The sequence below is a fragment of the Longispora sp. NPDC051575 genome (genome assembly GCF_040681875.1).
In the GTDB taxonomy this organism is placed as follows: Bacteria; Actinomycetota; Actinomycetes; order Mycobacteriales; family Micromonosporaceae; genus Longispora.
This window is the reverse complement of record NZ_JBFAZP010000005.1, coordinates 507537-563519: the sequence shown is the minus strand read 5'-3', so window position 1 is coordinate 563519 and position 55983 is coordinate 507537. Positions and strand designations below refer to the sequence as shown.

General features: G+C 72.1%; 55 protein-coding genes and 1 riboswitch (2 of these 56 running past the window's edge). Of the genes, 29 read left to right on the top strand and 26 right to left on the bottom strand.

Annotated elements, in window-relative coordinates; genetic code table 11:
- From AB0M43_RS17000 to AB0M43_RS16985, 4 genes are all read right to left on the bottom strand, one after another.
- Window positions 1-43, bottom strand: partial view of a carboxymuconolactone decarboxylase family protein gene (locus AB0M43_RS17000; RefSeq protein WP_363725532.1) — the start only. It extends 404 nt beyond the left edge of the window; the window shows 43 of its 447 coding nt (coding positions 1-43); it begins with the start codon at window positions 41-43; its stop codon lies off the left edge, out of view.
- A 61-nt stretch (window positions 44-104) separates the two neighbouring features.
- Complete coding sequence (gene sigJ / locus AB0M43_RS16995; protein WP_363725530.1) at window positions 105-920, bottom strand: RNA polymerase sigma factor SigJ; 816 nt, start codon at window positions 918-920, stop codon at window positions 105-107.
- A 20-nt stretch (window positions 921-940) separates the two neighbouring features.
- The gene (locus AB0M43_RS16990) at window positions 941-3460 is read right to left on the bottom strand and encodes an Hsp70 family protein (protein ID WP_363725528.1); all 2520 of its coding nucleotides are present in this window, start codon (window positions 3458-3460) and stop codon (window positions 941-943) included.
- Window positions 3435-4406 carry a hypothetical protein gene (locus tag AB0M43_RS16985; RefSeq protein ID WP_363725526.1) on the bottom strand — a complete coding sequence of 324 codons (972 nt, stop codon included), beginning with the start codon at window positions 4404-4406 and terminating at the stop codon, window positions 3435-3437. Before AB0M43_RS16985 ends, AB0M43_RS16990 begins: the two co-directional genes overlap by 26 nt.
- Before the next feature lie 175 nt (window positions 4407-4581).
- On the opposite strand from AB0M43_RS16985, the gene AB0M43_RS16980 reads away from it, so the two are divergent.
- Together AB0M43_RS16980 and AB0M43_RS16975 are read left to right on the top strand one after the other, a co-directional pair.
- The gene (locus tag AB0M43_RS16980) at window positions 4582-6684 is read left to right on the top strand and encodes a PhoX family phosphatase (RefSeq protein ID WP_363725524.1); all 2103 of its coding nucleotides are present in this window, start codon (window positions 4582-4584) and stop codon (window positions 6682-6684) included.
- A 110-nt stretch (window positions 6685-6794) separates the two neighbouring features.
- Window positions 6795-7277, top strand: coding sequence for a protein phosphatase (locus AB0M43_RS16975; protein ID WP_363725522.1), 483 nt, complete (start codon window positions 6795-6797; stop codon window positions 7275-7277).
- Window positions 7278-7392: 115 nt separating this feature from the next.
- On the opposite strand, the gene AB0M43_RS16970 is transcribed toward AB0M43_RS16975, so the two are convergent.
- The 3 genes from AB0M43_RS16970 to AB0M43_RS16960 all read right to left on the bottom strand — a co-directional run bounded on the left by AB0M43_RS16970 (window position 7393) and on the right by AB0M43_RS16960 (window position 10378).
- On the bottom strand, window positions 7393-8925 hold the full coding sequence (locus AB0M43_RS16970; RefSeq protein ID WP_363725520.1) for a multicopper oxidase domain-containing protein: 1533 nt from the start codon (window positions 8923-8925) through the stop codon (window positions 7393-7395).
- Complete coding sequence (locus AB0M43_RS16965) at window positions 8910-9308, bottom strand: hypothetical protein (RefSeq protein WP_363725518.1); 399 nt, start codon at window positions 9306-9308, stop codon at window positions 8910-8912. Before AB0M43_RS16965 ends, AB0M43_RS16970 begins: the two co-directional genes overlap by 16 nt.
- A gap of 92 nt (window positions 9309-9400) precedes the next feature.
- Window positions 9401-10378 carry a transcriptional regulator TrmB gene (locus AB0M43_RS16960; protein ID WP_363725516.1) on the bottom strand — a complete coding sequence of 326 codons (978 nt, stop codon included), beginning with the start codon at window positions 10376-10378 and terminating at the stop codon, window positions 9401-9403.
- A gap of 154 nt (window positions 10379-10532) precedes the next feature.
- Between AB0M43_RS16960 and AB0M43_RS16955 the strand changes: the two genes are divergently transcribed.
- Window positions 10533-10823 carry a metal-sensitive transcriptional regulator gene (locus AB0M43_RS16955; protein WP_363725514.1) on the top strand — a complete coding sequence of 97 codons (291 nt, stop codon included), beginning with the start codon at window positions 10533-10535 and terminating at the stop codon, window positions 10821-10823.
- 219 nt (window positions 10824-11042) lie between these two features.
- Here the strand turns inward: AB0M43_RS16955 and AB0M43_RS16950 are convergent, their stop codons facing one another.
- Together AB0M43_RS16950 and AB0M43_RS16945 are read right to left on the bottom strand one after the other, a co-directional pair.
- Entirely contained in the window at window positions 11043-13109 is a 2067-nt protein-coding gene (locus AB0M43_RS16950) for a choice-of-anchor D domain-containing protein (RefSeq protein ID WP_363725512.1), read from the bottom strand.
- A gap of 79 nt (window positions 13110-13188) precedes the next feature.
- The gene (locus AB0M43_RS16945) at window positions 13189-13620 is read right to left on the bottom strand and encodes a DUF3995 domain-containing protein (RefSeq protein ID WP_363725510.1); all 432 of its coding nucleotides are present in this window, start codon (window positions 13618-13620) and stop codon (window positions 13189-13191) included.
- 57 nt (window positions 13621-13677) lie between these two features.
- Between AB0M43_RS16945 and AB0M43_RS16940 the strand changes: the two genes are divergently transcribed.
- The 9 genes from AB0M43_RS16940 to AB0M43_RS16900 all read left to right on the top strand — a co-directional run bounded on the left by AB0M43_RS16940 (window position 13678) and on the right by AB0M43_RS16900 (window position 23836).
- On the top strand, window positions 13678-14265 hold the full coding sequence (locus tag AB0M43_RS16940) for a TetR/AcrR family transcriptional regulator (protein WP_363725508.1): 588 nt from the start codon (window positions 13678-13680) through the stop codon (window positions 14263-14265).
- Between the two features lie 4 nt (window positions 14266-14269).
- The gene (locus AB0M43_RS16935) at window positions 14270-14590 is read left to right on the top strand and encodes a hypothetical protein (protein ID WP_363725506.1); all 321 of its coding nucleotides are present in this window, start codon (window positions 14270-14272) and stop codon (window positions 14588-14590) included.
- Window positions 14591-14744: 154 nt separating this feature from the next.
- Complete coding sequence (locus AB0M43_RS16930; protein WP_363725504.1) at window positions 14745-15860, top strand: low temperature requirement protein A; 1116 nt, start codon at window positions 14745-14747, stop codon at window positions 15858-15860.
- Window positions 15861-15868: 8 nt separating this feature from the next.
- Window positions 15869-18055 (top strand): S8 family serine peptidase, encoded by a 2187-nt coding sequence (locus tag AB0M43_RS16925; RefSeq protein WP_363725502.1) that lies wholly within the window; start codon window positions 15869-15871, stop codon window positions 18053-18055.
- Window positions 18056-18093: 38 nt separating this feature from the next.
- Window positions 18094-18206, top strand: a riboswitch (cobalamin riboswitch).
- A 70-nt stretch (window positions 18207-18276) separates the two neighbouring features.
- Complete coding sequence (locus AB0M43_RS16920) at window positions 18277-19449, top strand: prenyltransferase/squalene oxidase repeat-containing protein (RefSeq protein WP_363725500.1); 1173 nt, start codon at window positions 18277-18279, stop codon at window positions 19447-19449.
- Window positions 19446-20183, top strand: coding sequence for a hypothetical protein (locus tag AB0M43_RS16915; RefSeq protein ID WP_363725498.1), 738 nt, complete (start codon window positions 19446-19448; stop codon window positions 20181-20183). The genes AB0M43_RS16920 and AB0M43_RS16915 overlap by 4 nt, the downstream gene beginning before the upstream one ends.
- Entirely contained in the window at window positions 20173-21201 is a 1029-nt protein-coding gene (locus tag AB0M43_RS16910) for an energy-coupling factor transporter transmembrane protein EcfT (protein ID WP_363725496.1), read from the top strand. The genes AB0M43_RS16915 and AB0M43_RS16910 overlap by 11 nt, the downstream gene beginning before the upstream one ends.
- Window positions 21198-22901, top strand: a complete 1704-nt coding sequence (locus tag AB0M43_RS16905) for an ATP-binding cassette domain-containing protein (RefSeq protein ID WP_363725494.1) — start codon at window positions 21198-21200, stop codon at window positions 22899-22901. The genes AB0M43_RS16910 and AB0M43_RS16905 overlap by 4 nt, the downstream gene beginning before the upstream one ends.
- The gene (locus tag AB0M43_RS16900; RefSeq protein ID WP_363725492.1) at window positions 22898-23836 is read left to right on the top strand and encodes an ECF transporter S component; all 939 of its coding nucleotides are present in this window, start codon (window positions 22898-22900) and stop codon (window positions 23834-23836) included. Before AB0M43_RS16905 ends, AB0M43_RS16900 begins: the two co-directional genes overlap by 4 nt.
- An 83-nt stretch (window positions 23837-23919) precedes the next feature.
- On the opposite strand, the gene AB0M43_RS16895 is transcribed toward AB0M43_RS16900, so the two are convergent.
- From AB0M43_RS16895 to AB0M43_RS16875, 5 genes are all read right to left on the bottom strand, one after another.
- A complete protein-coding gene (locus AB0M43_RS16895) occupies window positions 23920-24183 on the bottom strand; it encodes a MoaD/ThiS family protein (RefSeq protein ID WP_363725490.1) in 264 nt (87 codons plus the stop codon).
- On the bottom strand, window positions 24174-25253 hold the full coding sequence (locus AB0M43_RS16890; RefSeq protein ID WP_363725488.1) for an exo-alpha-sialidase: 1080 nt from the start codon (window positions 25251-25253) through the stop codon (window positions 24174-24176). The genes AB0M43_RS16895 and AB0M43_RS16890 overlap by 10 nt, the downstream gene beginning before the upstream one ends.
- A gap of 114 nt (window positions 25254-25367) precedes the next feature.
- Window positions 25368-26258, bottom strand: a complete 891-nt coding sequence (locus AB0M43_RS16885; protein WP_363725486.1) for a cation diffusion facilitator family transporter — start codon at window positions 26256-26258, stop codon at window positions 25368-25370.
- A gap of 155 nt (window positions 26259-26413) precedes the next feature.
- Complete coding sequence (locus tag AB0M43_RS16880) at window positions 26414-28456, bottom strand: cytochrome c oxidase assembly protein (RefSeq protein WP_363725484.1); 2043 nt, start codon at window positions 28454-28456, stop codon at window positions 26414-26416.
- A complete protein-coding gene (locus AB0M43_RS16875) occupies window positions 28453-28980 on the bottom strand; it encodes a copper resistance CopC family protein (protein WP_363725483.1) in 528 nt (175 codons plus the stop codon). Before AB0M43_RS16875 ends, AB0M43_RS16880 begins: the two co-directional genes overlap by 4 nt.
- A gap of 155 nt (window positions 28981-29135) precedes the next feature.
- Here AB0M43_RS16875 and AB0M43_RS16870 point away from each other — a divergent pair, with 155 nt between their 5' ends.
- The 4 genes from AB0M43_RS16870 to AB0M43_RS16855 all read left to right on the top strand — a co-directional run bounded on the left by AB0M43_RS16870 (window position 29136) and on the right by AB0M43_RS16855 (window position 31459).
- Window positions 29136-29828 (top strand): DUF4097 family beta strand repeat-containing protein, encoded by a 693-nt coding sequence (locus tag AB0M43_RS16870; RefSeq protein WP_363725481.1) that lies wholly within the window; start codon window positions 29136-29138, stop codon window positions 29826-29828.
- A gap of 92 nt (window positions 29829-29920) precedes the next feature.
- Window positions 29921-30370, top strand: a complete 450-nt coding sequence (locus tag AB0M43_RS16865) for a hypothetical protein (RefSeq protein WP_363725479.1) — start codon at window positions 29921-29923, stop codon at window positions 30368-30370.
- Complete coding sequence (locus tag AB0M43_RS16860) at window positions 30370-30762, top strand: DCC1-like thiol-disulfide oxidoreductase family protein (protein WP_363725477.1); 393 nt, start codon at window positions 30370-30372, stop codon at window positions 30760-30762. Before AB0M43_RS16865 ends, AB0M43_RS16860 begins: the two co-directional genes overlap by 1 nt.
- Complete coding sequence (locus AB0M43_RS16855; protein ID WP_363725476.1) at window positions 30740-31459, top strand: TetR family transcriptional regulator; 720 nt, start codon at window positions 30740-30742, stop codon at window positions 31457-31459. The genes AB0M43_RS16860 and AB0M43_RS16855 overlap by 23 nt, the downstream gene beginning before the upstream one ends.
- Before the next feature lie 123 nt (window positions 31460-31582).
- On the opposite strand, the gene AB0M43_RS16850 is transcribed toward AB0M43_RS16855, so the two are convergent.
- The 3 genes from AB0M43_RS16850 to AB0M43_RS16840 form a co-directional block, all read right to left on the bottom strand.
- Window positions 31583-32818: an ABC transporter ATP-binding protein gene (locus AB0M43_RS16850; RefSeq protein WP_363725474.1), complete on the bottom strand. Its 1236-nt coding sequence runs from the start codon at window positions 32816-32818 to the stop codon at window positions 31583-31585.
- Between the two features lie 49 nt (window positions 32819-32867).
- Window positions 32868-34217, bottom strand: coding sequence for an L-serine ammonia-lyase (locus AB0M43_RS16845; RefSeq protein ID WP_363725473.1), 1350 nt, complete (start codon window positions 34215-34217; stop codon window positions 32868-32870).
- 89 nt (window positions 34218-34306) lie between these two features.
- Window positions 34307-35203 (bottom strand): 2-hydroxyacid dehydrogenase, encoded by an 897-nt coding sequence (locus AB0M43_RS16840; protein WP_363725471.1) that lies wholly within the window; start codon window positions 35201-35203, stop codon window positions 34307-34309.
- Window positions 35204-35218: 15 nt separating this feature from the next.
- On the opposite strand from AB0M43_RS16840, the gene AB0M43_RS16835 reads away from it, so the two are divergent.
- Together AB0M43_RS16835 and AB0M43_RS16830 are read left to right on the top strand one after the other, a co-directional pair.
- Complete coding sequence (locus AB0M43_RS16835) at window positions 35219-35608, top strand: DUF202 domain-containing protein (RefSeq protein WP_363725469.1); 390 nt, start codon at window positions 35219-35221, stop codon at window positions 35606-35608.
- 94 nt (window positions 35609-35702) lie between these two features.
- Window positions 35703-36014 carry a DUF202 domain-containing protein gene (locus AB0M43_RS16830; RefSeq protein ID WP_363725467.1) on the top strand — a complete coding sequence of 104 codons (312 nt, stop codon included), beginning with the start codon at window positions 35703-35705 and terminating at the stop codon, window positions 36012-36014.
- Here the strand turns inward: AB0M43_RS16830 and AB0M43_RS16825 are convergent.
- From AB0M43_RS16825 to AB0M43_RS16815, 3 genes are all read right to left on the bottom strand, one after another.
- The gene (locus tag AB0M43_RS16825; RefSeq protein WP_363725465.1) at window positions 35919-38093 is read right to left on the bottom strand and encodes a hypothetical protein; all 2175 of its coding nucleotides are present in this window, start codon (window positions 38091-38093) and stop codon (window positions 35919-35921) included. The genes AB0M43_RS16830 and AB0M43_RS16825 overlap by 96 nt on opposite strands.
- Window positions 38090-38524 carry a hypothetical protein gene (locus AB0M43_RS16820; protein WP_363725463.1) on the bottom strand — a complete coding sequence of 145 codons (435 nt, stop codon included), beginning with the start codon at window positions 38522-38524 and terminating at the stop codon, window positions 38090-38092. The genes AB0M43_RS16825 and AB0M43_RS16820 overlap by 4 nt, the downstream gene beginning before the upstream one ends.
- A gap of 140 nt (window positions 38525-38664) precedes the next feature.
- Window positions 38665-39828, bottom strand: coding sequence for an acyl-CoA dehydrogenase family protein (locus AB0M43_RS16815; RefSeq protein ID WP_363725461.1), 1164 nt, complete (start codon window positions 39826-39828; stop codon window positions 38665-38667).
- Between the two features lie 42 nt (window positions 39829-39870).
- Between AB0M43_RS16815 and AB0M43_RS16810 the strand changes: the two genes are divergently transcribed.
- The gene (locus AB0M43_RS16810) at window positions 39871-40635 is read left to right on the top strand and encodes a hypothetical protein (protein ID WP_363725459.1); all 765 of its coding nucleotides are present in this window, start codon (window positions 39871-39873) and stop codon (window positions 40633-40635) included.
- 40 nt (window positions 40636-40675) lie between these two features.
- Here AB0M43_RS16810 and AB0M43_RS16805 read toward each other — a convergent pair whose 3' ends face one another.
- The 3 genes from AB0M43_RS16805 to pdxH are packed head-to-tail and all read right to left on the bottom strand — an operon-like array spanning window position 40676 to window position 42575.
- Window positions 40676-40966, bottom strand: coding sequence for a type II toxin-antitoxin system VapB family antitoxin (locus AB0M43_RS16805; protein ID WP_363725457.1), 291 nt, complete (start codon window positions 40964-40966; stop codon window positions 40676-40678).
- Window positions 40963-41868: an aldose 1-epimerase family protein gene (locus AB0M43_RS16800; RefSeq protein WP_363725455.1), complete on the bottom strand. Its 906-nt coding sequence runs from the start codon at window positions 41866-41868 to the stop codon at window positions 40963-40965. Before AB0M43_RS16800 ends, AB0M43_RS16805 begins: the two co-directional genes overlap by 4 nt.
- Before the next feature lie 50 nt (window positions 41869-41918).
- The gene (gene pdxH / locus AB0M43_RS16795; protein ID WP_363725453.1) at window positions 41919-42575 is read right to left on the bottom strand and encodes a pyridoxamine 5'-phosphate oxidase; all 657 of its coding nucleotides are present in this window, start codon (window positions 42573-42575) and stop codon (window positions 41919-41921) included.
- A 227-nt stretch (window positions 42576-42802) separates the two neighbouring features.
- Between pdxH and AB0M43_RS16790 the strand changes: the two genes are divergently transcribed.
- The 8 genes from AB0M43_RS16790 to AB0M43_RS16755 all read left to right on the top strand — a co-directional run bounded on the left by AB0M43_RS16790 (window position 42803) and on the right by AB0M43_RS16755 (window position 50209).
- Entirely contained in the window at window positions 42803-43903 is a 1101-nt protein-coding gene (locus AB0M43_RS16790) for a citrate synthase 2 (RefSeq protein WP_363725451.1), read from the top strand.
- 104 nt (window positions 43904-44007) lie between these two features.
- Entirely contained in the window at window positions 44008-45135 is a 1128-nt protein-coding gene (gene serC / locus AB0M43_RS16785) for a phosphoserine transaminase (protein ID WP_363725449.1), read from the top strand.
- Between the two features lie 159 nt (window positions 45136-45294).
- Window positions 45295-46308, top strand: coding sequence for a septation protein SepH (sepH, locus tag AB0M43_RS16780; RefSeq protein WP_363725447.1), 1014 nt, complete (start codon window positions 45295-45297; stop codon window positions 46306-46308).
- A gap of 57 nt (window positions 46309-46365) precedes the next feature.
- Entirely contained in the window at window positions 46366-46800 is a 435-nt protein-coding gene (locus AB0M43_RS16775) for a MarR family transcriptional regulator (protein WP_363725786.1), read from the top strand.
- A 120-nt stretch (window positions 46801-46920) separates the two neighbouring features.
- Window positions 46921-48228, top strand: coding sequence for an MFS transporter (locus tag AB0M43_RS16770; RefSeq protein ID WP_363725445.1), 1308 nt, complete (start codon window positions 46921-46923; stop codon window positions 48226-48228).
- A gap of 148 nt (window positions 48229-48376) precedes the next feature.
- A complete protein-coding gene (locus AB0M43_RS16765) occupies window positions 48377-49105 on the top strand; it encodes a maleylpyruvate isomerase family mycothiol-dependent enzyme (RefSeq protein ID WP_363725443.1) in 729 nt (242 codons plus the stop codon).
- A gap of 201 nt (window positions 49106-49306) precedes the next feature.
- Window positions 49307-49852 (top strand): hypothetical protein, encoded by a 546-nt coding sequence (locus AB0M43_RS16760; protein ID WP_363725441.1) that lies wholly within the window; start codon window positions 49307-49309, stop codon window positions 49850-49852.
- Between the two features lie 21 nt (window positions 49853-49873).
- The gene (locus AB0M43_RS16755; RefSeq protein ID WP_363725439.1) at window positions 49874-50209 is read left to right on the top strand and encodes a hypothetical protein; all 336 of its coding nucleotides are present in this window, start codon (window positions 49874-49876) and stop codon (window positions 50207-50209) included.
- A 2-nt stretch (window positions 50210-50211) separates the two neighbouring features.
- On the opposite strand, the gene AB0M43_RS16750 is transcribed toward AB0M43_RS16755, so the two are convergent.
- On the bottom strand, window positions 50212-51621 hold the full coding sequence (locus AB0M43_RS16750) for an NCS2 family permease (RefSeq protein WP_363725437.1): 1410 nt from the start codon (window positions 51619-51621) through the stop codon (window positions 50212-50214).
- A gap of 80 nt (window positions 51622-51701) precedes the next feature.
- Here AB0M43_RS16750 and AB0M43_RS16745 point away from each other — a divergent pair, with 80 nt between their 5' ends.
- Window positions 51702-53252, top strand: coding sequence for a peptide-N4-asparagine amidase (locus tag AB0M43_RS16745; protein ID WP_363725435.1), 1551 nt, complete (start codon window positions 51702-51704; stop codon window positions 53250-53252).
- Between the two features lie 49 nt (window positions 53253-53301).
- On the top strand, window positions 53302-53517 hold the full coding sequence (locus AB0M43_RS16740; protein ID WP_363725434.1) for a DUF2530 domain-containing protein: 216 nt from the start codon (window positions 53302-53304) through the stop codon (window positions 53515-53517).
- Between the two features lie 18 nt (window positions 53518-53535).
- Here the strand turns inward: AB0M43_RS16740 and AB0M43_RS16735 are convergent, their stop codons facing one another.
- Together AB0M43_RS16735 and AB0M43_RS16730 are read right to left on the bottom strand one after the other, a co-directional pair.
- Window positions 53536-54147, bottom strand: a complete 612-nt coding sequence (locus tag AB0M43_RS16735) for a hypothetical protein (RefSeq protein ID WP_363725432.1) — start codon at window positions 54145-54147, stop codon at window positions 53536-53538.
- Window positions 54148-54271: 124 nt separating this feature from the next.
- Window positions 54272-55983: the 3' portion of an ATP-binding protein gene (locus AB0M43_RS16730; protein ID WP_363725430.1), read on the bottom strand. 832 nt of this gene lie beyond the right edge of the window; the window shows 1712 of its 2544 coding nt (coding positions 833-2544); its start codon lies beyond the right edge, outside the window — the gene reads right to left on this strand; its stop codon occupies window positions 54272-54274.

Genomic DNA, 55983 nt, shown 5'->3' with positions numbered 1-55983 from the left:
CCGGGACCAGCTTGTCGAGGTGCTGGGTACGGGTGGTGGTCATGGCGAACTCCTTTCGTCACCCGGCATGACGACCGGCCCCACCCGTGACGTGACACTCGGGATCAGGATGTTACCCAGCTCACAAGTTTGTCCGGGTTCGACACGGACTGCACGCCCACGATCCGCCCGTCGGTCACCTCGAACGACCACAGGTGCGCGGTGCCGCCGTACCAGAACAGCACCGGCCCGCCGTTGGCCTCGGCCCGCTCCCACCGGCTCGGGAACTTCGCGATGACCCCGAGCAGGAAGCGGGCCACCCGGTCGGCCCCGTAGATCGGCTGGAGGGCCGCGCGGACCCTGCCCCCGCCGTCGGACCACAGCACGACGTCCTCGGCGAGCAGCCGGTGCAGGCCGGCGCTGTCCCCGGTGCTGGCGGCGGCGAGGAACCGGTCTACCAGGGCGCGGTGCGCGGTCTTGTCGGGCTCGAACCTGGCCCGGCCGTCGGCGAGTTGCTCGGCGGCCCGGCGGTGCAGTTGGCGCGCGCCGGGCTCGGTCACCTCCAGGACGGCGGCGATCTCGGCGTACGGCAGGTCGAAGGCCTCGCGGAGCACGTACACGGCGCGCTGGGGCGGGGTGAGCCGCTCCATCAGGCGCAGCGCGGCTAGTGACACCTCCGCGCGCCGGTCGACCACGTCGGCGGGGGTGGGCACGGGCTCGGGCAGCCACGGGCCGACGTACGGCTCGCGGGCCCGGGACCGGAGCCGGTCGATGGCGAGCCGGGTGACGACGGTGAACAGGAAGCCGCGCGGGTTGCGTACGTCGGTCGCGTCCCGCCAGCGCAGCCAGGCCTCCTGGACGATGTCCTCGGCGTCGTGCCGGCTGCCCAGTACCCGGTACGCGAGGCTGGTCAGGGCCGCGCGGTGCTCCTCGAACTCCACCCGCCCCAGGCTAGCGCCCGCTACGACGCCAGCCGGTACGCCGCGAAGTCCTTCTCCCTCGGACACACCAGATACTCCGCGCTGAACCCGCACCCCTCGCTCCGGACACTGATCTTGCCCAGGTACGACCGCTCCCCGGAGCGCGCGCTCATCCCGTACACGTTGACGTCCTGCACGCTCCGGCCCGGCCCCCGGTCGAGCAGCAGCACCGAGCCGCTGGTCAGCCACACGGGATACCAGGACACCTGCCGCCCGCCGACCAGGGCGCCGTCGGCGTCGTAGAGGGCCGACCAGTACTCCTCGCCGGTGCCCGTGTCGTCCACGACCTGGATCCGGTCCCCGACCGGCCAGACCGCCTGCGCCCCGGGCAGGTCCCGGGTCCACCGGTCGCCCTTGGGCCCGACGGTCACCAGCCGGCCGGTCTTCTCGTCGCCGCCGGCCTCGTCGAGCAGGCAGACCCGTTCGCCGCACACCTCCATGGCGGTGACCCGGCGGGCGGTGTCGGTCTCCCGGTACAGCGTGGTGGGGGCGCCCATGGTGTCCAGGTCGTACGAGTACACCTGGTAGCCCTTCGCCGCCGTGGCCACGTACAGCCGGCCGTTGTAGACCAGGTACCAGTCGTCCTCGCCGACGTTGTCCGCCACCCGGACCACCTTCATCGTGCTGGTGTCGATCACCTGGGCCTTGCGGGTGCTGGGCGTGACGCGGAGGATCCGGGGGTCGAGCAGCGGGCCGTGGCTGCCGCCGCGCCGGTCGACGTAGGACTTGGGGGTGCCCGCGCCCCGGGTGTAGTCGCCGCTCCTGAACTCCGGGCCGGCCGTGCGGACGCCGGTCCGGTAGTCGATCCTCCAGATCCGGCCGGCCTTGGGCTCGACCTGCACCAGGTACTTCTCGTACGGGTAGTACCAGGCGCCGGACTCGAACTCGGCGTGCCAGAGTTCCGCCCCGTCCGAGGGGGCGAAGGCGCGCGCCCGGGTCGGCTTCGTCGAGTCGGTCGAGTTGGCGAACGCCACGACCGCGCCGGGCCACGCGCTGATCCAGCCCCGGTAGTCGACGTCGGTCTGCCCGACCTTGCTCCATTTCTCCGACCTGCTCTCCAGGTCGTAGGCGCCGACGTGCAGCTGTTTGTCGGCGACGTTCGCGAGGAACGCCGTGTCGCCCACGACCTGGGCCCCGGTGTCCCCGTAGCCGTCGCCCGGTTTCGCGATCACGGTCGGCGCGCCGAGCTCCGCCACGAACGACACCTCCGGGAAGGCCCCGGGCAGCACCAGGACCAGGCCGACCGCCAGCGCGGCCACCGCGGCGAGCCCACCCCCACCCCACAAGAGCCTCTTTCTGGTTACGAGTGGCCGCGTCGACGGCGCGGCCTCGACCTCGGCGGGCTGTCCGGGCCCGGTCACCGGTGCCGCCGGCAGCTCGGCCAGCGCGCCCTCCGCGACCGGCAGCTCGGGCTGCTCCAGCACCGTCGGGGCGATGCCCAGTTCGGCGTGCAGCAGGCGGGCGACCATCGGCACCCGGGACGAGCCGCCGACGAGGAACAGGCCGCTGAGCTGGGTCGGGTCCAGCCCGCAGCCGGCGATCACGGCGCGGGCCTCGTGCACCGCGCGGCGGAGCAGGCCGGCGGCGACGGCCTCCAGTTCGGGGCGGGTCAGGTGCAGGGCGTGCTCCAGGCCGGGCACCGGCACCGGGGCCGACGCGGTCCGCGACAGCATCTCCTTCGCGCCCCGGACGTCCTCCCAGAACAGCCGCCGGGCCCGCCGGTCGGCCGGGGTGACCGGGTCGCGCAGGGCCTGCCAGATCGCGGGCGCGGTCTGGTGCAGGACCGCGCCGAGGTGCGCGACGAGGGCCGCGTCGAGGTCGAGGCCGCCGAGGTCCTCCAGGCCGCCGGAGCCGAGCACCGTGAACCGGGCGGGCTGCCCCGGGCCGCCGTGGCCCGGTGCGCCGGGGTGGCCGGCCCCGCCGGTACCCGTCGAGGGGTTTCCGTCGTTGCGGACCACCGCGATGTCGACCGTGCCGCCGCCGAAGTCGAACACCGCGAGGCAGCCGCCGACGGGGATCGGGCGGCGCAGGGTCTCCGCGAAGAACCGGGCGGCGGCCACCGGCTCCGGCACGAGCGGCACGGGCGGCCACCCGGCCTGGGCCGCCGCGCGCTGGAGGGTCTCCCTGCGCACCGGTCCCCACGCCGCCGGGCAGGTCAGCACGGCCCGGGGCAGGAAACCGACCGCCTCGACGGCCGCCGCGGCGATCCGGTGCAGCAGCGCGGCGAGCAGGTCCACGACGGGCACCTCGGCGTGGCCGAGCAGGACCGTGCGCTCGTCGATCCGGCGCTTCGGGTTCGGCTCGAACCGGGCCGGGTCCAGCTGGGCCAGCCGCTGGGCGTCCCGGCCGACGTGCAGGTGGCCGTTCTCGTCCAGGTAGACGGCGGAGGGCAGGATCGGCTGGCCGTCGAACAGCAGCGGCTGCGCCCGACCGTCAGGCCTGCGCAGCACCGCCACCGTGTTGGAGGTGCCGAGGTCAATGCCGATCGAGTACCCGTCCACGGGCGTGATCGTAGCCAGCCCGCGCCATCGTGACGCCGGCGCCGGTGGCGACCACCAGCACGGCGAACCCGGCGAGCGTCCAGGCCCCCGGGCGTAGCAGCGGCTCACCGTTCAGCGCCTGCCAGGTGAGGAGGGCCAGCAGGCCGGCGTACCCGGCGGCGGCCACGAACACCAGGCGGGTCCGGAACCGGTCCGGGAACCGGCGGAGCAGAAACGCGAGCAGCGGGAGCAACTGGAGGGCGTGCATGCCGACGAAGTGCGGGATCCGCAGGTCGCCGCCCCGGGTGCTCCAGGTCAGGCCGGGGATGCCGGGTCCGCCGTCCGGGACGCCGACGCTGTGCCCGCCGACGATGTCGAGGTGCTGGCCGGCGGCGTGCAGGGCGGCCTGCTCGGCGGTCGGCGGGATCATCAGCATGCCGAGGGCCAGGCCGATCAGCATCAGGACCAGTCCGAGCCGGATCGCCCAGGTCAGCGAGCGGTCGGTGAGCCTCTGGAACATGCTCAACACCGTGATCACCAGGGCGGCGGCCCACATGGCGTAGATGGTCATGGCCATGACCTGGGTGAACATCGCGTCGACCGGGGTGGTCTGGTTGAAGTGCAGCTGCCGGCCCCGGATGCCGATCTGGGTCACGATCAGCATCATCTCCACGGCGAGCGCGACGGCCACCACGGTGCCCATCCACCACGCGGTCCGGCGGAACCGGGTCTGCAGGGACAGCAGCCAGGACATCGTCAGGGTGTACAGCCCGATGGAGATCATGAACTTCAACGGCTTGAGCCAGAGGGGTACGCCGACCGACCGCCGGTCGTCGACGAGCAGCCCGACCACCGCGCCGAGGGCGAGCACCACCATGGCGACGGCGACGTACAGCAGGGGGCGGTGCCAGCGGGTCGGGGCGGTCGGTCCGGACGCGGCGACCCGAGGGGAGGTCTCAATGATCATTGTTACAAAATCCCAGGTCACAACGGTCCAAACGATGCCGTAGACCCCCCATTACCTGGTAGGGACAGCCCTACTACCGAGCCAGTTCACCTGTAGGTCACCTTCCGGTCACTCCCCGGGCGTGCAGCCTCTCTAGCGTCCGGTCGGTAGAGCCCCTTCCGAACAGGAGTCCAGAATGGACCGCCCACAGCTCCCGCTGCTGGCCGCGCACAGTGGCACGAACCGGGACGCGATGACGTGCCTGTACCGGTGCGGCAACGCCTGCGACCACCCCGCCCCCAACACCTCCGGCAACGAGTACTTCAGCGCGGAGGTGTCGCGCCGGGGCATCTTCAAGACCGCCGCCGGTGCCGCCGCCGGCGCGATCGTGGTCGGCTCGGGCCTGGCCGCCGTGGCCGCCCCGGTCGCCGCGTACGCCGACGACACCACCCCGGTCGTCCCCGAGGTGCTGCCGAACACCCCCGCGCCGGCCCCGTCCGAGCTGACCTTCAAGGCCATCCCGCCGAACAAGATCGACGCGGTGATCGTGCCCAACGGCTACGACCACTCGGTCGTCATCAAATGGGGCGACCCCGTCGAGCGCGACGCCCCGAAGTTCGACGCCCGGCACCAGACCCCCGAGGCGCAGGCCAAGCAGTTCGGCTACAACAACGACTTCGTCGCGGTGCTGCCGTTGGACAAGCGCGGCAAGCGCGCGCTGCTCGTGTGCAACCACGAGTACACCAACGAGGAACTGATGTTCTACGGGTACGCCGGTCCCGACACCATGACCGTCGACCAGATCAAGATCGCGATGGCCGCGCACGGCATGAGCGTCGTGGAGCTGGAGCGCAACGACGGCGAGGGCCAGTGGCGCCTGGCCAACCCGAAGACCGGCCTGCACTACAACCGGCGGATCACCACCTCGGGCACGAAGTTCGAGCTGACCGGCCCGGCCGCCGGCTCGGCGTTCCTGCGCACCGCGGCCGACCCGACCGGCCGGGTCGTGATCGGCACCCAGAACAACTGCGCCGGCGGCGTCACGCCGTGGGGCACGGTGCTGTCGGGCGAGGAGAACTTCAACCAGTACTTCGTCGGCGGCGACGGCGCGCCCGAGGCCGCCAAGCCGGCCCTGAAGCGCTACGGCATCGACACGGTCAACCGGTACCCGGCGGGCAACCGCAAGTGGGACCGGGCCGACGCGCGCTTCGACGTGGCCGCGCACCCGAACGAGGTCAACCGGTTCGGCTGGATCGTCGAGCTCGACCCGTTCGACCCGGAGTCGACCCCGAAGAAGCACACCGCGCTGGGCCGGTTCAAGCACGAGGGCGCGAACATCATCCTGGCGAAGGACGGCCGCGCGGTCGCCTACACCGGTGACGACGAGCGGTTCGACTACCTCTACAAGTTCGTCTCCGACAAGAAGATGGACAACGGCAAGTCGGCCCGGGCGCGCAAGCACAACCTGAGCCTCCTGGAGTCCGGCACGCTGTACGTGGCGAAGTTCGACTACACCTCGGCGGGCGAGATCGACGGCTCGGGCAAGCTGCCCACCGACGGCCTGTTCAACGGCTCCGGCAAGTGGATCCCGCTGGTGCGCGGCAACCAGTCGCTGGTCGAGGGCATGACCGTCGAGGAGGTGCTCGTCTTCACCCGGCTCGCCGGCGACAAGGTCGGCGCCACGAAGATGGACCGCCCCGAGGACGTCGAGCCGAACTGGAAGACCGGCAAGGTCTACTGCGCGCTGACCAACAACACCAACCGGGGCGTCGGGTCCAACCCGAAGGCCGACGAGGTGAACCCGCGCAACGCCAACAAGCACGGCCACATCCTGGAGATCACCGAGGACGGCGGGGACAACGCCGCCGAGACGTTCACCTGGTGCCTGCCGATCGTGTGCGGCGACCCCAACGACCCGTCGACCTACTTCGCCGGGTACGACAAGACCAAGGTCTCCCCGATCTCCTGCCCCGACAACGTCGCCTTCGACGGGGCGGGCAACCTGTGGATCTCCACGGACGGCAACCAGCTCGGCTCGAACGACGGCCTGTTCGCGGTACCGCTGGAGGGCCCGCAGAAGGGGTACCTGAAGCAGTTCCTCACGGTCCCGTTCGCGGCCGAGACCTGCGGCCCGTTCCTCTACGAGGACAACCGCTCGGTGTTCGTCGCCGTGCAGCACCCGGGCGAGGTCAGCGGCGCGTCCATCGAGAAGCCGGCGTCCAACTGGCCGGACGGGGACTTCGGCAAGCCGGGCATCGTGGTGGCCTGGCGCCGGGACGGCGGGGCGATCGGCCTGTAGCCGGAGCGCGGTGCCGCCGCTGGGTGCCGCCGCGTGGTTTCGCGTTCGACAGTGCGGCCCGCTCCCCGTGAACTCGCGGGGCGCGGGCCGCGCGTTCGTACACTGGGGGCGTGTCCTGGGAGATCACCGCGCCCGGTGTCCTGCGGCTGCCCTCGGGGCGGCTCGTCCGGGGCCGGGGCCTGCGCCATCCGCTGCCCGCCGGCCCGCTGCCGACCTTCGGCGTGTACCTGCTGGGTAAGCCGCCGCCCGCGTTCCCCTGGGAGTCGGCGTGGATCCGCTGGCCGGACTTCCGGCTGCCCAGCGACCGGGTGCGGGCTCGGGAGGTGCTGGCGGAGGCGTGGCGCCGGGCCGGCACGGACCCGGACAGCACCGCCCTCGCCGGGGCCGGCGTGGGCGGCACAGACCTGGCCGGGGCCGAGCGGGTCGAGGTGGCCTGCGGTGGCGGGCGCGGCCGGACGGGCACCGCGCTGGCGTGCCTGGCGATCCTCGACGGGGTGCCGCCGGGCGAGGCGGTGGCGTTCGTGCGGGAGCACTACCACCGGCACGCGGTCGAGACCCCGTGGCAGCGCCGCCACGTCCGCGACTTCACCTGACGGCGCCGGCCCCGGGTCAGCGCGCGACCTGGGCACCCGTCACCGACGGCCGGCGGGGCCAGCGCGGACCGGGCATCCCGACGGACACTCGGCCCCCCGCCTCGGCCGGTACCCGTCAGACGATGTCGAAGTTGGCCATCATCGCCATGTCCTCGTGCTCCAGGTTGTGGCAGTGCATCATGTACCGCCCCTTGTACCCGGCGAACCGCACCAGCACCTCCACCACCCCGTACGGCCGGATGTCCACGGTGTCCTTCCAGCCCCCGTCGGAGTCCTCCGGATCCCGCCCGGTCCGGCTGAGCACCTGGAACTGCGCGAGGTGCACGTGCACCGGATGGTGGAAGTCGCTGGTGAACCGCCACAGTTCGACGGTGTCGAGTTTCGGGGCGGCCAGCGAGCCCGAGGTGTCGTACGGCTGGCCGTTGATCGTCCACTTCCCGCCCTGGAGCCGGAAGTCGAACTGCCGGGTGGCGACGGCGTCCTCGCGGCGCAGCACGGGGACCGGCACCAGGCTGGCCGGCACGACGGACTCGTCCTTCTCCGCCCGGGCGACCCGGAACCGGAGCACGTCGCGGGTCCGGCCCTCGCCGAGCGCGTTGGTCAGGGTCAGTTCGGTGCCGACCGGGTAGCCGGAGAAGTCGACGACGACGTCGTAGCGTTCGCCGGGGGCGATGGTCAGCGCGTCGAGGCGCACGGGCGCGGCGAGCAGGCCGCCGTCGCTGCCGATCTGGACGAGGGGCACGCCGGTGAGCTGGTACCGGCGGGCGTTGGAGCCGTTGATCAGGCGGAACCGGTACCGGGTGTTGGCGACGTCGAGAACCGGCCAGGGCGCGCCGTTGACGAGGATGACGTCGCCGAACACGCCGGACATGAACTCCTGCGTCACGCCGGGGTTGGTGAGGGTGGAGTCGAGCTCCGGGTAGCGGAACTCGCCGTGCGCGTCGAAGGACCGGTCGCAGATCAGCAGCGGGATGTCCTTGTCGCCGCGAGGGAGGCCGAGGCGGTCCTCATCGTTGTCGCCGACGAGGAACGCCCCGGCCAGTCCGCGCCACACCTGCGGAGCGCTGAAATCCATCCGGTGGTCGTGGTACCAGAGCGTGGCGGCCTGCTGGACCATCGGGTACTCGTAGTCGCGGGTCCGGTCGTGGAACTTCCAGTCGGCCGGGTTCATCCTCATGCCGTTGTGGCTGGTGTGCGCCGTGTGCACGGGGTAGCCGGCGGGCACGACCAGGTCGGTCGGGAAGCCGTCGGACTCCGGGGGCGTGACCCCGCCGTGCAGGTGGGTGGACGTGGGCACCGGCAACTCGTTGCGCACGGTGACGACGACGCGGCGGCCGGTCCGGGCGCGGAAGGTGGGGCCGGGGAACGTGCCGTCGTACCCCCAGATGGTGGTCCTGCTGCCCGGCAGGATCTCGACCTTGGCGACCTTCTGCACCACCTCGTAGTAGTCGGTGGTGTCGTCGCGGCGGACGGTCTTCGCGACCCGCGGGATCGGCAGCGGGACCTTGAAGGGTGGCGGGATCGGCGCGGCGCTGGCCAGCACCTGCCCGGTGCCGGGGCCGTCGACCGCGCAACCGGTCAGGGTCGCGACGCCCGCCGCCCCGACCAGGCCGAGCACCGCGCGCCGGCCGATCACGAGCTGATCCACTTCGGACGGTATCGGAAGGACCAGACGGTCAGACCGGCCAGCAGACCGAGGATCGACACGCCGAGCGGGATGTGGCCGCTGACGACGCGGGCGTAGCCGAGGCCGAGCTGGGTGACGACCAACATCCAGAGCCCGATCGAGACGGGTACCGGCCACCACGGGCCACGCCCGGCCGTGAGCAGGAGGATGGTGCACGGCACCAGGGCCGTCGTGACCAGGAAGACCAGGATCGCGTTGGCGCTGTGCAGGCCCAGCAGGCGCACGTTGCCGCTGATGAAGCCGCCGGCCAGGGCCGCCTGGGTGAGCACCAGGGCCACCAGGAGCACGCACAGCGCGCGCACCGGGTAGATCGGCCACCTGCGGCCGGGCTTGAGGGAGGACATACGTCGATCGTTGTTCCCCGGCGCGCCCCGGGACATCGGTTATCCCCCGGACAGCGCCCCTAGGGGAGGGCCGTGCCGACCCGTAGGGCCCGCTAGTCCCAGCCCTCGCGGGCCGCGTACCAGCCGAGTTGGATCCTGGTCTGGACGCCCGCCAGCTCCATCAGGAAGTGCACCCGGCGCTGCACGGTGCGGGTCGACAGTCCCATGTGCACCGAGATCGACCGGTCGGTCAGGCCGGCGAGCATCAGGGACAGGATCCGGGCGTCCTCGGGGGCCAGCACGCCGCTGTCGGAGGGCCTCAGCGGCCGGGCCCGGGCCCAGGTGCCCTCGAACAGGGCGATCAGCGCCTCCAGCAGGCCGCTGGAGTGCAGCATCACCGCGCCCGGCTCGCCGTGCCCGGATCCCGCCGGCCCCGTGGCCGGGAGCGACACCAGGGCCAGTTCCCGGTCGGCCATGATGAGCTTCACCGGCAGTTTCTCGACCACCCGGATCTCCTCGCCGGCCGCCATGGACGCCAGGGCCGCGTCGGCCGTGCCCGGTTCGTCGAGCGCCGCCCGTTCGATCACCACCCGGTAGCGCACGCCTTTGGCCACCGACCCGTCTTCGGCCTCGCTCTCCTCCCGGCGCACCGCCACCGGCCGCGAGGTGACGAACGCGCGCACCTCCTCCCGCGCCGACCGCTGGATCTGGTCGTACCGGTGCCGCACCCCGTCCGCGCCGGTGATGACCTCGATCAGGTCGCTGAGCGCCCGGCCGGCCACCGCGCGCCGGTGCTCCTCGGCGAGGGCCGCGACGGCCAGCTCCGCCCGGCGCAGGTCGTCGTGCCGCCGGCCGAGCAGGGTACCCAGCGCGACGGTCGGCGGCGCGGCCACGAACCGGTCGCGGTCCCCGCCGGAGCGGGCGGCCAGGCCCCGGGCCGCGAGGGTCTCCAGGGCGTGCAGGATCTCGCCGGTGTCCCGGCCGAGGAGCTGTGCGAGGTGCGGGGCGGTGGCGGAGGGCAGAGCCACGAGGCCCCGGTACGTGTCCTCCGCCAGGGCGTCGAGCCCCAGTACGCCCAGCGGGGTCGTCACCTGGCGAGTATGAGTCAGGGCGTAAATACGTCACAAGCAGTGTGTTCAGATTGTGACGCCAAAGCGCCAGGGTCCTAGGCGCACCCCGCCCGGGCCCCACGGTGGGGGAATCACTGGGTCGATACCCCCCGGGGGGTATGGGTAGAATGGGGGGATGACCACCCCCACCCGCGGGTACACCGCCACCAAGGACCAGCTCCTCGCGCGACTCCGGCGGATCGAGGGCCAGGTGCGCGGGATCGAGAAGATGGTCGAGGAGGACCGGTACTGCATCGACGTCCTCACCCAGATCTCCGCCATCCAGGCCGCGCTCGACAAGGTCGGCCTCGGCCTGCTCGACGGGCACGCCCGGCACTGCATGCACGAGGGGGCGACGACGGGGAAGGCGGACGAGATGGCCGACGAGATGCTCTCAGCCGTCGCGCGGCTCATGCGGCGGGGCTGACGCCCGCCGCATGAGCCGAAGCGACGGCTTCGCGGCGTGCGCTGCGCGCTACGACCCACCCATATCACGGCGGGGTCAGAGCCGTGCGGCGTCACCGCAGGGGGAGAGCCGCTTGGCAACACCGCAGGGTGAGAGGCGCGTGGCACCACGGCCGGGTGAAAGGCGTGTGGCATCACGGCCGGGTGGGGCCGTGATGCCACGCGGTGGTGTTACGGGGTGTTACGAGGTGGTGCGGGTCGCCGTCGGGCGGCCGGTGGCCAGGGTCGGCAGCTGGCGGCCGGTGAGGCCGCGCAGGGCCGGGGGCGCTTCCAGCTGGTACGGCGGGATGTCGAACGTCCCGTTCACGTCGATCACCAGGTGCGTGTTACCGGCGTGGTTGTACACGTTGAACCGGTTGTCCGTCCCGAGCGAGGTGATCGTGGCGTTCGGCACGGTCTGGCCCCGGGCCGGGTTGAGGTTGCTGGCGGTGGGCCGCGCCGGCAGGCCGGTGCGCCACAGCGTCAGGTAGGTGCCCTCCGACGGGGTGACGGCGGTGACGTTGAGCCCCACGGCGACCGTGTTGGGCCCCGCGATCGCGCCGGGTACCGCGATGGGCGTGATCGACTGCGGGCCGAGCACGTTCGCGCCCAGGCCGTCGCGGGTGTCCGTGATCCGGGTCGGGCTCAACGGGTTGAACCGCAGACCGGTCTCCATGCTGCCCTGGACGTACACGCCGACGATGTCCACCAGGATGTGGGCGCTGGACGTGACGTGGTTGTACACCCGGAAGGACATGAACTGGGAGCAGTTCGGCAGCGGGCAGGTCGTCACCGGCACGACGGCCATGTTCGGCACGGTCGCGCGCGGCGAGAAGTTCAGGGTCGAGGACTGCGGCGGGATGTTGTTCCCGTCCCACGCGGTGAAGAAGCCCGTACCCGTCGGGTCCACGGCCGTGATGTTCACCGCGACCGCCCGGATGTTGGAGGTCAGGCCGGTGTAGCCGAGCGGGATGGTGACCTGGTCGCCGCCGTCGAGCGGGCCGTAGCCCCATTCGCGGGAGTCCAGCAGCCGCTCCACCTTGACCGGGATGTACTCGTTGCCGAGGCCCCGGTTGTAGAGCAGCTCGTTGTTCGCGGCGTAGAAGCCGACCACGTCGACGATGACGTGCGTACCGCCCGCGTGGTTGTAGATCGACACCTGGCCGCCGTCGCCGACCCTGACGGTGACCGAGTTGGCACCCGTCCACCCGGCCGAGAAGTTGAGGTTGGACGCCGTCGGGCGGCTGACCCCCTTCGGGTACACGGTGAGGAAGCTCGCGGAGGTGCCCTCGGTGACCGTCACGTTCAGCACGACGGAGGACACGCCGCTCGACGGGATGTTGCCCCGACCGGTGACCTGGAGGTTCAGCGTCGAGGCGCCGCCGACCTTGCCAGCGGGGGCGCCGTTGCCGGAGCGGGTGTCCAGGATCCGCGCGGAGTCCACCGGGTAGTAGGTGCCCTCGGCGCCGATGATGCCGAAGGCGCTCAGGCTCACGGCCGGGCGGGTGCCGGCGGTGTCGTCGGGCACGGTCAGGGTGGCGGTCTGCGCGCCCTTGGCGGTGGGGTGCGCGGCGACGCTCACGGTGCAGCTCTTGCCGACGGCGAGCACCTTGCCGGAGCAGGTGTCGGCCTTGATCCGGAAGGCGCCGGGGGCGGAGCCGGCGAAGGCCGCCTGGCCGAAGGTCACCGGCTGGGTGCCCCCGACGGTGACGGTCACGTCCTTGGCGGCGGTGTCCCGGCCGATGTCGGAGCCGTCCCAGCCGAAGGACCTGGCGCTGCTCCGGGCGAGCTTGTAGCCGACGCTGGAGTTCCAGCGCAGCTCGCCGGACATGTCCTTGCAGCCGGGGAACCGGTAGGAGGCGGCGAAGGCCGTGATGTCCCCGGCCTGGTTGCGCTGCACCTCGTGGATCGTCAGGTTCCCGGCGAGCTCGTTCTCCGAGCACGCCTGGCCGTCGATCCCGTGGTCCATGCCGGCGTGGGTGGCGTCGGCGAACCGGAGGGTCGGGTAGGTGCCGGGCGTCAGCGACGTGCCGGTCGGCGGCGAGATGTAGAGGTTGTAGTTTCCGCCCTGGCCGTAGGCGTAGGTGTTGATGCCGTCCGGGCCGAAGCGGGAGAACTCGACGCCGGACTCGAACGTGTAGTCGTGCCAGTCGCTCTCGACGGCCAGGACGGTGTAGGGCGCGCTCGGCGCCGCCTGGGCGGCCGTTCCCGTGATCAGTGACGCGCCCAGGACAAGGGCCGCCACGGCAAACATGCGCAATCCGCGCATTTGCACTCCCCGTGAAGTACTATGAAGGGTTTGGAAAAATCACGGTAGCCGCGCGAACTTCCGGGACGCAAGCGGGCGTTCAGCCGCCCGACGCGAGGGCAACCCACAGGGTCAGGCCGGCCAGGACCAGGCACAACGGCGAGTAGTACCGCAGGTCGAGACGGTCGAAGTCCGGGGCAGCCCCGCCGCGCATCCCCGAGGACACGAGCCCGGCCGCGCCGCGCAGGCCGAGGACTCCGGCGACGACGAACGCGCCCACCTCGACCACCCAGGAGGGTCCGACCTCGGGGAGCAGGGCCGCGCGGGCCGCGACCACGTAGCCGGCGGCGGCGATCAGGCCGGCCACCAGGAGGGTGAGCGGGCGGGACGGCAGCCCGTCCTCCGGGACGCCGACCACGAGCCGGGCGAAGTCGGCGCGGCTGGCCAGCGGCCACGGCGAGAAGGCCCAGACCACGTGCAGGGCGGCGACGAGCGCCAGTGCCACGGCCGCGATCCCACCAGAGATCATCATCGGGGTACTCCGTTCCATACAGCAGTGTACGGAAAACCATACAGTAGTGTATGGCCCATGGTTAAACGCAGGCTGACCAGGGAAGACTGGACTCATGCGGCCTTCGACGCGATGTGCCGGGGCGGCCTCGGGGCGGTGGCGGTGGACCCGCTGGCCAAGGTGCTGGGCGCGACCCGGGGCAGCTTCTACTGGCACTTCACCGACCGCGAGGCCCTCCTCGTCGCCGCCCTCGAACTCTGGGAGCAGCTCGCCACCGAGGACATGATCGCGGCCATGGAACGGATCAGGGACCCGCTCGACCGGCTGCGTACCCTGCTGCACGAGGCGCTCCGGGACCGCCGCCCGTCCGACGTGTACCTCGAACCGTCGATCGTGGCGCACGCCCACGACCCGGTCGTCGGGCCGGTGCTGCGCCGGGTCACCGAGCGGCGGATCGGCTACCTGACCGAGTGCTACCAGCAGCTCGGCATGCCGGCGGAGGCCGCCCGGCGGCAGGGCGTCGTCGCGTACGCGGCCTATCTGGGCTGGGTGGAGCTGCGGGCCGCCGCGCCGGACATCGTCCCGGAGGTCACCCGGGACCGGGCGGCCATGGATCACCTTCTCGGTCAATTGACCCCTAGGCTGGGCAATGAGGACTTAACTTGATGAAATGAAGAAATGGGTGATCGCCCTCATCATCGGCCTGGTGGTGCTCCTGATCTGCTGCGGCGTCGGCGCCTTCGTGTTCTACAAGTTCTTCGACAAGGCGACCGCGACCCGCAGCGCGTACGACAGCGTCCAGGAGGGCCAGACGCGCTCCGAGGCCGAGAAGCTGATGGGGAGCGACGGGCTGCCGTCCGACCAGACGACGAGCCCGCCCTCGGGGACCGAGTGCCGGATGTGGATCAACCGGGACACGGCCAAGGAGGGCTTCGAACTCTGCTACGCGGACGGCCGGGTCAGTACCAAGCAGACCTTCGCCGTGAACTGAGGGGCACGCCGCAACCAACCGCGTCGCGGGGCGGATCGACCGCCCCGCGAGCGGAGGCGCGTGCCGGGCCGCAGCACGCGGACGGCGTCTCCGCGACCGGCCACGGCACGGAGTTCCCCTTGCCCCCGAACGGATCCACGGTAATGATCTTCGAGTGGATCTCACCGAGCAGCGCGTCACCTGGGCGGAGCTCTTCCTGGACCTCGTCTGGGTCTTCGCCGTCACCCAGATCGCGGGCGTCCTCGCCACCGCCAAGGGCCCAGTGGCCGTCCTGGAGGCCCTGCTCCTGCTCGCCCCGCTGTGGTGGGGCTGGGTCGGCGTCACCCTGCTCGGCAACCTCACCGGCGCCCGGCTCGACGGGGCGCGCGGCCGGCTGACCCTGTTCGCGCTGGCCGGGTGCGGGCTGGGCATGGCCGTCGCCGCCCCGCACGGGTTCAGCCGGTGGGGCGGGCTGGCGCTCGTCGGGTTCTACGTCCTGCTCCGGCTGCTGCTCTGGCTCGCCGCGATCCGGATCACCGGCGCCCGGCACCTCGACCCGTTCTCGGTCACCCTGCTGGTGAGCTGCCCGCTGTACGTGGTCGGCGCGCTCCTCGACGGGCCCTGGCGGCTCGGGTTCTGGTTCCTGGCCGCGTTCGTCGGGCCGTTCGTGTTCCGCCCCCGGGTCAAGGGGCACCGGTACGAGGCCTCGCACCTGCCCGAGCGGTTCGGGCTGTTCGTGATCATCGCGCTGGGCGAGAGCATCGTGGCCGTGGGCGGGCAGGCCACCGGGGCGCTGTCGGACTGGGCCACGATCCCGTTGGCGCTGGTGCTGACCGTGGGGCTGTGGTGGACGTACTTCCACTACGGCGCGCCCGCCGTCCGGCACGCGCTGGAGACCGATCCGGTGCAGGCGCGGATCGTCCGGCAGGTGTTCAGCGTCGCGCACTTCGGGTACGTGTTCGCCATCATCCTGATCGCCGTCGGGCTGAAGAAGACGGTCGGGCACCCGTTCGACGTGCCGCACAAGACGGCCGAGCTCCTGCTGGCCCCCGGGGTGGCGCTCTACCTGTTCGGGTTCTGCTACGCCCGGTGGCGGATGTTCGGCGCGGCGCTGTGGCCCCGGTTCGGCGGCGCGCTGGTGTGCGTGGGGCTCGCGTTCGCCGCGCCGTACCTGCCGCAGTTCGGTACCGCAGCGCTCGCCACGGCCGTGCTGCTCGCCGTGAACGGGATCGAGGCGTGGATCGTCGAGACTGGCCGAACGTTGCCGGTGGTGGCGCTGCGACGCGGATAATGTCGCGTATGCGGGGAGTCGGGGTCTGGGCCGTCCTGGTCACCGGCGTACTCCAGATCGGCGGCTGGATCGCCGACGAGATCCCGGCCGCGCTCAGCCTGCCCCGGCCGCCGTCCTGGGTGTGGGCGATGCTCTGCCTGGTCAACGCGGTGCTGGTGTTCGCACCGGCGGAGCTGCTGTCCCAGCGGGGCCGGACCGCGCCCGCCCGGATGGCCGGCCAGATCTGGGCGACCGCCGCCGCGGCGCTGGCGCTGATGGGGCTGGCCCGGCTGGTACCCATCCCGCACGACGAACTGTCCCTGGGTTCCCTCGCCGTCATCACCGGCCTGGTCGCCTTCGGGGTGCGGCTGTTCCGGGGCTGGACGAGCCCGGAGGGCCGGCCGAGCGGCTGGGCGGTCGCGGTCGGGCTCACCTGCCTGCTGCCCTGGCTGGTGTTCGGGGCGCTCGGCGGGCGGCTGGAGACCCTGATGGCGGTGCTCGCGGGCATCGCGACCGGCGCGCTGGCCCGGTCGGTGCTCGACGGCCGGTTCTGGGCCGCGTACGGCACCGACCAGCTCGTCGCGGGCACGGTCGCCGGGGTCGCGCTGTGCGTGCTCGCGGCCGGGGTCGGCGCGTTCGGCGTCAACATCCTCGAACTGCTCGTCCTCCCGCCGCTCGGCTACGTCGCCGCCCGGCTGCGGCACACCTGGCTGCTGGTCGCGATCGTCGCCCTCGGCCCGCTGGCCTTCGTGGACCCCGAGGAGCTGAACTTCGTCCTCGGGTTCTCCGACGTGCTGTTCTACGGGATCGTGTCCGCGCTGTGCTCGTTGGCCCTGGCCGCGATGGCCGCGTTCGTGCTGCCCCGCACCCTGAAGCGGGGCCTGGCCGCCGCGCTGGTGATGACCGTGGTCGCCGGCTGCGCCTACACCCTGCTCGGCAACCCCGACTTCTACGGCAACCGGCTCTTCGTGATCATGAAGGCGCAGGCCGACGTCGGGGGCCTGTCCGGGCCGGCCGCCGTGCACCGCAAGCTCGTCGACACCGCCGAGGCCAGCCAGGCCGAACTGCGCGGGACCCTGCGCGACAGGCACATCCCCTTCACGCCGTACTACCTGGTCAACGCCATCGAACTCGACGGCGGCCCCGTCCTGCGGCTCCGGCTGGCCGCCCGCCCCGACGTCGCCCGGGTCCTGATCAGCCAGCGGCTCCGCCCCATCTGGCAGCGCGGCGCGCCGGCCGGCGGCACCCTCGGCCCGCCCGACGGCCCCACCTGGGACATCCGCGCCATCGGGGCGGACCGGGTCTGGCGCGACCTCGGGGTACGCGGCGCCGGCACCCTGGTCGGGCACGTCGACACCGGGGCCGACGCCACCCACCCGGCGCTCGCCGACGGCTACCGGGGCGGGCCCGACTCCTGGTACGACCCCTGGTACCACTCCGCGCGGCCCACCGATCTCGACGGGCACGGCACCGGGACCGCCAGCCTCGCGGTCGGCCGGGGCGGGGTCGGCGTGGCCCCCGACGCGCGGTGGATCGGCTGCTCCAACACGGCGCGCAACATGGCCAGCCCCGGGCTGCACCTCGACTGCCTCCAGTTCGTGTTCGCGCCGTTCCCGGCGGGCGGGGACCCGTTCCGGGGCGATCCGGCGCGCGGGGCCAGGATCCTCACCAACTCGTGGGACTGCACCGACGAGGAGGGCTGCGACGCCCAGTCGCTGTACCCGGCGGCCCGGGCCCTGGAGGCGGCCGGGGTGTTCGTGACGGCGGCGGCCGGCAACTCGGGGCCGTTCTGCCGGAGCATCACCGAGCCGCTCGCCACGTATCCGCAGGTCGTCACGGTGGGGGCCACGAACGAGCAGGACCAGGTCGCGCCGTACTCCAGCCGGGGACCCGTCGGGCCGCTGATCAAACCGGACATTCTCGCTCCGGGTACCGACGTGGTCCTCGCCCGGCCCGGTGGCGGCTACGGCACCGCGTTCGGCACCTCGATGTCGGCGCCGCTCGTGGCGGGGGTGGTGGCCCTGATGTGGTCGGCCAACCCGGCGCTGGTCGGCGACCTGGCCCGGACCCGGCAGATCCTCACCGCCACCGCGCGGCCCACGGAGCCGGCCCCGCCGTCGCACCTGCTCTTCCAACGCCGTAAATGCGGCAAAGTAGGCAACCCCGGCATTGTGGATGCATATGCAGCGGTGTCGATGGCCAGGGCGGGGACGTGATCCACAACATGCCTGGTTGACACGGGTATGCCGGGCTCGGAACACTGACCGACAGCAGCACCACGTGACCGTGTGGGGAAAGTCCGGTGAAACTCCGGCGCTGACCCGCAACGGTAGAGCCCGAGCACCCGCCGGTCACGTCGCATCCCTCCCGTCGCGGTCTACGGGGTGGCGCCCGGGGCACCGGGATCCATCATGGACCCGGACAGAAAGGCCCCCTCGTGCGCAGAACCCTTCTGGTACCGGTCGCCGCCGTGGCCCTCAGCCTCGGCCTCGCCGCCCCCGCCCAGGCGGCCCCCGTCACCAAGGACGCGAACCAGGCCGCCGCCGGTTGGCTCACCACGCAGCTCAAGGACGGCGAGCGCCTGCAGTCCTCCGGCTACGACGACGCCGGGCTGACCATCGACGCGGTCCTCGCCCTCGACGCCGTCGGCGTGGCCGGCGACGCCGCCGCGAAGGCCACCGCGTGGCTGGTCAAGCCGGACAGCGTCGCCAACTACATCGGCGACGGCACCAAGGAGTCCTACGCGGGCGGACACGCCAAGCTCGCCCTCCTCGCGATCGCCCAGGGCAAGGACCCGGAGTCGGTCGGCGGCCGGAAGCTGCTCACCGAACTGGCCGCGCTCCAGGAGGCGTCGGGCCGCTACTCCGACAAGTCCGAGTACGGCAACTACAGCAACACCTTCAGCCAGTCTCTGGCCGTGATCGCGTTGCAGCGCACCCCCGGGAAGGCCCCGGCCAAGGCCGTGGAGTTCCTGGTCGGCAGCCAGTGCGCCGACGGCGCGTTCCCGCAGGACTTCGCCCAGCCCACGTGCACCGGCAGCGTCGACGCGACCGGGCTGGTCGTGCAGGCCCTGTTCGCCGCCGGGAAGACCACCGAGGCCGGCAAGGCCCTCGACTGGCTGACCGGCCGCCAGCAGGCCAACGGCGGGTTCACCTCCGGCGTGGCCGTGCCGGACAAGGACAACCCGGTCAACGCCAACAGCACCGGCAACGCCCTGGCCGCCCTGCGCGCCGGGAAGCGCACCACCGCCGCGAGCAAGGCCACCACCTACCTCACCGGCCTCCAGATCGGGTGCGCCGGACCGGCCGACCAGCGCGGGGCGATCACGTTCGACGGCACGTTCACCGCAGGCAAGGCTCCCCGGGCCACGGCCGGCGCGCTGTTCGGCCTCGCGAACGGCTCGCTGAACACGGTCAGCAACACCGGCATCACGGCCGCCGCGCCGAGCCTGGACTGCACCGTGCCGGCCACCGCCACCCCGACCCCGACCGCCGGCCCGGTCCTGCCGGTCACCGGCTCGCCCGCGTCGCTGCTCGCCTGGGCCGGCGCGGCCATGCTGGCCCTCGGCGCGTGCACCGTGGCCCTGGCCCGGCGTCGGCGCTCGGCGTGACCCTCCGACGACTGCTCGCCGCCGCGGCCCTGGTCGCGGCGGCGGTCGTCGTCCCCGCGGCCCCGGCGCGGGCCGCCTGCTCCGGCGTCACCGTCGTGGTGGACTTCGGCTCCCTGGGCGGCGGCGTCCAGACCCGGTGCGCGGGCGGCGATCCGGGGACCGGCCTCCAGGCACTGGAGTCGGCCGGGTTCGGCTACAGCTTCGTGCCCCGGCAGGCCGGGCTGATCTGCCAGATCAACAGCCGGCCCGACCCGTGCAACGGCGCGCCCAAGGACGCCTACTGGGCCTACTACCACGCCCAGCCGGGCGGTTCGTGGGCCTACAGCGACGAGGGCGCCGGCAGCTACGACCCGCCGGCCGGCAGCGTCGAGGGCTGGGCGTTCGGCGCCGGCCGCCGACCCGGCATCGCGCCCCCGGCCGCCCCCGCTCCCCCGCCGCCCCCGGTACCCGTCCCGCCCGCCCCGACCGCCGGCCCCGGCCACCCGCAGCCGGGCGGCACCACCGCCCCCGGCCCGCAGTCGGCGGCCCCCTCTGCGGGCCCCAGCGCCGTCGCGACCCCGGAGTCCTCGGGGACACCGGCCACCGGGACCCCGGGCACCGTGCCGGCGTCGAACACCGCCGCCACCCCCGGCCCGCAGAAGTCCACCGGGCTCCCCTGGCAACTGGGCCTGCTCGTGGTCCTCGTCCTCGGCGGGCTCGCGTTCTGGCAGGTCAAGCGTCGCCGTGCCCGGTAGGTTGCACCCCGGCGCGTGGTGGCTGTGGGCGCTGGCGCTCGGTACGGCCGCGAGTCGGACCACCAACCCGTGGCTGCTGCTGCTCGCGCTGGCGGTCGCCGGGTACGTCGTCGCGGCCCGGCGCTCCGGGGAGCCGTGGGCCGACTCGTACAAGGTGTTCCTGCGGTTCGGGCTGGTCGCCATCGCGTTCCGGCTCGGGTTCCACGCCCTCCTCGGCGGGTACGGCGGCACGCACGTCGTGTTCACCCTGCCCCGGATCCCGTTGCCCGACTGGGCGCAGGGCATCCGGCTCGGCGGCCCGGTGACCGCCGAGGGCCTGGTCGCCTCGTTCTACGACGGGCTGCGGCTCGCCGTCCTGCTCGGCTGCATCGGGGCCGCCAACGCCCTGGCCAACCCGAAGCGGCTGCTCCGGATCCTGCCCGCCGCCCTGTACGAGGTCAGCGTCGCCGTGGTCGTCGGCCTCACGGTCGCCCCGCAACTGGTGGCCAGCGTGAAGCAGGTCCGCCGGGCCCGGGCGCTGCGCGGGGACACCAAACGCCGGGCGCGCGCCATCCTGGTACCCGTCGTCACCGACGCCCTGGACCGCGCGCTCGCCCTGGCCGCCGCGATGGACTCCCGGGGCTACGGCCGGCGCGGCCCGGCGCACCGACTGACCGGCGCCCTCGTGCTGGTCGGCCTCCTCGGCGCGTGCCTCGGGCTGTACGCGCTCCTCGACGGCCGCAGCCCCGTACTGGTCAGCGGCCCGATCCTGGTCCTCGGGCTGGGCCTCGCGGTCGGCGGCCTGGTGCTCGGCGGGCGGCGGGTGACCCGGAGCCGGTACCGGCCGGACACCTGGGGCTGGCGCGAGTACGGCGTCGTCCTCAGTGGACTGCTCGCGATCGTCGGCGTGTACGCGTTCCCCACCGGCCTCACCCCCTCCGTGGTGCCGTTGGCCATGCCGGGACTGCCGGCCCTCCCCGCGTTGGGCGTGCTGTGCGCGTTGGCACCCGCGTGGCTGTCTCCCCGGAGTACCCGATGATCGATTTCGAGTCCGTGACCGTGACCTACCCGGACGCGCCGGGGCCGACCATCGAGAATGTCGACCTGCACGTGCCCGAGGGCGAGTTGTGCCTGCTCGCGGGGCGGACCGGCTCGGGCAAGTCGACGCTGCTCAAGTGCGTCAACGGCCTGGTCCCGCACTTCACCGGCGGCGAACTGACCGGCAGGGTGACCGTCGCCGGCCGCGACACCCGGCTGTTCCCCCCGCGCGAACTCGCCGACCTCGTCGGCTACGTCGGCCAGGACCCGGTCAGCGGCTTCGTCACCGACCACGTCGAGGACGAGCTGGCCTACTCGATGGAGTCCCTCGGCCTGGCCAATCCCGTGATGCGCAAACGTGTCGAGGAGACCATCGACCTGCTCGGACTCGCCGACCTGCGGCACCGGCCGCTCGCCCAGCTCTCCGGCGGGCAGCAGCAACGGGTCGCGATCGGCGCGGCGCTCACCGCGCACCCCCGCGTCCTGGTGCTCGACGAGCCGACCTCGGCGCTGGACCCGGGGGCCGCCGAGGAGGTTCTCGCCGCGCTGCACCGCCTCGTGCACGACCTCGGGGTGACCGTGCTGCTCGCGGAGCACCGCCTGGAGCGGGTCGTGCAGTACGCCGACCGGGTCGTGCTGCTGCCGTCGGGGCTGGCCGGCGCGCCCGGGGAGGTGCTGGCGGAGTCGGAGGTGGCGCCGCCGGTGGTGCGGCTGGGCGCGGTGCTCGGCTGGGCGAGTCGACCGGTGTCGATCCGGGACGCGCGGCGACTGGCCCGCACGACCCCCGTTCCCCCGCCCGGGTCCCACCTGCCTGCCCCATCCGGCGTCAGGCCAGCCGGCTTCTCCACGAAGGATCGGCCCCAGGATTCCTCCGTCGCAGCCACCCCCGGTGACGGCGCCTCCTTCCCGGCCGGCCGGTCCGTGCGCCCCGCCGAGCCACAGGCCCCGTTGCTCACCGTCACCGGCGCCGCCCTCCGCTACCGCGACACCACCGCCCTGGCCGGCGTCGACCTCACCCTCGCCCGGGGCGAACGCCTCGCCATCATGGGCCGCAACGGTGCCGGCAAGTCCAGCCTGCTCTGGGGCATCCAGGGCACCGGCGACCTCGACGCGGGCACCGTCACCGTCGACGGCGAGCACCCGCGCGCCCTGAAGGCCGCCCGCCGCCGCAAGCTCGCCGGCCTCGTCCCCCAGCAGCCCACCGACCTGCTCTACCTCGAAACGGTCGCCGAGGAGTGCGCGCAGGCAGACCTCGAATCCGGCGCGGCCCCGGGCACCTGCCGCACCCTCCTCGACCGGCTGGCCCCGGGCCTGCCCGACGCGCTGCACCCCCGCGACGCGTCGGAAGGACAACGCCTCTCCCTGGTACTGGCCATCGCGCTCACCGCCAGCCCCGCCCTGCTCCTGCTCGACGAGCCGACCCGGGGTCTGGACTACCCGGGCAAGACGGCGCTCGCGACCCTGCTCGCCGACCTGTCCGCCCAGGGCCACGGGATCATCGTGACGACCCACGACGTGGAGTTCGTCGCCGAGTACGCGACCCGGGTGGTCGTCCTCGCCGACGGGGAGATCGTGGCGGACGGGCCGACGGCCGAGGTGGTGACGGCCTCCCCGGTGTTCGCGCCCCAGGTCTCGAAGATCCTTCCCGGGTACCTGACGGTCGAGTCGGTCGCGACGGCCCTCGCCCAGGGGTCCCCGTGACCACGCCCGCGAACCCGGGCCCCGCCCCGTCCGACCCACCTCTGACCGGCTCGGCCCAGGGTGCCGAGGACCGGGCTGGCGCCCACCGCCACGAGTCGGGACCGGGCCCGGCCGTCTCCCTCGCCGCAGCTCCCGCCGGTACCGCGTCGGCCGCCCGGCCCCGGGTGCTGGTCCGCCTGCGGGGCCGGTCCGTGCTGACCATCGTGCTCGCGAGCCTGTTCGGGCTCGGGGCCGTCGGCTGGCCGCTCGTGATCAGCCCGGAGTCCAGCCTCGCGCACGGCGTCGACGCGCCCTGGGTGTTCGCGCTGCTGCTGCCCCTGATCCTCGCGGTGGTGCTCGCCGAGATCAGCGAGGGCGGGATGGACGCGAAGGCGGTGGCCCTGCTCGGCGTACTGTCGGCGGCCGGCGCGGCCCTGCGCCCCTTCGGTGCCGGTACCGCCGGGATCGAGACCGTGTTCTTCCTGCTCGTCCTGGGCGGCCGGGTGTTCGGCCCCGGCTTCGGCTTCGTGCTCGGCAGCACCACCCTGTTCACGTCCGCGCTGCTCACGGCGGGGGTCGGCCCGTGGCTCCCGTACCAGATGCTGGGTGCGGCCTGGTTCGGTCTCGGCGCCGGACTCCTGCCCCGGCTGCGCGGCAGGCTCGAACCGCTCCTCCTCGCCGGGTACGCCGCCCTCGCCAGCCTCGGCTACGGCCTGATCATGAACCTGTCGTTCTGGCCGTTCGGCACGGGCGCCGGCCTGAGCAGCATCTCCTACGTGCCGGGCGCGCCGATCGGCGACAACCTGATCCGGCTGCTCGGCTACATGCTGGCGACGTCCCTGGGCTGGGACGTGGGCCGTGCGCTCACCACGGCCGTCCTGGTCCTGGTCACGGCCCCGGTCATGCTCCGCACCCTCCGCCGCGCCGCCCGCCGCGCCACCTTCCCGACCCGCTGACGAGCCACCCGCAGGCGGGCCCAGGGCCCGCACGGCACGGCACCCGGCACCCGGCACCCGGCACCCGGCACCCAGACGGTGGCTCAGCCGCCCGCCACCGACGGCAGCACCTGCACCTCGGCCCCGTCCGGCACCGTCGTCCCCAACCCCGCCGGCTCCCCGTTGACGTACACGTTCACATACCGCCGGATCGCACCCCGCTCGTCCCGGACCCGCCGCTCCAGCAGCGGAAACTCCCGTCCCAGCGCGTCGAGCACGTCGCGGAGCTCCCCCGGCTCGGCCGGCAGGTGCGACGCCCCGCCGGCCTCGGCGCGCAGCACCCCGGGCACCAGGATGGTCACCCCCATGACGCGGCCCGGACGACGAGCACGTCGGGGAGGTGTGAGGCGACCAGGTTCCAGGTGTCGCCCTCGTCGGCGCTGCCGTAGACCTCGCCGTTGCGGGTGCCGAAGTAGACGCCGGCGGTGGGGGCGTCGTCGCAGCACAGGGCGTCGCGGAGCACGGTGCCGTAGTGCGCGGTCTCGGGCAGGCCGGCGCCGAGTTCGGCCCAGGTCTGGCCCTCGTTCTCGGAGCGGTAGACCCTGGCCCGGTATCCCGGGGGCCAGCGGCGGGCGTCGGCCTCCAGCGGGAAGTTGTAGATCACTCCGGGGCGGTGCGGGTGGTTGACCATCGCGAAACCGAAGTCGCTGGGCAGGCCGTCCGCGATGGACTGCCAGGTGGCGCCGGCGTCGTCGGACCGGTACACCCCGTGGTGGTTCTGGGCGAAGAACTGGTCGGGGCGGTCGGGGTTGCGCGACACCTTGTGCACGCACTGGCCGAACTCGGGCCACGGGTCGGGCAGGAAGTACGCCTTGATGCCGGTGTTGCTCGGCGCCCAGGAGTCGCCGCCGTCCGCCGTGCGGTACACCCCGCCGGTGGACATCGCGACCAGCATCGACGCCGGGTCGGTGGGGTGCGGGAGCACGGTGTGGATCGCCTGGCCGCCGAAGCCGGCGCCCCACTGCGGGCGGTGCGGGTGGTCCCACAGGGCGCGGACCAGCTCGAACGACCGGCCGCCGTCGGCCGAGCGGAACAGCGCGGAGGGTTCGGTGCCCGCGTACACCTCGTCGGGCCCCGCGCCCGGGGTGAGCTGCCAGACCCGGCGCAGGGCCTCACCGGTGTCGGCGGGGAACGCGATGGGCGCGGTGTCCGGCTCCTGCCAGGTCGCGCCGAGGTCGTCGCTGGTGGCGACGCTGGGGCCGAAGTGCGAGCTGTCGATGCCGGCGAGCAGCCGGGGGCGGCCGGCGCGGGTGTCGATGGCGACCGAGTAGACCCCGGTCATCGGGAAGTGCGGTCCGGTGAGTTCCCAGGTGCGCCGGTCCTCGCTGGTGGCGAGGAACAGCCCCTTCCCGGTACCGATGGCGAGGAGCACAGTCATCCGTCCAGTATCTGACCGGGTACGACAGTTCCTCTCCGATTCCGGAGATCCCGGCGCGACCGCAGCTGCGCAAAACCGCATTTCAGGGGGTACTCCGGGTACCCGTCCCGCCGCTCAGGGGTGCGCCGGGGCCTCGTGGTCGAGGTGCCCGACCGGTTCGAGCTGGAACGTGCTGTGCCGGATGTCGAACGCGTCGCCCATCCTGGCGGCGACCCCGTCGAGCACCTCCCCGCCGTCGGTCATCGAGGACACCACCACGTGCGCGGACAGCACGGGCATGCCGCTGGTCAGTTCCCAGACGTGCAGGTCGTGGATGTCGAGCACCCCGTCGACGGCGAGCAGTTCGGCGCGCACGGACTCGACGGCCAGCCCCTTGGGCGCGCCCTGGAGGAGCACGTCCACGGCGTCGCGGAGCAGGGACCAGGTCCGGGGCAGGATCATCAGGCCGATGACGGCGGAGGCGATCGGGTCCGCGTACCGCCAGCCGGTGAAGATGATGACGACCGCGGCGGCGATCACGGCCACGGAGCCGAGCAGATCCCCGAGCACCTCCAGGTACGCGCCCCGGACCGCGAGGCTCTCCTTCTGGCCACCCCGGAGCAGCAGCAGTCCGACGACATTGGCCGCGAGTCCGACGCTCGCGAATGCCAGAGTGGACAATCCGGCGACTTCCGGCGGGTCGGATATTCGCTTGTATGCCTCTATCAACACCAGTACCGCGATGACGGTGAGAATGACGGCGTTGATGACTGCGGAGAAAATTTCCACCCGATAGTAACCAAACGAATGTCGGGGTCCGGCGGCGCGTTTCCCGAACCAGATCGCGGCCATCGCGAGGGCCACGCCACCGGCGTCGGTGAGCACGTGACCGGCGTCCGCGAGCAGGGCCAGGCTGTTCGTGACCAGGTAGCCGACCACCTGGAGGACGAGAACTCCCAGCGCGATGCACAGTGCGATGACCAGTCGACCCCGGTGCCGTTCCCCGGCACTCTCCTGCCCGCCCATATTGTCGGAGTTTAACGATTCTCTGTTCACACCGAGCGTGAATGGCCTTTAGAGACCCTTAAGGTAATCTTGGGTTCCTCTTCATGCACAAACCTCGATACTTCGTTACATCCACTGGGCCGGCAGGCGGAGCAGACCCTGTCGGTTCGGTGGGATCAACTTTTCGGCAGTGACTTCAGGTACTCGTTGTACCGCACCCATTCGTCGTCCTCCCCGCCCGCGGCGGACCGGTCGGCCGCGCGGTCGAGCCGGCGCTGTTCGCGTTCGTCGGCCCGGATCCACTGGATGACCAGGATGACGAACACGATGGCGCTCGGGATCTCGCCGAAGCTCCACGTGATCCCCGCCCCGAGGTACTGGTCCGCGAGCGGGTCCGTCATCCACGGCGGCCGGACGACGCTGAACCAGTCGTCGGCGATCAGGGTCTGGGCCTGCATCAGGATCACGCCGAAGAACGCGTGGAACACCATCCCACCGAAGTGGATCAGGATCAGGACGGGGTGGCTGACCTGTCGCCGGCCGGGGTCGATGCCGATGATCACCCAGAAGAAGAGGTACCCGGCGAGGATGAAGTGGGTCAGCATCGCCAGGTGACCGAGGTGGCTGCTCATCAGGGTGGCGAACAGCGAGCTGAAGTACAGCGCGTACAGGCTGACCACGAAGATGAACAGCGCGACGACCGGGTGGGTGAAGAACTTCAGCACCCGGCTGTGCAGGGCGAGCAGCAGCCACTCGCGGGGGCCCCGGTCACCGGCGGGGCGCTGGGCACCGTCGCCGGCCGGGCGCGGGCCGCCCTCGCTGGCCGAAACCGGATCCACCGACGCCCCGGCCGGCCCCGAGGGGCGCAGCGCCCGGAGCGCGAGCGTGAGCGGCGCGCCCAGCACCAGCATGATCGGGATCAGCATCGACAGGATCATGTGCTGCATCATGTGCGCGCTGAACAGCACGTACGCGTACCTGGCCAGCCCGAGGTTCGTGATCGCGCCGAGCAGCAGCAGGCCGCCGACCCAGGACAGGGTGCGCCCGATCGGCCAGCGCACCCCGTTGCGGTGCAGCCGCCAGACGCCCGCGAGGTAGAACCCGATCCCGGCGGCGACCACGGTGAGGAAGAACAGGTCGGGCAGGAACCCGCCGAACATCGACCCGAGGGTCGGGGCGGGCGGCATCTCGAAGCCGAGCAGGTCGGTGATGCGGTCGGGGTCGATCGGGTTGGTCGGCACCGGGGTCGGGGTGCGCGACAGGCCGACGGCGAGCCCGAACACGGCGGCCATCACCAGAAGTTCGCCGGCCAGGAGCCGGCGGAAGAACGAGGGCCGGTCGGCGAGCCGGCGCAGCGCGTAGCTCCGGTGCGCGACCCCGAAGGCGCCGAGCAGGCCGAGGCCGAGGACCTTGGCGAGCACGAGGCGGCCGTAGGGGCTGCCGAACAGTTCGTTCCAGGTGCCGAGCCGGATCGCGGCGTTGGCCACCCCGGAGAGGACGACCAGAACGAAACACCCCAGAGCCATGCGACTGTACCGGCCGGCGGCCACCCGCAGCGCCGCCGTCTTCCGGACCGCCAGCAGCGCCGCCAGCCCGCCGAGCCACAGCACGGCCCCGGCGATGTGCAGTGCCATGCCGGTGACCGCGACCTGGTGGTTCCCGGCCCCGGCGGCGTGCCCGGTGAACGCGGGCGGCAGGGCCGTGACCAGCGCGAGTACGGAGAGCAGGGCCGCGCCGGTCCGGGACAGCACCAGCCGGCAGCCGAGACACAGGACGAGGGCGAACACGATCTGGAGCGCGTACGCCTTGCCCATCACGACCGTGGTCCAGAAACTCCACAGCATGGTCGTGCTGAGCTCGTCGGCGGGCCGGCCGAGCAGGTTGGCGACCGTGAACACGCTGAGCAGGATCGCGGCGACCGCCCAGGCCAGGGCGAGCCAGCCGGCCCGGCGGAGCAGCGGATAGCCCTCGGGGCCGACCGTCGTCCCCTTGCCCGGGGTGAGGAACGCGGCGGCGACCACGTACCCGACGGTGACGGCGCCGAGCACGTCGAGCAGGACCCGGGTGACGGGCAGCCCGTAGGTCACCAGGTCGCCGGGATCGGGCAGCCCGGGTACCGAGCTGGAGGCGATCGCGCCGCCCGTGTCGAGTACCCAGAGAAGAACAAGGACCGCGACGGCGCCGAACGCGCCGACGAGGCCGATTTTGCGCAACGTCACGCGCTTACTTTGCCCCTCTTCTTCCCGAGGACCAGACCCAGGGCCACGATGGCGAGAAGTGCGCCACCCCCGGCGGCCCACCAGAGCCACCCCGGAGCCGCGAAGTCCCCGTCGGTGGGCTTCTTCTTCGCCGGCTTGGGACCCTCGCTCGGCTCCTGGTCGCCCGGGATGGCGGCGGTGAAGCCGAAGCCGCCCGCGACCGGGTGCCCGTCGGAGGAGACGACCCGCCACGCGACCTTGTAGTCGCCCGACTTCAGTGGGTGCACGGGCTGGGAGACGGTGTTGTCGGTGACGCTCAGGGCGCCGACGCTGTAGGACACGCCGCCCGGACCGTTGACCACCACGGTGCTGAACCGGCCGTCGACCCCCTCGTCGAACCGGAGGTTGACCTCGGAGATCTGCTGCTTGATGATCGCACCGTCGGTGGGCGAACTGCCCGCCAACGTGCTGTGCGCGGCGGCCGGAGCCGCGATGGCCAGCAACCCCGTGAACGCTAGTGCGGCGACAACCAGCGCACGCTTCATGATTCTGGAACCTTTCCTAGACCCCGTTGGACTAATAGTCGGCTACGCGTCGTCCACAGTTCCACCTGTGTCCCCCGCCACACGATCCTCCTTAGGGGTAAATCTCCGGGAGCGTCCCCGATTCGCTCAGGGTCGAAGTCGGGCACGCTGTGGGCATGACGAAGCTCAGGATCGTGGCCGTGGGCATGATCGCCCTCCTCAGTGTCGGCGCCCTGTCCGCGTGCGGGATGGAAGACTGGACAGAGAACCGCGAGGAGAACGCGTACGAGGTGACCGAGAACGTCACCAAACTCGACATCCAGGCCCAGGCCGGCGCGGTCACGGTCCGGGCGGGTACCGGACCGGTCAAGGTCAAGGAGATCCTCCGGTTCAACGGCAACAAGCCCAAGGCGACCCACGCGGTCGTCGACGGCACGCTGAAGCTGGTGGACGAGGGCTGCTCCGGGGTCCGCAACTGCGGCGTGGAGTACGAGGTGACCGTGCCGGCCACGCTCGCCGTGACCGTCAAGACCAGCGCGGGCCCGGTGGACGCGACCGGGCTGACCGGTGACGTGAGCCTGGCGACGAACGCCGGCAGCGTCGAGGCGGTGTCCATGGGCACCAAGAAGCTGAAGATCCGCAGCGACGCGGGCCGGATCCGCGCCGAGTTCACCGTGGTGCCCGACGACGTGGACGTCCAGACCAGCGCGGGGTCGGTGACGGTGGTGGTGCCGTCCGGCACGGCGTACGCGGTGGACGCGCGGACCAGCGCCGGCAGCCGCGACATCACGGTGCAGACCGACCCGGCGTCGACGCACAAGATCAAGGCGGAGACGAGCGCGGGGAAGATCGAGGTGCGCAACTCCTGACCGGGTGACCCAGGTCTCACGCCAACGACTTGAACGTGTTCAACATGGAGGTCTACTCTCCTGTTGAACACGTTCAAGTCTGGAGTGCAGCCATGGACCTCACCGTCATCTCGTACATCGCCTACCTGCTGATCAGCATCGGGCTCACCGTCTGGGTCGCCCAGACCCTGAGCCGGGCCGGGAAGATCTTCCTGATCGACGTCTTCAAGGGCAACACCGAACTCAGCTCGGCCGTCAACCACCTGCTCGTCGTCGGGTTCTACCTGCTCAACCTCGGATTCGTCGCCCTCTTCATGAAGCTCACCGACCGGGTGGACGGCCAACGCCAGGTCTTCGAGGCCGTCGCGCTCAAGGTCGGCACCGTGCTCCTCGTCCTCGGCGTCCTGCACCTGTTCAACCTGTACGTGCTGAACAAGTTCCGCCGGCGCAGCGCCATCGACGGCCAGCGGACCCCGCCGGTGCCCCCGCAGATGATGACCCGGGTCCAGCCGCCCCAGCAGCAGCTCCGCCCGCCGACGGCGCCGCCCGCGCCGCAGATGTGATGGAACGGCTCACCGTGCTCTACGACGAGCACTGCTCCTTCTGCCGACTGTGCCGGGACTGGGTCGTCCAGCAGACCCAGCTCGTACCCCTCGAATTCCTCGCCGCCGGGTCACCCGAGGCCCGGCGGCGCTACCCCGACCTCGACCCGGCCGCGACCCTGAAGGACGTGACGGTCGTCGACGACCACGGGGCCGTGTACGCCGGCCCCAACGCCTGGGTGGTCATCCTCTGGGCCCTGGCCGAGCACCGGTCCACCGCCCTGAAGCTGGCCCATCCGCGATCCGCGCCCCTGGCCAGGGCGGCGGTCGCCGCGGCCAGCCAGATCAGGCTCGCGGTGCGGACGAATCCGGACCAGTACGGTAGTGACTGTGACGACAAGCAGTGTGGATAGCAAAGGCGCCGCCACCCGGGCCCTGATCCTCGAAACCGCGATGCGGCTGTTCCAGGAGCGGGGCTACGGCAAGACCACGATGCGGGCCATCGCCGAGGCCGCCGGGGTGTCCGTCGGAAACGCCTACTACTACTTCGCTTCCAAGGAACAGCTCATCCAGGGCTTCTACGACCGGCTCCAGGCCGATCACCTGGTGGCCGCCCGGCTGGCCCTCGTCGGGGAGACCGACCTGGCGCGCCGGCTCGGGGTGGTCCTGAAGACCTGGCTCGACGTCGCGGAGCCGTACCACCAGTTCGCCGCGCAGTTCTTCGTCACCGCCGCCGACCCGGCCAGCCCGCTCAGCCCGTTCTCCTCCGACTCGAAGGAGGCCCGGGACGCGAGCATCGAGATCCAGGTCGAGGCGGTGTACGGGGCGAGCACGAAGATCGACCCGAAGCTCCGGGAGACGCTGCCCGAGCTGGCCTGGCTGGGGATGATGGGCCTGGTGCTGTACTGGATCCACGACACCTCCGCCGGCCGCGCGAAGAGCTACAAGCTGGTCGACCAGTGCGTGCCGATCGCGGGCAAGGTGGTCAAGTTGAGCCGGTACCCGGTCGCGAAGGCGATGATCCGGGAGGTGGCGGACATCTGCCTGGAGCACGGGATCAGTCCGCGGATCCCGAAGCCGCCGGTCCGGCCGGACACTTCCGCGAAGTAGGCACGGCGGGCGATCGGCCTCCGGGACCGACCGGCGATCCGGCGCGGTGGCGGCCGGCCGCGCGCCGGTGGAGCGGCGGGCGGCGCGGGTCAGCGCGCCGCCCACTCCTCGGCGCCAGCGGGCTCAGCGCCAGCCCACATCGATCCGGGCCCCGGCCCAGTCGAAGAAGTGCACCCGGTCCATGTGCACGCCGATCCCCATCGGGGCCCCGGGCTGCAGGTCCGGCGCGGCGCCCATCCGGACGGCCAGCTCGGCCCGGCGGCGGGTGTGCCGGCCCTCGGGCGTGGTCGCGACCGCCTGGCTGGCGGGCCGCTTGCGGAACCGGTCGAGCAGCCCCCGTTGCAGCCGGGGAGCGGTGACCGGGCCGGTCGGGTCGTCGAGCACGACGGCGTACGCGCCGATGTCGAGGTACGCGAGGGACTCGTGGCCGTGGTGCTCCACGTACCGGACCCGGCCCCGCAGGTCGTGGCCCCCGGCGACCAGCGCCTCGGCGCGCAGCCCGACGACGATCCGCTCCCCGTGGTAGTGCGCCAGCGCCCGGGCGCGCAGGTCGGCCCACGGCACGTCGAGTTCCTGGTCCCCGAGCCGCAGGGCGACCCGGCTGCCGTCGTGCACGTGCACCACGGCCTCCAACAGATTGATCTTCGGGGTACCGAGCAGCGCGGCGACGTACATGGTGGCCGGCCGGCCGTACACCTCGGCGGGGGTTCCGACGTCCTGGAGCTTCCCCCGGCGCATGATCGCGATCCGGTCCGCGACGGTGAGGGCCTCGGCCTGGTCGTGGGTGACGTACACCGTGGTCGCGCCCAGGTCGCGCACCATCGAGGAGATCTCGGCGCGCAGCTCGGCCCGGAGCCCACTGTCCAGACTGGACAGCGGCTCGTCCATCAGGAACAGCCGGGGCCGCCGGACGATGGCCCGGCCCATCGCGACCCGCTGCCGCTGCCCACCGGAGAGCTGGCTGGGTTTGCGGTGCAGCAGGTCGCCGATGCCGAGGGCCGCGGCGACGTCGGCGACCCGTTCGCTCTGCTCCTCGACCGGGACGCCGGCCAGCCGGAGCGGGAAGGCGATGTTCCCGGCGACCGTGAGCTGGGGATACAGCGCGTAGTCCTGGAAGACCATCGCCACGTGCCGGTCCCGGGGCGGGATCTCCAACGCGGGCTCGCCGTCGATCAGGAGCTGGCCCGTGGTCGGGTCCTCCAGGCCGGCGATGATCCTGAGCAGGGTGGACTTGCCGCATCCGGACGGACCGAGCAGCACCATGACCTCGCCGTCCCGAACATCGAGACTGACGTTGTCGACAGCGACGGTGCCGTCCGGAAAAGCTTTCGTGATCTTCTGGAGGCCAACCGTGGACATCCCGACACTGTGCGACCGGACGTCGACCGTCGGCTATCCCCCGATTAGCTCAACATTCAATGACGTTGACAGCGAGGCCCCCACGGGCGGTCTCTTTGTACTTAACCTTCATATCCGCCCCCGTTTCCCGCATGGTCTTGATGACCTTGTCGAGGGAGACGAAATGGTCGCCGTCGCCGCGCAGGGCGAGTCGGGCGGCGGTGATGGCCTTGATCGAGGCGACGGCGTTGCGTTCGATGCAGGGGATCTGCACGAGCCCGCCGATCGGGTCGCAGGTGAGGCCGAGGTTGTGTTCCATGGCGATCTCGGCGGCGTTCTCGACCTGGTCAGGGGTGCCGCCGAGGACCTCGGCGAGCCCGGCGGCGGCCATGGAGCACGCCGACCCGACCTCACCCTGACAACCCACCTCGGCACCGGAGATCGACGCGTTCTCCTTGAACAGGACACCCACCGCGGCGGCCGTCAACAGGAACTTGACAATGCCGTCGTCGGTCGCGCCCGGAACGAAACGCCAGTAATAGTGCATGACGGCGGGAACGATTCCGGCCGCGCCATTTGTCGGGGCGGTCACCACCCGTCCGCCGGCCGCGTTCTCCTCATTCACCGCCAACGCGAACAACGTCACCCAGTCCATCACCCGGAGCGGATCGGTGACGAAATGCTCGGACTCCATCTGGCGCTTGAGTTCCATCGCCCGGCGGCGGACCTTCAGCCCGCCGGGGAGGACGCCCTCGGTGGAGCAACCGGTCTGCACGCAGTCGCGCATCACCTGCCAGATGTGCAGCAGGCCCTCCCGGATATCGGCCTCGGAGCGCCAGGACAGCTCGTTGGCCATCATGATCTCCGAGATCGACTTCCCGGACTCCTTGGTCATCCGCAGCAGCTCGTCGCCCGTCCTGAACGGGTACGCGACCGGGGTGTCGTCCTCCTTGATCTGGCCGGTGTGCTCGTCCACGACGAACCCACCGCCGACCGAGTAGTACGTCCGGGCGCGCAGCACGTGGCCCTCGGCGTCGATCGCCGTGAACCGCATCCCGTTCGGGTGCAGCGGCAGCGACTTGCGCCGGTGCAGGGTCAGCTCGAACTTCGCCGGATGCACGCCCAGCAGGTCCACCACGCCGGCCTCGCGGATCTCGGCGAACCGGGCGTCCGCCGTCGCGGTGTCGACCGTCTCCGGCGCCTCCCCGGTCAGCCCGAGGAGGACGGCCTTGTCGCTGCCGTGCCCGCGGCCGGTCGCGCCGAGGGAGCCGAACAGCTGGGCGTCGATCACCGCGACGTCGGCGAGCAGCGCGTCGGCCTTCAATCCCCCGACGAAGGTCCGGGCCGCCCTCATCGGGCCCACCGTATGCGAGCTCGACGGACCGATACCGACCTTGAACAGGTCAAAGACACTGATCATGCTGTTCCTCACCGCTGCCGCTGGCGACGTTGCCAACCGCGTCGAGCGTAGCCGTCACCGGGGCCCGCACCCCAAAAGTAACGCCGAGATCACGCGGGCCAGACGAGGTTCGTGAGGGGCTCACCGGCCTCGTACCGGCGAATCTGCTCTTCGATCAGTTTCCGCCCCCGAGGCCAGAAAGCGGACGTCTGACCGCCGATGTGCGGACTTATCAGGGTGTTGGGCGCCGACCACAGCGGGTGGTCCGCCGGCAGCGGCTCCGGATCGGTCACGTCGAGCGCGGCCCGCAGCCGGCCCGAGGTCAGCTCCACCAGCAGCGCGTCGGTGTCGACCACCGGGCCGCGCGCGACGTTGACCAGCAGCGCGCCGTCCCGCATCGCCGCGAGGAACCCGGCCCCGACCAGGCCCCGGGTCTCCTCCGTCAGCGGCGTGATCAGGATGACGACGTCGGCCTCCGGCAGAAGATCCAACACTTCCGAGATGGGGTGTACGCCCTCCCGCGCCGACCGCGCCACCCGCGTCACCGACACCTCGAACCCGGCGAGCCGGCGCTCGATGGCCTCGCCGATCGAGCCGTAGCCGACGATCAGGACCCGGGAGTCGGCGAGCGACGGGCGCTCGTCGCGGACCCATTTCCCCTGGTCACCGTTGCGGACGTAGCCGGCGATGTTGCGCTGCGCGGCCAGGGTGAGGGTCAGGGCCATCTCGGCGGTCGACGCGTCGTGCACGCCGCGCGCGTTGGCCAGCAGCAGCCCGGGGCGCATCAGGTGCATCGCGTGCTCGTACCCGGCGGTCAGCAGCTGCACGACCCGGAGCGCGGGCATGTCCGCGATCGGCTGGTAGTACTCCTTGTTGAACGTGTACGGCGGCACGAAGAACTCAACATCATCGATCACGCTGGGTAGTGGGGTGGAGCCGTCCCACACCTCGACGTCGAGGTCGGACAGCCGGTCAGCGGACTCCGCGAAAGGGATGAGATAGCGCACAGCGATAATTGTGCTGTGTTCCGCGAGATCCGACAGTGGTTCGATCCCCATGAGGTGCGTGAGACGGGCGACACTCCCGACTACCGCTTCTCCCTCGCCAACGAGCGAACGTTCCTCGCCTGGCTCCGTACGGCACTGGCCCTGGTGGGCGGTGGGCTCGCCGCGGCCCAGTTCGTCACCACGCCAGCGGCCCCCTATGTCCGGACCGTGATCGCGGTGGTGCTGCTCCTGTTGGGCGGCGGGTGCGCGCTGCGGGCCGTGGACCACTGGATCCGGTGCGAGCGCGCGATGCGTACCGGGAAGGATCTGCCGCCGCAGCGGTTCCCGGCGGTGCTGGCCCTGTCCCTCGGCGTGGGAGCCGTGGCGTTGATCGTGTTGGTGATCGCCGGGGGGTTCGGCAGGTGACGCCCGACTGTCCCGGCCGCCGGGGCTCGGGTCGCCGCCGGGTGTCGGGTCGCCCCCTGGCCTCGGGTCGCCGGCTCCGGGGCTGGTGGGGGTCGTGAGGCTGCTCGCCGGGGACGGCGGGTTGCAGCCCGAGCGGACCCGGCTGGCGTGGCGGCGCACCGTGCTGACCTCGGTGGTGGTGACGCTGCTCGGGGCCCGGCTGTGCGGGGGCGAGCCGCTGCTGCTGGCCGGGGTGGTGATCAGTTGGCTGGTGCTGTTGCGGGTCGGGTTCTGGCGGGTGGCCGCGATGGGGGTGCCGCACCCGACCCGGCTACTGCTCCCGACCGCCCTGATCGCCGCCGGCTCCGTCGTGGCCGTCGCCGTGCTCGGGATCGTCGCCGTCGGGCTCGGGGAGCTGGGACGCTAGGGTCCCGGCCGGGGCCGTGGCGGGCGCACGGAGCGAGGAGAGGCCGGCCAGGGCGGACCTCGTGATCCCGTGGTCGTCGCCGAGCACGCGACTGGACTGTTCGGCGAGCTTCTCGAACTCTTCGAGGGCCCTGTCCGGGTCCGGGAGTTCCTTCAACGTAGCCGCCCAGGAAAGCCAGGTCTCGAGTGTCACCGGGCTTTCCGCCCCCTGGTCGTTCCGGTGGAGATCGAGAGCCTTTCGCAGTTCCGGCTCAGCCTCCGCGTGGCGGCCCAGCCTCAGCAACAGTGCTCCCAGGCGCTGTTGATTGATAGCCATGAGGTCGTCTCTCACACCGACAGGCCAGAGCTGCAGCATCTCCCGCGACTCCGCCACCCCGTCGACTTCGTTCCCCTCATGGGTGTAGGCGCCGATCAGGAGGGTTCGAGCCACCAGTAGCCGCAGGTCCCGCTCGTCGAACTCTCGCCGGCACTGCTCGACCGCCCTTCGGAAGCGCACCTCCGCTTCCGTGACCCGCGCCTCGTACCACAGCGCGATGCCCACCGACAGGTCCACGAACGGCATCTTCCAGCGGCTGGCGATGTCGTCCCGCAGTTGCGTCAGCGCGCGGCGGAACGCTTTGTTCTTCTTGCCGGGCCGGCCACCCAGGCTGAGGATCGCCTCGGACAGCAGCCGGCATACCACCACGTCCAGCTGTTCGCTGACGGTCCAGATGTCCTCGACGGTCCTCGCCGACCTCGAAATGGTGTTGCCCAACTCATCCCTGATCACGTTGACGTGGGTGAAGAACAGGAACTGCTCCGTCACCTTGATCGGCGTGGACGCGTCGTCCGCCGCCACGGCGCGGCGCAGGAGAGCCGCCGCCACTTCCGGGAACGCGTTCGGCGCCTCGTACCGCCTCACGAGCCGGCGGCCCGCCTCACGGACCAGCGGATGCATCTCCAGCAGCTTCGGCGCGTGGTCTCCCAGATCGAACAGCCGGACCAGGCTGAAGTCGGCGAGGAACCGGAGCGACCGGGAGAGCCCCGCGCCGTCCCCGTTGTCGAAGAGCCCGGATCCGGCCAGGACCACCGGGTCCAGGAACGCCTGGAACGGCACCGGCGCGTCCGCCAGGCAGGACAGCAGCATGAGCAGCTTCCGCCCGTCGGGCCCGCAGTCCTGTTCCAGCACGGCGAGGGTGTGCCCCAGGAGTTCGTCGATCCGGGCGTCCTGGGCGAGCCGGCCGTCCGCCAGCGCCCTGCGGTACTGCTCGAAGCTCCGGGTCGCGCCGGGCGTCGGGATCAGCGCCCCGATCTCCGCCGTCAGGAAGGCCCCGGCCAGCTCCAGGGCCAGCGGGTGCCCGCCGAGCCGGCGCGCGAGGTTCTCGGCCTCCTGGGCGTCTCCGGCGGCGTCGCCGACGTGGTCGAGGAGCACCTGTGCGCCGTGCGCCGCCGACAGCGCCTCCACCTGGGTCCGGTGGCACCAGCCGCCCCAGGCCGCGCTGCCGTCCTGGCTGGTCACGACGACCAGGCCCTGGCTGGTGTGCGGACGGAGCCATCCGGTGCCGTCGGTGACCGCCGCCCTGCCGGTCGCGAGCACCCCGGGATCGTTGGCGCCGTCGATGACGAGGAGCCAGGGGCCGGTCTGGGCGTTGAGCCGCTTCCACAGCTCGTCGGGCAGGTGTCCCTGGAGTTCGCTCGACGACGCCCCCGCGGCCCGGGCCACCGAGCGCAGGCTCGCGACCATGCTGTTCGGGTCGGAGGCGGACACCCACCAGGTCGGGATCCCGCGCTCGTCGGCCCGGGCGGCGAGTTCCAGCGCGACGGAGCTCTTGCCGCAGCCGCTCAGCCCGTGCAGCACCCGGACCCGGGGCCACTGCGCGCTGTCGGTGAGCACGCCCTCCAGGGTGCCGAGCAGGTCGTCGCGGCCCCGGAGCGGGCGGCCGGGCACCCGGCGACCGAAGGGCGGGGCGACGGACCCCTCGATGCCCGCCAGCATCGCGACGGCCCCGCTGTTGTCCTGGCTGCCCGCCCCGAGCACCGCGACCGTGGAGCCGGCGTACGCCTCCACGTTGATCGGGATCTGCGGCTCCCAGCGGGTCACCCGTCGGTCCGGCGCCCGAAGGTGTTGGTCTGGTGTCCCTGGCCGAGGACCGCCACCTGGGCGTCGTCGGTGGCGTGGACTCTGATCGACACCGTGCCGGCCGCCATCGGGGCCGGCCCGCCGAGCCGCTCGACGAGGGTGCGCAACTCCGCCTCCGCGTCGGGTTCCTCGACGAGCAGTTCCTCCAGCCGGTCCCGCCAGGTGCGGGCGAGGGCGGCGCTCTCGACGGCGAGCGGTTCGCCCTCCAGGGCGGCGAGCCGGGCCGCGGCCCGGTCGAGCCGGCCCTCGTAGGTGGCGACGTCGGCCGGGGAGCGCCGGCCGAACAGCGCGGCGAAGCCGGACTTCGCGGCGGCCCAACCGTCGGTCACCATCGCGCCGACCAGGGCGGTGCCCCCGGCCGCCGCGAGCCCCGTCAAGGCTTCTGATAGCACCCGGAACTCCTCACGCCGTGAATGACAAAAGCCATCTTCACGGTACTGCACAGTGGAGTGACCAGCGTCCCACCGACGGTCGAGCCCGGGGTCGGCCATCCGTCAACCGCCCACACCCCCGGCGGGGACCGACAGCCCGGTCAGGCGAACGCGGACAGCCCCGTCAGCTTCTGCCCGATCACCAGCTGGTGCACCTCCGAGGTGCCCTCGTACGTCAGCACGCTCTCCAGGTTGTTCGCGTGCCGCATGATCGGGTACTCCCCCGAGATGCCGTTCGCGCCGAGCAGCGTCCGGCAGGTCCGCGCGATGGCCAGCGCCTCGCGCACGTTGTTCAGCTTGCCCACGCTGACCTGCTCCGGCTGGAGCTGCCCGGCGTCGGCGAGCCGGCCGAGGTGCAGGGCCAGCAGGTACCCCTTCTGGAGTTCCAGGGCCATGTCGGCGAGCTTCGCCTGGGTGAGCTGGAACCCGGCGAGCGGCCGGCCGAACTGCTCCCGGTTGCGGGTGTAGGAGATCGCGGTCTCCAGGCAGTCCCGGGCCGCGCCGAGCGCCCCCCACACGATCCCGTACCGCGCCTCGGTCAGGCAGGACAGCGGCGCCTTGAGCCCCCGGGCCCCCGGCAGCTGGGCCGAGGCGGGCAGCCGGACGTTGTCGAAGACCAGTTCGCCGGTCGCCGAGGCGCGCAGCGACATCTTGTTGCCGATCTCGTTGACGGTCACCCCGGGCTCGGCCAGCGGCACCACGAACCCGGTGATGCCCTGCTCGACCCGCGCCCAGATCACGGCCAGCTCGGCGACCGGCGCGTTGGTGATCCACATTTTGGTACCGGTGAGCAGCCAGTCGTCCCCGTCCCGGACCGCCCGGGTGGTCATCCCGGCCGGGTCGGACCCGTGATCCGGTTCGGTGAGGCCGAAGCACCCGATCGCCTCGCCGGCCGCCATCCGGGGCAGCCAGTGCTGCTTCTGCTCCTCGGAGCCGAACTTCCAGATCGCGAACATCGCCAGGGAACCCTGCACGCTGACCAGGCTCCGGACCCCCGAGTCGCCGGCCTCCAGCTCCAGGCACGACAGGCCGTACGCGACGGCGGAGACGCCCGCGCAGCCGTAGCCGGTGAGGTGGGCGCCGAGCAGGCCCAGCTTGCCCAGCTCCCGGGCGAGCTCCCGGACAGGGGCTCTGCCGCTCTCGTACCACTCTGCGACGTGTGGGCGGACCTGGTCGTCCACGAGCCGGCGCACGCTGTCGGCGAAGGCGCGCTCCTCGGCGGACAACAGCGATTCGAGGGCGAGCAGCTCGATGGCGTCAGTCATGAGGCCACCGTATCGGCTGCCGGTCAGGCATCATGGGCCACTATGAGCACCAGTCCGGACGGCCTCGGCCGTACCCCCGCCGAGCTGCCCGAATTCCACCTGCCCGGAGCGGGGCCGGCCTCCGGGCCCGCCGGGACGGCCGCGACGTCGGGGCCGGCGTGGTCCGCGCCCGACCTCGACCCGGACGAACTCCACGACGGGTACGGGCCGGAGGACGAGGACGCGGCGCCCGACCGGGCCCGGCTCCGTACCACGGTGGTCCTCGCGGCCCTCGGGGTCGCGCTGGTCACCGCCGCCAGCCTGCTGCCCAACCTCACCGTCGAGCTGGACGGCAAGGCGATGGCCGCCGGCACCGGGGCGGGCCTGGGCAGCCTGGTGAGCATGCTGTCCCGCAGCGCCCTGGCCGACGGCTTCGTCTTCGGGCTCGGCGTCTTCGCCCTGATCGCGCTCGCGGTCACCGCCGCGACCAGCACCGGCCGGCTGAACGGCGCGGCCCGGCTCGCCGCCGCCGGCGTCACGGTCTACGTGCTCGGCTCGATGCTCAACGTCTATCTGAGCCTGCAACGCCAGCTCGACCCGACCGTGCTGGGCGACTTCGACCGCCCCAACCGGTCGGCGGACTTCCCGACCCCGGAACTGGTCGCCCAGCCGGGCGCGTTCTGCGCGATCCTCGGCATCCTGCTGCTCGCCGCCGCCGTGGTCGCGGCGGGTCCCCGGCCGGCGTTCCTGCACCGGTTCGGGCAGCGGACGGCCGAGCCGGTGGAGCCGGACGAGGAGGGGCGCGACATCCAGGTGAGCGTGCACTAGCCCCGGGCCGGGGCGGGCGTCCGGCACACGGGTGTGTGGGCTAGAGCTCCAGGACCCGCGCGTGGATCGTCGTGCGCTGCTGCAGGGCCGCGCGCAGCGCTCGGTGCACCCCGTCCTCCAGGTACAACGCGTCCTGGTAGCGGACCACGTGCGGGAACAGGTCGCCGTAGAACGTGGAGTCGTCGGCGAGCAGCCGGTCGAGGCCGAGCTCGCGCTTGGTCGTGATGAGCTGGTCCAGCCGCACGGGGCGCGGCGGGATCTCGGCCCAGTCCTTGAGGCTCAGACCGTGCTCCGGGTACGGCTGGCCCTCGCGGACCGCTTTGAAAATCACGTACTGAGACTATCGCTCGCCACGATGCCCCACGTGCCGCGCCACTGCTCACCCGGCGCGAGGGTCACGAGGTCGCGCCCGGACCGCAGCGCGTCGGGCGGACAGGTCATCGGCTCGACGGCCACGGAACGCCGGTGCCGGCCGTCGGGGAGCCCGTCCGCCGTGTACAGCTGGAGCCACCGGAACGACTGATCCGCCCACAGGGTGACAGACCTGCCGTCCGGGGCGGTCAGGGAACCGAGGATCCGGCCCTGCTCGTCCCGGTTGGGCAGCCCGAACGTCGTGTCCAGCCGGGTGGCGCCGAGCCGGCGGCCGGCCGTGTAGTCGTAGTCGGAGCCGTCGACCCGGGCCGCCCCGATCGGGAGCAGCCGGCTGTCGGTGAGGAGGCGGGAGCGCATGCTCAGCCGGAGGACCAGGTCGTCGACCGGGACCCCGTCGATCCGCAGGTACGGGTGGGCGCCGAGGCCGAACGGCGCCGGCCCGGTACCCGTGTTGGTCGCGTGGTGTTCGGCGCGCAGCCCCTCCGGCCCCACCGACCAGCGGGTGCGCAGCAGCAGCCGGAACGGGTAGCCGGGCGACGCCGGCAGCTCGTACTCCACGGTCACCGCGTCCTCGGCGACCTCGACGGCGCGCCAGGGCACCCAGTTGACCAGGCCGTGGATGGCGTTGTGCCAGTCGGGCTCGCTCAGGGGGAGCTGCCGGGGCACGCCCGCGAAGGTGTAGCGGCCGTCGCGCACCCGGTTCGGCCACGGCGCGAGCACCTGGCCGGCGGCGAACGGGCAGAGCGCGTCCTCCTGGTACCCGTCGACGAGGTCGACGCCACCGGCCGAGTAGGACCGCAGGCCACCACCGACCTCGGTCACCACTGCGCGCTGATCGCCGGCGGCGATGGACCACTCCATAGTCCGCGACCATAGCGCGCCGCGAGACCCGACAAAACCCCCAGTTGAAGCTATGGTGACAATCTCTCCACCAGCCAGCCCGCCGCGCTGTGCCGGAACCGCAACCTGTCGTGCAACCGACTGCGCCGGCCCTGCCAGAACTCGACGGTCTGCGGCACGACGCGGAAGCCTCCCCAGTGGTCCGGGGCGGGGATCTCCTCGGGCCAGCGGTGCTCGGCGGCCTCCCACGCGGCCTCCAGTTCGGCCCGGCCGGAGATGACCTCGGACTGCCGGCTGGCCCACGCGCCGAGCCGGGCGCCCCGGGGGCGGCTCGCGAAGTACTCCTCGGTCTCGGTGCGGGTGACCCGCTCGACCTCGCCGCAGACGATGACCTGCCGGTGCAGCGCGTACCACGGGAAGACGAGGCTGGCATGCGGGTCGTCGCGCAGTTCCAGCCCCTTGCGCGACTCGTAGTTGGTGAAGAAGACGAAGCCCCGGTCGTCGATGGACTTCAGCAGCACCGAGCGCGCGGACGGCCGGCCGTCGAGCGCGGCGGTGGCCAGCACCATCGCGTTGGGCTCGTCCACCCCGGTCCTGCGGGCCACGTCCAGCCACGCCGCGAACTGACCCGGCCAGTCTTCTGCCAGGTCAGACTCGTTCAGCGGAAGATCGCCGTACTCCTGCCGCATCGCAGCCAGATTTGCCGCAGTGTCACCTATCACCCGCATATCCTGTCAGGGGACCAGCCCATTGGCTGAAAAAGTGAGGCACTCGCCACATCCCGGAGTGGTTTTACCCCATGACCCCCTCCGAGGGTCCAAGATGTCGCGCAAGGCACTACTGATGGTCGCCGTCCGCCAGACCGGTGGGCGGGGCCACCGGGCGCACGGACTCGGGCCGGAGGCGCGCGTCCCGGACATCCGTCATATATGGCGTACGGATCCTGGGAGTACTAATGTCCGACTTCAAGCCCGGGCTAGAGGGTGTCATCGCCTTCGAGTCCGAGATCGCCGAACCTGACAAGGAAGGCGGTGCGCTGCGGTATCGCGGCGTCGACATCGAAGACCTGATCGGTCGGGTGTCGTTCGGTAACGTGTGGGCCCTGCTGGTCGACGGGAAGTTCGGGCCCGGGCTGCCGCCCGCGGAGCCGTTCCCGGTACCGGTGCACTCCGGCGACATCCGGGTCGACGTCCAGTCCGCGGTCGCGATGCTCGCGCCGTACTGGGGCCTCGGCCAGCTGCTCGACATCTCCGACGAGCAGGCGCGCGCCGACCTCGCCCGGGTGTCGGTGACCGCGCTGTCCTTCGTCGCGCAGTCCGCGCGCGGGGTGGGCCTGCCGGCCGTGCCGCAGAAGGAGATCGACACCGCCGCCACGATCGTGGAGCGGTTCATGAAGCGCTGGCGGGGCGAGCCCGACCCGCGGCACGTCAAGGCCGTCGACGCGTACTTCATCTCGGCCGCCGAGCACGGCATGAACGCCTCGACGTTCACCACCCGCGTCGTCGCCTCCACCGGCGCGGACGCGGCCGCCTGTATCTCCTCCGGCATCGGCGCGCTCTCGGGCCCGCTGCACGGCGGCGCGCCCTCCCGGGTGCTGGAGATGCTGGAGGGCGTGGAGCGCACCGGCGACGCCGACGCGTACGTCAAGGGCGTCCTCGACCGGGGCGAGCGCCTGATGGGCTTCGGCCACCGGGTGTACCGGGCGGAGGACCCGCGCGCCCGCGTGCTCCGCCGCACGGCCCGCGAGCTCAACGCGCCGCGCTTCGAGGTCGCCGAGGCCCTGGAGAAGGCCGCGCTGGCCGAGCTGCACGCCCGCAAGCCCGACCGGGTGCTGGCCACGAACGTCGAGTTCTGGTCGGCCGTGGTGCTGGACTTCGCCGAGGTCCCCGCGCACATGTTCACCTCGATGTTCACCTGCGCCCGGGTCGCCGGGTGGAGCGCGCACATCCTGGAGCAGAAGAAGCTCGGCCGCCTGGTCCGGCCGTCGGCGACCTACATCGGCCCCGCGCCGCGCAAGCCGTCCGACGTCGAGGGCTTCGACGTGATCGCCCGTTAGGCAGCGTTAAACGATCGTTCAGGGGCCGCCCTCGGGCGGCCCCTTTTCGTTGGGATAGTCTGGTCGGACACGGCAGCGTCGCCGGGCATGCGCAAGATCACCCGATGGAAGGACGCTGTCCTGTGATCATTCCCGAGAACCTCAAGCCCGCCGACGGCCGGTTCGGCTGCGGCCCGTCGAAGGTCCGCCCCGAGGCCGTCGCGGCCCTGGCGGACGTGGCGACCACGTTCCTCGGCACCTCCCACCGGCAGGCCACGGTCAAGAACGAGGTCGCCCGGCTCCGGCGCGGCCTGGCCAGCCTGTTCAACCTCCCCGAGGGCTACGAGGTCGTGATCGGCAACGGCGGCACCACCGCGTTCTGGGAGGTCGCGACGTTCGGCCTGATCCGGGACCGCGCGCAGTTCGCGTCGTTCGGCGAGTTCGGCTCGAAGTTCGTGTCCTCGGTGAAGGCGGCGCCGTTCCTCGGTGCGCCGACCGTGCACAAGGCCGACCCGGGCAGCGCGCCGACCCTGGTCGCCGAGGCCGGGATCGACGCCTACTGCCTGCCGCAGAACGAGACCTCCACCGGCGTCGCGGTGCCGATCCGTCGCGTGGAAGGCGCCGACGAGGGCGCGTTGCTGCTGGTCGACGCCACCTCGGCGGCCGGCGGCCTCGCGGTCGACATCGCCGAGACGGATGTGTACTACTTCGCGCCGCAGAAGTGCTTCGGCTCCGACGGCGGCCTGTGGATCGCCATCCTGTCGCCGGCCGCCATCGCGCGCGCCTTCGAGATCAAGGAGTCGGGCCGCTACATCCCCGCGTTCCTCGACCTGGTGACGGCGATCGAGCAGTCCCGCCTGGAGCAGACGTACAACACGCCGGCGCTGGCCACGATCTTCCTCGCGGCCGAGCAGACCGACTGGATGCTCGCGAACGGCGGGCTGGAGTGGTGCGCCAAGCGGACCGCCGAGTCGGCCGGCGTGCTCTACGACTGGGCGGACGCCTCCCCGGTCGCGACGCCGTACGTCGTGGACCCGGCGCTGCGGTCCAACGTGGTCGCCACGATCGACTTCGACGACAGCGTGGACGCGACGGCCGTGGCCAAGGCGCTCCGGGCGAACGGCATCGTGGACACCGAGCCGTACCGCAAGCTCGGCCGCAACCAGCTCCGGGTGGCGCTGTTCCCGAGCGTGGAGCCCTCAGACGTCGAGGCACTGACGAAGTGCATCGACTTCGTGCTCTCAGGACTGTAATTTTTCCGGCACCGGCACGCTGCAGAGCGTGCCGGTGCTCGCTTTTTACCCCCTTTTGAGGTACTCGTCTCTTAGATTGCCCCGGCGTGCCTCGCACAGAGCCGCTATCGTTCGTCGTACGGTGTCCAGACAGGCGCCCCGACGGGACGGAGGATCGCGATGCGGCCGGTACGCTTCGTCGCCCTCTCCGAGGACGGCCAGGCGCTGGTGCTCGCCGACGAGGTCGGCCGACTGCTGGCGCTCCCCATCGACGACCAGATGACGTCCGCGCTGCGGCACGACCGCAACGCGCTGCGCACCCACCCGGCCAGCCCGGCGATGGGTGCCCAGACGGCGTTGTCCCCCCGCGACATCCAGGCCCGGATCCGGGGCGGCGAGTCCGCCGAGGACGTGGCGCGCGTCGCCAACGTCCCGGTCGACCGCGTCCTGCGCTACGCCGGCCCGGTGCTCCAGGAGCGCGCCATGCTCGCCCAGCACGCCCGGCGTACCCGGCTGCGCACCTCCGACCGGGGCGCCTCGCTCGCCGAGGTCGTCGACGCGCGGCTCGGCAAGCACGGCGTGGACGCCGAGAAGGTCTCCTGGGACGCGTACCGGCGCGACGACGGCACCTGGCGCGTCGTCGCCACGTGGCCGAGCGGCAAGGCCACGGCGCAGGCGGTCTGGGAGCTCGACAAGGCCCGCCAGGTCGTCATCCCGTCCGACGACATGTCCCACTACCTGTGCACGGAGCGCCCCGCCCCGCTGCTCGGCCAGGACCCGGCCCCCGAGCCGGCCCGGCATGGGCACGACCCGGCGGGGCCGCCGCCGCGCGCGCTGCGGCCGGCGGACCAGCTGGCCCAGGGCAGCGACCCGATCCGGGCCGGCCGGGACGCGCTGCTCGCCTCGCTGGAGCGTCCGCTCGACCGGCCGGGCCGCAGCCTGGAGCCGGCCGCGCGGCAGCAGTCCCCGACCGCGCCCGGCAAGCTGTCGGTGTCGGCGTTCGCCGAGGACGACATGGACGCGCCCAAGGAGGTGCCGGCCGTGCCTTCGCTCGCCGTGCTCCGGCCGCGCCGGCAGTCGGCCACCCCGTCGGTCGCCGATCCGGCGTCCGGGGACAAACCTCGCAAGAAGCTGCCCAGCTGGGACGACGTTCTATTCGGGAGTGCACCGAGCAGTGGCCAGGCAACCTCTTAACCAGTGCGGATCATCACAGGTCGTTAGCCAAACTAATGAGATAGGCTAACGACTGTGATGGTTCGGCCAACGGACGACCAGGCACGCCTCGCCGCATCCCTGCGGCAGTCGATCATGCGGCTCAACCGCAGCCTGCGTCGGGCCCGCCCGATCAGCGAGCTCACCCCGAGTCAGCTCTCCGCCCTGACCAGTCTCGACCTGGCCGGCGCACTGACCCCTCGCGAACTCGCCGACACCGAGCGGGTCCAACCGCCGACGATGACGAAGGTCATCGCCAAGTTGGAGGAACGGGGCCTCGTACAGCGGACCCCGCACCCGACCGACGGACGCCAGGTCATCCTGGCGACCACCGAGACGGCGCGGAGCCTGCTCGGCGACAACCAGCGAGCCCGGGACGCCTGGCTCGCCGAGCGACTCGCCGAGCTGACCGCCGAGGAACGCGAGGCCCTGAACAAGGCCGCTGAGCTGCTGGAGCGCATCGCCCGGAGCTGACCGCCGCACCACTGGGCGCGCAGCTGGACCGGGGGACCCGTACCCGGCTGATCGGTGTTCTTGGTCTTTGTGCCGTGCCATCCCACGTGAGCACCATCTACGTAGGAGGCGCACCACTTCGTGTTCCGCTCATTTCGGATACGCAACTACAGACTCTTCATCGTCGGACAGTTCATCTCCCTCACCGGCGGCTGGATGCAGATCGTCGCCCAGGACTGGTTGGTGCTCCAGCTCTCCGACAACTCGGGCACCGCGCTCGGGGTCGTGACCGCGCTGCAGTTCCTGCCGATCCTGGTCTTCACCCTGTACGCCGGCAAGCTCGCCGACCGGCTCGACAAGCGCAAACTCCTGATCGCCGTCAACGCGGCGTGGGCGGTCCTCGCGGCGGCCCTCGGCATTCTCGTGATCAGCGGCGGGGCCCAGCTGTGGCACGTGTTCGTCTTCGCGGCCGTGTTCGGGGCGGTCAACGCCGTCGAGGTACCCGTCAGACAGTCCTTCGCCAGTGAACTGGTGGGCGCCGACCTGCTGCCCAACGCGCTGTCGCTGAGCGCCGCCACGTTCAACACCGCCCGGATCGTCGGGCCCGCGCTCGCCGGCCTGTGCATCGCCTGGCTCGGTACCGGCCCGGTCTTCGTCCTCAACGCGCTCACATACGCCGGCCCCATGGTCGGGCTGCTGATGATGAAGTCCGCCGACCTGTACCGCACCCTGTCGGCCAAGAAGCCCGGCAACGTCCGCGACGGGCTCGCCTACGTGCGCCGCCGGCCCGACCTGATGCTGCCCATGGCGCTGATGGGCGTGATCGCGATGCTCGGCTACAACTTCCAGCTCACCCTCGCCATCATGTCCAAGACGGTCTTCCACAACGGGGCCGCGTCGTTCGGGCTGCTCACCTCCGTACTCGCCCTCGGCGCGCTGTGCGGGGCGCTCGCCGGCACCGGTCGCGACGCCCGGCCGTCGGTCTACGTCATCCTCGGCGGCGCGCTCGCCTTCGGGATCCTGGAGACGATCCTGGGCTTCGCGCCGACGTACCTGAGCATGGTCGTGCTGCTCTTCCCGACCGGGTTCGCCATGGTCTACTTCGCGCAGGCGTGCAACCAGCGCGTGCAGATGGGCGTGCCCGCGGAGTACCGGGGCCGGGTCATGTCGCTGTACATGCTGGTCTTCGCCGGTACGACCCCGATCGGCGCCCCGATCATCGGGTGGCTGTCCGAGCACGTCAGCGCCCGGTCCAGCATCTGGGTCGGCGGGCTGGCGTCCATCGTGACCGCGCTGGTGGCGCTCGCGGTGCGGATCCGGGTCCGCGGGGTACAGGTCAGCTTCGCCGCCCGGCCGTGGCCCACGCTGCGGTTCGCCGAGCCCGATGTCGACGAGCTGAGCGTGTCGGTGCTGCCGGGGCGCGCCCTGCTGGGCCGGTTCGCCCGCTGACCTTCGCGACCGGCTCGCGGGAGGTTTCCGCCTGATCGGGGCCGTCGCCGGTCGCTGCCCGGTCCGCTGCCCGGCCCGCCGCCCGCCCCGGGTGCCGCGTCGGACTGTTCGGCCGACAGTTGTCGTACCCGCGTGGCAGGGTCGGGTCATGGATTTCGTTGACTACCGGGACCGGCTCGCCGCCGACACGGCCCGGCTGACCGCCGTCGCCACCGACCTCGGCGCGCGCGTGCCGTCCTGCCCCGACTGGACGGTGGAGGACCTCGTCCGGCACGTGGCGATGGTCTACCTGCACAAGGTCGAGTGCCTGCGCCTCGGCCACCACCCCGAGGGCTGGCCGCCGGACCTGTCGGCCGAGCCCGCGCTCGCCCAGCTGGTCCGGGCGCACGACGAGCTGGCCGCCGAGGTCGCGGGTCGCGCGCCGGAGGACCCGGCCTACACGTGGTACGGGCCGGACCAGTCCGTCGGCTTCTGGATGCGCCGGATGGCCCAGGAGGCCGCCGTGCACCGGGTGGACGCGGAGCTGGCCGCCGGGCAGGTCACCCCGATCGCGGCGGATCTGGCGGTCGACGGGATCGACGAGGCCCTGACGGTCTTCCTGGCCTGGACGTCGACGGAGTGGCCGGAGGACTACACGCTGGTCGACGCCCCCACCGTCGAGGTGAGCGCCGGGGGCCGGTCCTGGCTGGTCAGGCCCACCACGAAGGGTGTCCTCGTGGACGCCGGGCCCGGGGAGGCCGCCACGACGATCTCCGGGGAGCCCTCGGACGTGCTGCTGTGGCTGTGGCGGCGGGTCGGGGACGACGCGGTGACCGTGACGGGGGATCCGGCCGGGGCGGCGACGCTGCGGGCCCTGATGGAGGCCGGCACCCAGTGAGCCGCCGGTAGGCGGTGTCGGGCGCGAAGTCCGGTTCGTGCCCGCACGCGTCACGTGCGACCTGCGTTCCGCCAGGTCGGCGGGCGGGTCCTCAGTGCGGGCGCCGAGGGGTGCGGCCGTCTGGTCCGGGCTGTGGTTCGGGCGGCAGACTGGCGGGGTATCGGGTGGCGTCGGGGCCGGTAGCGGCCTAGCCTGGGGAACGTGGCCGCCCTTCACTACGTGACAGTCGGCGTCGCCCTGACAACACTGGCAGCGACGCCGATCCTGATCGCCTGGCTGGTCGTCCGAGCGGACGACCTCGCCGGGTACGCGGGCGACGTCATGGACCGGCTCCCCGGCCAGGAGCCCACCCCCCGGCACCCGCCGATCGAGGAGACCGCCGCCGAGCTGCGCCGGATCACCGAGGCCCTGCGCGCCCCCGTCTCCGTCGCCGCGGAGCTGGCCGAGCTGGAGCGTTCCGAGCGCGAGTCCGTGGAGCTGGAGCGCCTGGCCCGGCAACTGGAGGTGGACTCCGAGGACGTGGAGATCGCCTCCCCGTCGGAGGAGACGCTGCGCCGGGCCGCGCAGTGGCGGGCGGAGCTGCGGCGCGAGGCGTTGTGGATCTCCTACGACGAGCACCTGCGCGAGGCGTGCCGGGCGTTGGCGGTGTACCACCAGCTGGACACGGTGGTGGGCGTGGAGCTGGAGCTGGAGCGGCTCCGGGTGACCGAGGAGCTCACCCACGCGGGCCTGGTCCTCCCCGTCTGAGCCCGCCGTGGAGAAGCGTCCGTGTTGAGCGTCCGTGAGTGTGTCACCGTGGCGGGCCGGGTCGCCGATACCCTCACCGGGCGTTCCGGGCTGTCGGTCATCGTCGTCGGGGTGGTTCTGCCGCACTGGCCGGAGCCATCCGAGCAGGCCACCGCCATCCTGGGCGCGCCGGTCGACAACGGCCCCGTGCCCGTCCGCGTCACGTTCGAATGCGAAGGCGTCGTGATCGAGCTCCACGTCGACCCGCGGCTGCCGCCCGGGGAGCTGGCGGACCACCTGGCCGACGAGATCGCCGACTACGTGGCGACGACGACCCGGTGGTGGGGAAAGCGGGTCTTCGCCGTGCCCTCGACGTAGGGCTACATGCCCGTGAGGGACTCGATCGGGCCGCGGAGGAAGTAGACGGCGAAGAGGGCCGCGACCGCCCAGAGCACCGGGTGCACCTCCCGCACCTTGCCCCGGGCGAGCTTGAGCAGCACGAACGACACGACGCCGGCCCCGATCCCGTTGGAGATGCTGTAGGTGAACGGCATCAGGACGATGGTCAGGAACGCCGGTACCGCGATCTCGTAGTCGGTCCAGTCGATGGACCGTACCCCCGTCATCATGAGGAAGCCGACGACGACCAGCGCCGTGGTGGCCGCCTCGAACGGCACGACGGTGACGAGCGGCGCGAAGAACATCGCGAGCAGGAACAACGCCCCGGTGACGAGGTTGGCGAAGCCGGTCCGGGCGCCCTCGGCCACGCCGGCCGCCGACTCGATGTAGGACGTGTTCGAGGAGACGCTGGCCGCGCCGCCGGCCGCCGCCGCGATCGAGTCGACGAGCAGGATCTGCTGGGACCGGGGCGGGTTGCCCTCCTTGTCGAGCAGTTCGCCCTCGGCCCCGACCGCGACCATGGTGCCCATCGTGTCGAAGAAGTCGGTGAGCAGCAGGGTGAAGACGAACATGACGCTGACGACGAGCCCGGCGCGTTCCCAGGAGCCGAACAGGTCGAACTTGCCGAGCAGGCTCAGGTCGGGGCTGTCGATGATGTTCGTGGGCAGCTTGGGCACGTTGAGCTGCCAGCCGCGCGGGTTGCCGACGACGCTGCCGGCGTGCGCGAGGCTCTCGACGACGATGGCGAGGACGGTGGTGCCGAGGATGCCGATCAGGATGGCGCCCCGGACCTTACGGACGACGAGGACCAGGAGGGCGAGCAGGCCGACGACGAACACGAGGGTGGGCCAGCCGAGCAGCTTGCCGGAGATGCCCATCCCGATCGGGGGCGTGGCCACGCCGGAGGAGCGGACGAAGCCGGCGTCCACGAAGCCGATCAGGGTGAGGAAGAGCCCGATGCCGACGCCGATGGCGTTCTTGAGCTGGACGGGTACGGCGCGGAACATGAGCGCCCGGAGTCCGGTGAGGACGAGTACGGCGATGATGACGCCCTCGATGACCACGAGTCCCATGGCGTCGGCCCAGGTCATGTGGGGTGCGAGCTCGTAGGCGACCATGGCGTTGACGCCGAGGCCGGCGGCGAGGGCCAGCGGGAAGCGCGCGACGACGCCCATCAGGAGGGTCATCACCCCGGCGACGAGCGCGGTGGCGGCGGCGAGCGCGGCGATGGGCAGGGTGGCCCCGTCCGCGTCGACGGCCTTGCCGAGGATCAGCGGGTTGAGGACGACGATGTAGGCCATCGTGAAGAAGGTGGCGAGGCCGCCACGTACCTCGCGGCCCATCGTGGAGCCTCGGGCGCTGATCTCGAAGTACCGGTCAAGGGCGTTCATGCCGGCAATCCTCCCGGGTGGAGTGGATTGTCCAGCCGGCGGGTCTTGTGGTGGCGTGCGTGAGCTGCCAGGTTGGCGGCATGAAGAAGCTACTCATGATCATGAGTGCTGTTCTGGCCCTGGGGATGAGCGGGACGGCTGCGTACGCGGCTCCCCCGGGCGAGTTCGGCACCGACTGGGACGATCCGACCACCGCGACGCCGGCGATCGAGCGGCCGGCCGGCCCCTCGTGCACGGTGCGGGTGGTGACGCACAAGTTCGTGAACTTCGACCCCTACACGAGTACGTACCAGCCGCCGGCCGGGTGTGCCGGGGACTGGGGCAAGGTCGTGCTGGACCTGCACGGCGCGGTCAAGGGCCGGCAGTTCGACCGGCTCGGGGCGATGTCGATGGGCGGGGTGACCATCTTCAAGACGTCCACGCCGGAGCCGTCGGCGGACGGGATCGAGTGGAAGGTCGAGAAGGACGTCACGGCGTACTCGGCGCTGTTCCGCAGCCCGCAGCCGGTGTGGATGCTGATCGGCAACGTGGTCAACGAGACGTACACCGGGATCCTGGACATCACGGTGGACCTGACGTTCTACGCGGCGGGGAAGGCGAAGAACCCGGCGCACACCGTGCAGCCCTTGGCCGACCCGCACCGCGAGGGCACCGACCAGGTGGGCACGGTGACGCTGCCGAGGAGTACCGAACGGCTGGTCGCCGAGGTGTACGCGACCGGTTCGGGCGGCGGCTGCGAGGAGTTCTGGTACTCGGTCGCGCCGGCCGACGCGGCGTACTCCTGCGCCTACGGCTCCGGCCCGTACCGGGAGGTCCAGGTCCTGGTCGACGGGAAGCTGGCGGGCATCGCGGCGCCGTACCCGCACATCTACACGGGCGGCTGGGGCAACCCGTTCCTGTGGTACGCGGTGCCCGCGCCCCGCGCGTTCGACGTCCGCCCGCTGACCTATGACCTGGGCCCGTTCATCGGCCAGCTGACCGACGGGCAGCCGCACCGGCTGGCGGTCCGGGTCGTCGGGGTGCCGGAGGGCCAGTCGGGCTGGGACGTGCCGACGAACGTGCTCTCCTGGCAGGGTTCGGCCCCGGTCACCGGTTCCGTGACCAGTGTGAACGACTACCCGGTGAAGAACGTGGTCACCGCTGCCGACAAGAAGGTCACCGTGTCGGCCGGCCACCGCTTCGCGGCGACCGGCGTGCTGAACACCAGCCGCGGCCAGGTCACCACGAGCGTCGACCAGACGGTCACGAACGACAGCACGCACACCTGGACCGACGGCGAGAACCACGACGAGCTGGTCGCGAGCTGGTCCGACCAGTCGATCGTGACCCGGCTGGGCGTGGATCCGTCTGTGGTCCGGGACAGCAAGCGGTTCTCGATCAACGGCTACACCGACGTCAACGAGGCGAACCGGCTGGTCACGAAGATGAACCTGCTCGACGCGGCCACCGTCATGACGGTCGGGCCCGGCGGGGTGTCCTGGCTGCGGCTGGACGACTCGTTCGTCGGCGAGGCGGGCTACACGCTCGGGGTGCCGCGTCCGGACCGGCACGCGACGTGCGTGTCCCAGCAGACGTACAAACTCAACAACCAGGTCACAACCGTCAGGACTGTCAACGGGTACCGGGTCTGAGCCCGCTGGTCCGGCCCGCACCCGTGGGCCGGACCAGTACTCTCAAGGCGTGTCGACCCGCGAGGAAGTCCAGCCGTTGCAGATCCGGACGGTGCCGTTCGCCGTGGCCGGAATGGTGCTGTGGGCGCTCGGCGGGCTCGGGGTGCTCGTGTTCGACGGGCCGCGGCACTGGATCGGGATCTGCGTGGCCGGCGTGCTGATCGGGATCCCGGGGCTGCTCACGATGATCCGGCACGACCGGCGGGAGCGCCGGGCGGCGAACTAGCCGGCGCAGGGGCACCGCCTAGCAGCTGTCCGCCGGGTTCATCGCCGCGATCTTGGCCACCGGCACCGACACCACCCTGCCGTCCGACGTGCGCCGGATCCGGATCGACGTCGGGTTCTTCGAGGCCAGCAGGGCCCCGCACACGTCCGACTCGTCCGTCCGGGTCACCCGGACCTGGGTGCCACCCTTCTCGGCCGGCGGCACGAACCAGAGCAGCCCGACGCCGACCACGAGCGCGGCGAGGGCGGCCACCGTGGCGAGTACCGCCCGCTGGAACTGGGCGACGATCTCCCCCGGCTGCTCGTCGCGGGCCCGGTACCAGGCGAGGAGTTCTTCGGGGTTGTCCTTCGGGTCGGGCCAGCCGTAGGCCACCCGGTAGCCCAGGAACAGCGCCACGGCCGCCAGGACCACCGCCAGGCCCACGGCGGCGGCCACCGCGATCCGCCCCCACAGCGGCAGGGCCGTCAGGGTGTCCTTGCCGATCAGGGCCCCGCCGATCCCGAACAGCCCCAGGATCGCGGTCAGGCCCGGGATCCACTGGGCGGCGACCTTGCGGATCGCGGCCACCGGGCCGTCGGCGGCGAGCAGTTCCGTGACGGCGGCCGGGCGCCCGGCCTCCTCGTGCTCCATACCGGCACCCTACGCCGGGCGCGCACCCCCGTCCGCGCGAACGGCGGGGGCGCCCGGAAGCTGGTATCCCCCGCCCGGCGGTGGACCTTCCGGCCGGGCGCGGGCCCGGGCCGGGGACCCCGGGTTACAGCTCGCTGAGCAGCGGCGCGTCCAGCAGGTCCGCGACCGGCAGCCCGCCGAGGACCGGACGCCGGTCGCCGAGCCGGTCGAGCAGCCAGGGCTGGTCCACGACGACCACGTCCCCGGCCGGCACCACCAGATCGGGGGCGACCCGGACCATGGCCGGCGGTTCGAGCCCGAAGTCGGCGGCCGCGATCCGGCCGTAGATGTCCGCGAGCAGCTCCGGGGTCGCCGTCCGGTCGGGGTCGCCGAGCCGGTCGAGCAGGTCGGCGCACGCGTCGCGGTCGTCGAGGATCGCCTCCACGGACGGCCACGCGCCGAGCAGGGCGGCGGCGGGGGTGGCCAGTTCGTAGAGGCCGACGAGCGCCTCGGACGTCGTGGTCTCCCGGGGACGCAGGCCGTTGAGGACGGGCTGCTGACCGAGCCACCACTTCGAGTACGACGGCACGGTCATGCTGCTGCCGTCCTCCAGGACGACCCGGCACGGCTGGAGGAGGGCCTGGCGGTGTTCGAGGAGCAGCGGCAGCGCGCCGGCCCAGTCGTCCACCCACTCCAGGTCGCGCAGCGCCACGAGGTGCTCGATCAGGGCGTCCTGGCCCCAGGTCGCGGCCCACTCGGCCGCCCCGTCGAGGTGCAGCTCGTCCAGGTCGGCGACGAGCACCTCGGACTGCTCCTCCACCGCGAACGTGTCGAGCACGCCGACCGCGATCAGGGTCTCGTCGGTCACCGGGGAGTCGAGCAGCTCGGGGGCGCAGTACCCGAACGGGCCGTCCTGGGCGACCACGGCCGCGAGCCGACCGCCGGGGAGCAGCAGGTTGTCCGCCGGGTACCACTCGCCGTCGTCCTCGGCCGGCAGCGCCAGCTTGGCCAGCCAGGGCTCCTCCCCCGGCGCCAGCCCGGCGGCGGCCACCAGGGCCAGCACGGCGTCGGCGATCGGGGCCGGGTCCTCGCTGTCGTAGGAGTTGGCCACGGCGGCGCGCACGAAGTCGTCCGTCAGCACCGACCGGGGGGTCGCCGGCCGCGCCCCGAGCCGCTCCAGCAGCGGGTGCACCGCGTCCGGGTGCACCACCCGCAGGCCCAGCGCGGACACGTCCGGCAGGTCCTCGTCGGGCAGCAGCAGGCCCTTCGCGCCGGTCACGGTGCGGCCGTCGGCGAGCGGCACGGGCAGCGCGCCCAGCTCGCCCGGGTCGGCGTCGGCCAGGCCGCCGTAGAGGGCCCGCCACCAGCCGGGTTCGCGCCCCAGGCCGGAGACGAGGTCGACGATCTCGGCCGTCGCCAGTCGGCGGACCCCGAGCCTGGTCAGACCCTTGATCTGGTACCAGCCGGCGGGCAGCACCCCGTCCACCGCCTCGGCCAACGGCTCGACGACCGCGTCCGGCACGGCGATCGCGTCGCGGGGCGTGTACCCGCCCGGCAGCCAGGGCCGCTCGGTGAGGGTGGCCGTCAGCCGGTCCCGCAGCGCGGCGTCGAACGCGCCGGCCGGGAACCCGCCCTCCAGGACGGCGGTCAGCTCACGGGCCGGGCCGGCCGCGTCGCCGACCAGCAGGTCCGCGATCGCGTCGGCGGCCTGGCCGATCAGGAAGTCGGTCAGCGGGCTCGCCGGGATGTGCTGGCGGGTCGTGTCCAGCGGGAACGTGCCGATCAGGCGGACCGGCAGGCTGATCCGTTCGGAGCTGGGGGTCGGCGCGTGCACGACCTGGTCGGGGGCCGCGCCGT

What these genes read in the sequence shown, in the direction of transcription:
- AB0M43_RS16985 (WP_363725526.1), bottom strand. Translation starts at nt 4,406, where the DNA reads ATGATCATTGAGACCTCCCCTCGGGTCGCCGCGTCCGGACCGACCGCC.
- AB0M43_RS16980 (WP_363725524.1), top strand. Translation starts at nt 4,582, where the DNA reads ATGGACCGCCCACAGCTCCCGCTGCTGGCCGCGCACAGTGGCACGAAC.
- AB0M43_RS16965 (WP_363725518.1), bottom strand. Translation starts at nt 9,308, where the DNA reads ATGTCCTCCCTCAAGCCCGGCCGCAGGTGGCCGATCTACCCGGTGCGC.
- AB0M43_RS16955 (WP_363725514.1), top strand. Translation starts at nt 10,533, where the DNA reads ATGACCACCCCCACCCGCGGGTACACCGCCACCAAGGACCAGCTCCTC.
- AB0M43_RS16950 (WP_363725512.1), bottom strand. Translation starts at nt 13,109, where the DNA reads ATGCGCGGATTGCGCATGTTTGCCGTGGCGGCCCTTGTCCTGGGCGCG.
- AB0M43_RS16945 (WP_363725510.1), bottom strand. Translation starts at nt 13,620, where the DNA reads ATGATGATCTCTGGTGGGATCGCGGCCGTGGCACTGGCGCTCGTCGCC.
- AB0M43_RS16940 (WP_363725508.1), top strand. Translation starts at nt 13,678, where the DNA reads ATGGTTAAACGCAGGCTGACCAGGGAAGACTGGACTCATGCGGCCTTC.
- AB0M43_RS16935 (WP_363725506.1), top strand. Translation starts at nt 14,270, where the DNA reads ATGAAGAAATGGGTGATCGCCCTCATCATCGGCCTGGTGGTGCTCCTG.
- AB0M43_RS16925 (WP_363725502.1), top strand. Translation starts at nt 15,869, where the DNA reads ATGCGGGGAGTCGGGGTCTGGGCCGTCCTGGTCACCGGCGTACTCCAG.
- AB0M43_RS16905 (WP_363725494.1), top strand. Translation starts at nt 21,198, where the DNA reads ATGATCGATTTCGAGTCCGTGACCGTGACCTACCCGGACGCGCCGGGG.
- AB0M43_RS16895 (WP_363725490.1), bottom strand. Translation starts at nt 24,183, where the DNA reads ATGGGGGTGACCATCCTGGTGCCCGGGGTGCTGCGCGCCGAGGCCGGC.
- AB0M43_RS16890 (WP_363725488.1), bottom strand. Translation starts at nt 25,253, where the DNA reads ATGACTGTGCTCCTCGCCATCGGTACCGGGAAGGGGCTGTTCCTCGCC.
- AB0M43_RS16885 (WP_363725486.1), bottom strand. Translation starts at nt 26,258, where the DNA reads ATGGGCGGGCAGGAGAGTGCCGGGGAACGGCACCGGGGTCGACTGGTC.
- AB0M43_RS16875 (WP_363725483.1), bottom strand. Translation starts at nt 28,980, where the DNA reads ATGAAGCGTGCGCTGGTTGTCGCCGCACTAGCGTTCACGGGGTTGCTG.
- AB0M43_RS16870 (WP_363725481.1), top strand. Translation starts at nt 29,136, where the DNA reads ATGACGAAGCTCAGGATCGTGGCCGTGGGCATGATCGCCCTCCTCAGT.
- AB0M43_RS16865 (WP_363725479.1), top strand. Translation starts at nt 29,921, where the DNA reads ATGGACCTCACCGTCATCTCGTACATCGCCTACCTGCTGATCAGCATC.
- AB0M43_RS16860 (WP_363725477.1), top strand. Translation starts at nt 30,370, where the DNA reads ATGGAACGGCTCACCGTGCTCTACGACGAGCACTGCTCCTTCTGCCGA.
- AB0M43_RS16850 (WP_363725474.1), bottom strand. Translation starts at nt 32,818, where the DNA reads ATGTCCACGGTTGGCCTCCAGAAGATCACGAAAGCTTTTCCGGACGGC.
- AB0M43_RS16845 (WP_363725473.1), bottom strand. Translation starts at nt 34,217, where the DNA reads ATGATCAGTGTCTTTGACCTGTTCAAGGTCGGTATCGGTCCGTCGAGC.
- AB0M43_RS16815 (WP_363725461.1), bottom strand. Translation starts at nt 39,828, where the DNA reads ATGACTGACGCCATCGAGCTGCTCGCCCTCGAATCGCTGTTGTCCGCC.
- AB0M43_RS16810 (WP_363725459.1), top strand. Translation starts at nt 39,871, where the DNA reads ATGAGCACCAGTCCGGACGGCCTCGGCCGTACCCCCGCCGAGCTGCCC.
- AB0M43_RS16800 (WP_363725455.1), bottom strand. Translation starts at nt 41,868, where the DNA reads ATGGAGTGGTCCATCGCCGCCGGCGATCAGCGCGCAGTGGTGACCGAG.
- pdxH (WP_363725453.1), bottom strand. Translation starts at nt 42,575, where the DNA reads ATGCGGGTGATAGGTGACACTGCGGCAAATCTGGCTGCGATGCGGCAG.
- AB0M43_RS16790 (WP_363725451.1), top strand. Translation starts at nt 42,803, where the DNA reads ATGTCCGACTTCAAGCCCGGGCTAGAGGGTGTCATCGCCTTCGAGTCC.
- serC (WP_363725449.1), top strand. Translation starts at nt 44,008, where the DNA reads ATGGAAGGACGCTGTCCTGTGATCATTCCCGAGAACCTCAAGCCCGCC.
- sepH (WP_363725447.1), top strand. Translation starts at nt 45,295, where the DNA reads ATGCGGCCGGTACGCTTCGTCGCCCTCTCCGAGGACGGCCAGGCGCTG.
- AB0M43_RS16775 (WP_363725786.1), top strand. Translation starts at nt 46,366, where the DNA reads ATGGTTCGGCCAACGGACGACCAGGCACGCCTCGCCGCATCCCTGCGG.
- AB0M43_RS16765 (WP_363725443.1), top strand. Translation starts at nt 48,377, where the DNA reads ATGGATTTCGTTGACTACCGGGACCGGCTCGCCGCCGACACGGCCCGG.
- AB0M43_RS16750 (WP_363725437.1), bottom strand. Translation starts at nt 51,621, where the DNA reads ATGAACGCCCTTGACCGGTACTTCGAGATCAGCGCCCGAGGCTCCACG.
- AB0M43_RS16745 (WP_363725435.1), top strand. Translation starts at nt 51,702, where the DNA reads ATGAAGAAGCTACTCATGATCATGAGTGCTGTTCTGGCCCTGGGGATG.
- AB0M43_RS16735 (WP_363725432.1), bottom strand. Translation starts at nt 54,147, where the DNA reads ATGGAGCACGAGGAGGCCGGGCGCCCGGCCGCCGTCACGGAACTGCTC.